The 55,425-nt window shown below is 54.9% G+C and carries 65 protein-coding genes and 1 pseudogene (2 of these 66 only partly in view); 30 read left to right on the top strand and 36 right to left on the bottom strand.

The genetic code is table 11. The features are described from left to right. A protein-coding gene (locus H9L05_RS19095) for a glycosyltransferase family protein (RefSeq protein ID WP_187732255.1) crosses the window boundary here: on the top strand, positions 1–619 show its 3' end. It extends 635 nt beyond the left edge of the window; the window shows 619 of its 1,254 coding nt (coding positions 636–1,254); its start codon lies off the left edge, out of view; it ends in the stop codon at positions 617–619. Between the two features lie 11 nt (positions 620–630). Then, complete coding sequence (locus H9L05_RS19100) at positions 631–1,011, top strand: hypothetical protein (RefSeq protein WP_187732256.1); 381 nt, start codon at positions 631–633, stop codon at positions 1,009–1,011. A gap of 54 nt (positions 1,012–1,065) precedes the next feature. Here H9L05_RS19100 and H9L05_RS19105 read toward each other — a convergent pair whose 3' ends face one another. The 8 genes from H9L05_RS19105 to H9L05_RS19140 form a co-directional block, all read right to left on the bottom strand. Continuing rightward, positions 1,066–1,758: a glycosyltransferase family protein gene (locus H9L05_RS19105; RefSeq protein WP_187732257.1), complete on the bottom strand. Its 693-nt coding sequence runs from the start codon at positions 1,756–1,758 to the stop codon at positions 1,066–1,068. Beyond that, positions 1,710–2,015: a glycosyltransferase family 2 protein gene (locus H9L05_RS25315; RefSeq protein ID WP_187732258.1), complete on the bottom strand. Its 306-nt coding sequence runs from the start codon at positions 2,013–2,015 to the stop codon at positions 1,710–1,712. The genes H9L05_RS19105 and H9L05_RS25315 overlap by 49 nt, the downstream gene beginning before the upstream one ends. Beyond that, positions 2,008–2,694: an MATE family efflux transporter gene (locus H9L05_RS19115; protein WP_187732259.1), complete on the bottom strand. Its 687-nt coding sequence runs from the start codon at positions 2,692–2,694 to the stop codon at positions 2,008–2,010. Before H9L05_RS19115 ends, H9L05_RS25315 begins: the two co-directional genes overlap by 8 nt. Before the next feature lie 71 nt (positions 2,695–2,765). Next, positions 2,766–2,942, bottom strand: coding sequence for a hypothetical protein (locus tag H9L05_RS19120; RefSeq protein WP_187732260.1), 177 nt, complete (start codon positions 2,940–2,942; stop codon positions 2,766–2,768). Next, entirely contained in the window at positions 2,924–3,247 is a 324-nt protein-coding gene (locus H9L05_RS19125; protein WP_187732261.1) for a hypothetical protein, read from the bottom strand. Before H9L05_RS19125 ends, H9L05_RS19120 begins: the two co-directional genes overlap by 19 nt. 209 nt (positions 3,248–3,456) lie before the next feature. Continuing rightward, positions 3,457–3,627: a hypothetical protein gene (locus tag H9L05_RS19130; RefSeq protein WP_187732262.1), complete on the bottom strand. Its 171-nt coding sequence runs from the start codon at positions 3,625–3,627 to the stop codon at positions 3,457–3,459. Between the two features lie 23 nt (positions 3,628–3,650). After that, entirely contained in the window at positions 3,651–4,121 is a 471-nt protein-coding gene (locus H9L05_RS19135) for a hypothetical protein (protein WP_187732263.1), read from the bottom strand. A 32-nt stretch (positions 4,122–4,153) separates the two neighbouring features. Then, positions 4,154–4,474, bottom strand: a complete 321-nt coding sequence (locus H9L05_RS19140) for a hypothetical protein (RefSeq protein WP_187732264.1) — start codon at positions 4,472–4,474, stop codon at positions 4,154–4,156. 159 nt (positions 4,475–4,633) lie between these two features. On the opposite strand from H9L05_RS19140, the gene corA reads away from it, so the two are divergent. Beyond that, the gene (gene corA / locus H9L05_RS19145; protein ID WP_187732265.1) at positions 4,634–5,827 is read left to right on the top strand and encodes a magnesium/cobalt transporter CorA; all 1,194 of its coding nucleotides are present in this window, start codon (positions 4,634–4,636) and stop codon (positions 5,825–5,827) included. Between the two features lie 77 nt (positions 5,828–5,904). On the opposite strand, the gene H9L05_RS19150 is transcribed toward corA, so the two are convergent. From H9L05_RS19150 to H9L05_RS19165, 4 genes are all read right to left on the bottom strand, one after another. Continuing rightward, positions 5,905–7,215, bottom strand: coding sequence for a tol-pal system protein YbgF (locus tag H9L05_RS19150; protein ID WP_187732266.1), 1,311 nt, complete (start codon positions 7,213–7,215; stop codon positions 5,905–5,907). A 185-nt stretch (positions 7,216–7,400) separates the two neighbouring features. Further along, on the bottom strand, positions 7,401–8,354 hold the full coding sequence (locus H9L05_RS19155; RefSeq protein WP_187732267.1) for a hypothetical protein: 954 nt from the start codon (positions 8,352–8,354) through the stop codon (positions 7,401–7,403). A 511-nt stretch (positions 8,355–8,865) separates the two neighbouring features. Then, a complete protein-coding gene (locus H9L05_RS19160) occupies positions 8,866–10,140 on the bottom strand; it encodes a hypothetical protein (protein ID WP_187732268.1) in 1,275 nt (424 codons plus the stop codon). A 99-nt stretch (positions 10,141–10,239) separates the two neighbouring features. Further along, complete coding sequence (locus H9L05_RS19165; protein ID WP_187732269.1) at positions 10,240–11,112, bottom strand: hypothetical protein; 873 nt, start codon at positions 11,110–11,112, stop codon at positions 10,240–10,242. Between the two features lie 191 nt (positions 11,113–11,303). Between H9L05_RS19165 and H9L05_RS19170 the strand changes: the two genes are divergently transcribed. Both H9L05_RS19170 and H9L05_RS19175 read left to right on the top strand, forming a co-directional pair. After that, on the top strand, positions 11,304–12,176 hold the full coding sequence (locus H9L05_RS19170) for a hypothetical protein (RefSeq protein WP_187732270.1): 873 nt from the start codon (positions 11,304–11,306) through the stop codon (positions 12,174–12,176). Positions 12,177–12,289: 113 nt separating this feature from the next. Further along, complete coding sequence (locus H9L05_RS19175) at positions 12,290–13,762, top strand: APC family permease (RefSeq protein WP_187732271.1); 1,473 nt, start codon at positions 12,290–12,292, stop codon at positions 13,760–13,762. A 69-nt stretch (positions 13,763–13,831) separates the two neighbouring features. On the opposite strand, the gene H9L05_RS19180 is transcribed toward H9L05_RS19175, so the two are convergent. From H9L05_RS19180 to H9L05_RS19190, 3 genes are all read right to left on the bottom strand, one after another. Beyond that, on the bottom strand, positions 13,832–14,287 hold the full coding sequence (locus H9L05_RS19180) for a carboxypeptidase-like regulatory domain-containing protein (protein WP_187732272.1): 456 nt from the start codon (positions 14,285–14,287) through the stop codon (positions 13,832–13,834). A 438-nt stretch (positions 14,288–14,725) separates the two neighbouring features. Continuing rightward, on the bottom strand, positions 14,726–15,142 hold the full coding sequence (locus H9L05_RS19185; protein ID WP_223284571.1) for a hypothetical protein: 417 nt from the start codon (positions 15,140–15,142) through the stop codon (positions 14,726–14,728). 105 nt (positions 15,143–15,247) lie between these two features. Further along, complete coding sequence (locus H9L05_RS19190; RefSeq protein WP_187732273.1) at positions 15,248–16,006, bottom strand: DUF547 domain-containing protein; 759 nt, start codon at positions 16,004–16,006, stop codon at positions 15,248–15,250. Positions 16,007–16,252: 246 nt separating this feature from the next. On the opposite strand from H9L05_RS19190, the gene H9L05_RS19195 reads away from it, so the two are divergent. The 4 genes from H9L05_RS19195 to H9L05_RS19205 all read left to right on the top strand — a co-directional run bounded on the left by H9L05_RS19195 (position 16,253) and on the right by H9L05_RS19205 (position 19,366). Beyond that, complete coding sequence (locus H9L05_RS19195) at positions 16,253–17,359, top strand: NAD(P)/FAD-dependent oxidoreductase (protein WP_223284572.1); 1,107 nt, start codon at positions 16,253–16,255, stop codon at positions 17,357–17,359. Positions 17,360–17,373: 14 nt separating this feature from the next. After that, positions 17,374–17,544: a hypothetical protein gene (locus H9L05_RS24205; RefSeq protein ID WP_223284573.1), complete on the top strand. Its 171-nt coding sequence runs from the start codon at positions 17,374–17,376 to the stop codon at positions 17,542–17,544. Between the two features lie 86 nt (positions 17,545–17,630). Next, on the top strand, positions 17,631–17,816 hold the full coding sequence (locus H9L05_RS19200) for a hypothetical protein (RefSeq protein ID WP_223284574.1): 186 nt from the start codon (positions 17,631–17,633) through the stop codon (positions 17,814–17,816). 203 nt (positions 17,817–18,019) lie between these two features. After that, the gene (locus H9L05_RS19205; RefSeq protein ID WP_223284575.1) at positions 18,020–19,366 is read left to right on the top strand and encodes a 4Fe-4S binding protein; all 1,347 of its coding nucleotides are present in this window, start codon (positions 18,020–18,022) and stop codon (positions 19,364–19,366) included. 199 nt (positions 19,367–19,565) lie between these two features. Here the strand turns inward: H9L05_RS19205 and H9L05_RS19210 are convergent, their stop codons facing one another. Then, positions 19,566–20,549, bottom strand: a complete 984-nt coding sequence (locus tag H9L05_RS19210) for an alpha/beta fold hydrolase (RefSeq protein ID WP_187732274.1) — start codon at positions 20,547–20,549, stop codon at positions 19,566–19,568. Positions 20,550–20,571: 22 nt separating this feature from the next. Continuing rightward, the gene (locus tag H9L05_RS19215; RefSeq protein WP_187732275.1) at positions 20,572–21,030 is read right to left on the bottom strand and encodes a peroxiredoxin; all 459 of its coding nucleotides are present in this window, start codon (positions 21,028–21,030) and stop codon (positions 20,572–20,574) included. A 71-nt stretch (positions 21,031–21,101) separates the two neighbouring features. Here H9L05_RS19215 and H9L05_RS19220 point away from each other — a divergent pair, with 71 nt between their 5' ends. From H9L05_RS19220 to H9L05_RS19245, 6 genes are all read left to right on the top strand, one after another. After that, complete coding sequence (locus H9L05_RS19220; protein WP_187732276.1) at positions 21,102–21,815, top strand: glycosyltransferase family 2 protein; 714 nt, start codon at positions 21,102–21,104, stop codon at positions 21,813–21,815. Between the two features lie 104 nt (positions 21,816–21,919). Beyond that, the gene (locus H9L05_RS19225) at positions 21,920–23,383 is read left to right on the top strand and encodes a cellulose synthase family protein (RefSeq protein ID WP_187732277.1); all 1,464 of its coding nucleotides are present in this window, start codon (positions 21,920–21,922) and stop codon (positions 23,381–23,383) included. Positions 23,384–23,407: 24 nt separating this feature from the next. Beyond that, on the top strand, positions 23,408–23,782 hold the full coding sequence (locus tag H9L05_RS19230) for a hypothetical protein (protein ID WP_187732278.1): 375 nt from the start codon (positions 23,408–23,410) through the stop codon (positions 23,780–23,782). Beyond that, positions 23,745–24,362 carry a glycosyltransferase 87 family protein gene (locus H9L05_RS27025; protein WP_187732279.1) on the top strand — a complete coding sequence of 206 codons (618 nt, stop codon included), beginning with the start codon at positions 23,745–23,747 and terminating at the stop codon, positions 24,360–24,362. The genes H9L05_RS19230 and H9L05_RS27025 overlap by 38 nt, the downstream gene beginning before the upstream one ends. Next, positions 24,248–24,760, top strand: a complete 513-nt coding sequence (locus tag H9L05_RS19240) for a hypothetical protein (protein WP_187734364.1) — start codon at positions 24,248–24,250, stop codon at positions 24,758–24,760. The genes H9L05_RS27025 and H9L05_RS19240 overlap by 115 nt, the downstream gene beginning before the upstream one ends. Before the next feature lie 226 nt (positions 24,761–24,986). Continuing rightward, positions 24,987–25,331 carry a hypothetical protein gene (locus H9L05_RS19245; RefSeq protein WP_187732280.1) on the top strand — a complete coding sequence of 115 codons (345 nt, stop codon included), beginning with the start codon at positions 24,987–24,989 and terminating at the stop codon, positions 25,329–25,331. A 104-nt stretch (positions 25,332–25,435) separates the two neighbouring features. Here H9L05_RS19245 and H9L05_RS19250 read toward each other — a convergent pair whose 3' ends face one another. The 8 genes and pseudogenes from H9L05_RS19250 to H9L05_RS19280 all read right to left on the bottom strand — a co-directional run bounded on the left by H9L05_RS19250 (position 25,436) and on the right by H9L05_RS19280 (position 30,855). Beyond that, on the bottom strand, positions 25,436–26,344 hold the full coding sequence (locus H9L05_RS19250; protein WP_187732281.1) for a hypothetical protein: 909 nt from the start codon (positions 26,342–26,344) through the stop codon (positions 25,436–25,438). A 57-nt stretch (positions 26,345–26,401) separates the two neighbouring features. Next, on the bottom strand, positions 26,402–26,755 hold the full coding sequence (locus H9L05_RS24210) for a TIGR04282 family arsenosugar biosynthesis glycosyltransferase (protein WP_262892577.1): 354 nt from the start codon (positions 26,753–26,755) through the stop codon (positions 26,402–26,404). Next, complete coding sequence (locus H9L05_RS24215) at positions 26,704–27,036, bottom strand: glycosyltransferase family protein (RefSeq protein ID WP_223284577.1); 333 nt, start codon at positions 27,034–27,036, stop codon at positions 26,704–26,706. Before H9L05_RS24215 ends, H9L05_RS24210 begins: the two co-directional genes overlap by 52 nt. Positions 27,037–27,051: 15 nt before the next feature. After that, positions 27,052–27,594, bottom strand: coding sequence for a rhodanese-like domain-containing protein (locus H9L05_RS19260; RefSeq protein WP_187732282.1), 543 nt, complete (start codon positions 27,592–27,594; stop codon positions 27,052–27,054). A 41-nt stretch (positions 27,595–27,635) separates the two neighbouring features. Beyond that, a pseudogene (arsS, locus tag H9L05_RS19265) lies at positions 27,636–28,684 on the bottom strand (arsenosugar biosynthesis radical SAM (seleno)protein ArsS). Between the two features lie 108 nt (positions 28,685–28,792). Further along, positions 28,793–29,131: an arsenosugar biosynthesis-associated peroxidase-like protein gene (locus H9L05_RS19270; RefSeq protein WP_187732283.1), complete on the bottom strand. Its 339-nt coding sequence runs from the start codon at positions 29,129–29,131 to the stop codon at positions 28,793–28,795. A 220-nt stretch (positions 29,132–29,351) separates the two neighbouring features. Continuing rightward, the gene (locus H9L05_RS19275) at positions 29,352–30,041 is read right to left on the bottom strand and encodes an anti-sigma factor (RefSeq protein WP_187732284.1); all 690 of its coding nucleotides are present in this window, start codon (positions 30,039–30,041) and stop codon (positions 29,352–29,354) included. Between the two features lie 190 nt (positions 30,042–30,231). Then, on the bottom strand, positions 30,232–30,855 hold the full coding sequence (locus H9L05_RS19280) for an RNA polymerase sigma factor (protein ID WP_187732285.1): 624 nt from the start codon (positions 30,853–30,855) through the stop codon (positions 30,232–30,234). Positions 30,856–31,030: 175 nt separating this feature from the next. Here H9L05_RS19280 and H9L05_RS19285 point away from each other — a divergent pair, with 175 nt between their 5' ends. Next, entirely contained in the window at positions 31,031–32,431 is a 1,401-nt protein-coding gene (locus H9L05_RS19285) for an NAD-dependent succinate-semialdehyde dehydrogenase (RefSeq protein ID WP_187732286.1), read from the top strand. Positions 32,432–32,534: 103 nt separating this feature from the next. Here the strand turns inward: H9L05_RS19285 and H9L05_RS19290 are convergent, their stop codons facing one another. The 3 genes from H9L05_RS19290 to H9L05_RS19300 form a co-directional block, all read right to left on the bottom strand. Then, complete coding sequence (locus H9L05_RS19290; protein WP_187732287.1) at positions 32,535–32,891, bottom strand: thioredoxin family protein; 357 nt, start codon at positions 32,889–32,891, stop codon at positions 32,535–32,537. Positions 32,892–33,069: 178 nt separating this feature from the next. Then, a complete protein-coding gene (locus H9L05_RS19295; RefSeq protein ID WP_223284578.1) occupies positions 33,070–34,800 on the bottom strand; it encodes a DUF885 domain-containing protein in 1,731 nt (576 codons plus the stop codon). 135 nt (positions 34,801–34,935) lie between these two features. Then, positions 34,936–35,385 (bottom strand): hypothetical protein, encoded by a 450-nt coding sequence (locus H9L05_RS19300; RefSeq protein WP_187732288.1) that lies wholly within the window; start codon positions 35,383–35,385, stop codon positions 34,936–34,938. A 131-nt stretch (positions 35,386–35,516) separates the two neighbouring features. Between H9L05_RS19300 and H9L05_RS19305 the strand changes: the two genes are divergently transcribed. The 3 genes from H9L05_RS19305 (at position 35,517) to H9L05_RS19315 (ending at position 38,591) form a co-directional block, all read left to right on the top strand. Then, positions 35,517–36,227 (top strand): hypothetical protein, encoded by a 711-nt coding sequence (locus H9L05_RS19305; RefSeq protein ID WP_187732289.1) that lies wholly within the window; start codon positions 35,517–35,519, stop codon positions 36,225–36,227. Then, positions 36,116–36,934 (top strand): DNA/RNA non-specific endonuclease, encoded by an 819-nt coding sequence (locus tag H9L05_RS19310; protein ID WP_223284579.1) that lies wholly within the window; start codon positions 36,116–36,118, stop codon positions 36,932–36,934. Before H9L05_RS19305 ends, H9L05_RS19310 begins: the two co-directional genes overlap by 112 nt. Positions 36,935–37,433: 499 nt before the next feature. Beyond that, positions 37,434–38,591, top strand: a complete 1,158-nt coding sequence (locus H9L05_RS19315) for an MFS transporter (protein ID WP_187732290.1) — start codon at positions 37,434–37,436, stop codon at positions 38,589–38,591. 50 nt (positions 38,592–38,641) lie between these two features. Here the strand turns inward: H9L05_RS19315 and H9L05_RS25320 are convergent, their stop codons facing one another. The 7 genes from H9L05_RS25320 to rsmA all read right to left on the bottom strand — a co-directional run bounded on the left by H9L05_RS25320 (position 38,642) and on the right by rsmA (position 43,930). Then, positions 38,642–39,010 carry a M28 family peptidase gene (locus H9L05_RS25320; RefSeq protein WP_262892713.1) on the bottom strand — a complete coding sequence of 123 codons (369 nt, stop codon included), beginning with the start codon at positions 39,008–39,010 and terminating at the stop codon, positions 38,642–38,644. Next, complete coding sequence (locus tag H9L05_RS19320) at positions 39,001–40,296, bottom strand: M28 family peptidase (protein WP_262892578.1); 1,296 nt, start codon at positions 40,294–40,296, stop codon at positions 39,001–39,003. The genes H9L05_RS25320 and H9L05_RS19320 overlap by 10 nt, the downstream gene beginning before the upstream one ends. Before the next feature lie 36 nt (positions 40,297–40,332). Continuing rightward, a complete protein-coding gene (locus tag H9L05_RS24220) occupies positions 40,333–41,031 on the bottom strand; it encodes a nuclease A inhibitor family protein (protein WP_394368450.1) in 699 nt (232 codons plus the stop codon). Then, on the bottom strand, positions 40,941–41,228 hold the full coding sequence (locus H9L05_RS19325; protein ID WP_394368451.1) for an HIT family protein: 288 nt from the start codon (positions 41,226–41,228) through the stop codon (positions 40,941–40,943). Before H9L05_RS19325 ends, H9L05_RS24220 begins: the two co-directional genes overlap by 91 nt. 254 nt (positions 41,229–41,482) lie before the next feature. Continuing rightward, a complete protein-coding gene (greA, locus tag H9L05_RS19330) occupies positions 41,483–41,956 on the bottom strand; it encodes a transcription elongation factor GreA (protein ID WP_133273200.1) in 474 nt (157 codons plus the stop codon). A 102-nt stretch (positions 41,957–42,058) separates the two neighbouring features. After that, positions 42,059–43,015 carry an NAD(P)-dependent oxidoreductase gene (locus H9L05_RS19335; RefSeq protein ID WP_187732291.1) on the bottom strand — a complete coding sequence of 319 codons (957 nt, stop codon included), beginning with the start codon at positions 43,013–43,015 and terminating at the stop codon, positions 42,059–42,061. Positions 43,016–43,117: 102 nt separating this feature from the next. Next, positions 43,118–43,930, bottom strand: coding sequence for a 16S rRNA (adenine(1518)-N(6)/adenine(1519)-N(6))-dimethyltransferase RsmA (gene rsmA / locus H9L05_RS19340; protein WP_187732292.1), 813 nt, complete (start codon positions 43,928–43,930; stop codon positions 43,118–43,120). 336 nt (positions 43,931–44,266) lie between these two features. On the opposite strand from rsmA, the gene H9L05_RS19345 reads away from it, so the two are divergent. The 10 genes from H9L05_RS19345 to accC all read left to right on the top strand — a co-directional run bounded on the left by H9L05_RS19345 (position 44,267) and on the right by accC (position 52,951). Next, entirely contained in the window at positions 44,267–45,592 is a 1,326-nt protein-coding gene (locus tag H9L05_RS19345) for a leucyl aminopeptidase family protein (protein WP_223284580.1), read from the top strand. A gap of 68 nt (positions 45,593–45,660) precedes the next feature. Further along, positions 45,661–46,683 (top strand): 4-hydroxythreonine-4-phosphate dehydrogenase PdxA, encoded by a 1,023-nt coding sequence (gene pdxA / locus H9L05_RS19350; RefSeq protein ID WP_187732293.1) that lies wholly within the window; start codon positions 45,661–45,663, stop codon positions 46,681–46,683. Positions 46,684–46,901: 218 nt separating this feature from the next. Continuing rightward, entirely contained in the window at positions 46,902–47,270 is a 369-nt protein-coding gene (locus H9L05_RS19355) for a helix-turn-helix domain-containing protein (protein WP_187732294.1), read from the top strand. Positions 47,271–47,345: 75 nt separating this feature from the next. After that, complete coding sequence (locus H9L05_RS19360; protein WP_187732295.1) at positions 47,346–47,873, top strand: YceD family protein; 528 nt, start codon at positions 47,346–47,348, stop codon at positions 47,871–47,873. 60 nt (positions 47,874–47,933) lie between these two features. Continuing rightward, positions 47,934–48,158: a 50S ribosomal protein L32 gene (gene rpmF, locus H9L05_RS19365; RefSeq protein WP_187732296.1), complete on the top strand. Its 225-nt coding sequence runs from the start codon at positions 47,934–47,936 to the stop codon at positions 48,156–48,158. A gap of 72 nt (positions 48,159–48,230) precedes the next feature. After that, entirely contained in the window at positions 48,231–49,172 is a 942-nt protein-coding gene (gene plsX, locus H9L05_RS19370; protein ID WP_187732297.1) for a phosphate acyltransferase PlsX, read from the top strand. A gap of 55 nt (positions 49,173–49,227) precedes the next feature. Continuing rightward, positions 49,228–50,232, top strand: coding sequence for a beta-ketoacyl-ACP synthase III (locus H9L05_RS19375; protein WP_187732298.1), 1,005 nt, complete (start codon positions 49,228–49,230; stop codon positions 50,230–50,232). Between the two features lie 161 nt (positions 50,233–50,393). Further along, on the top strand, positions 50,394–50,957 hold the full coding sequence (gene efp, locus H9L05_RS19380) for an elongation factor P (protein WP_133273208.1): 564 nt from the start codon (positions 50,394–50,396) through the stop codon (positions 50,955–50,957). Positions 50,958–50,979: 22 nt separating this feature from the next. Continuing rightward, a complete protein-coding gene (gene accB / locus H9L05_RS19385) occupies positions 50,980–51,477 on the top strand; it encodes an acetyl-CoA carboxylase biotin carboxyl carrier protein (RefSeq protein WP_187734347.1) in 498 nt (165 codons plus the stop codon). Positions 51,478–51,607: 130 nt separating this feature from the next. After that, positions 51,608–52,951: an acetyl-CoA carboxylase biotin carboxylase subunit gene (gene accC, locus H9L05_RS19390; protein ID WP_187732299.1), complete on the top strand. Its 1,344-nt coding sequence runs from the start codon at positions 51,608–51,610 to the stop codon at positions 52,949–52,951. Between the two features lie 68 nt (positions 52,952–53,019). Here accC and H9L05_RS19395 read toward each other — a convergent pair whose 3' ends face one another. After that, positions 53,020–53,589, bottom strand: a complete 570-nt coding sequence (locus tag H9L05_RS19395; RefSeq protein WP_187732300.1) for a DUF3109 family protein — start codon at positions 53,587–53,589, stop codon at positions 53,020–53,022. 191 nt (positions 53,590–53,780) lie between these two features. Between H9L05_RS19395 and H9L05_RS19400 the strand changes: the two genes are divergently transcribed. Then, on the top strand, positions 53,781–55,425 hold the 5' portion of the coding sequence (locus tag H9L05_RS19400; protein ID WP_187732301.1) for an ATP-dependent helicase. The gene runs 605 nt beyond the window's last position; only the first 1,645 of its 2,250 coding nucleotides appear in the window; its start codon is at positions 53,781–53,783; its stop codon lies beyond the right edge, outside the window.

Here is a 55,425-nt window from a genome sequence, read left to right on the forward strand (position 1 = left end):
CGCACTAAGCACCGGAGCATTCTTGCTCGTCACCTATTTATTTGTTTATCAGGCAGCTGCCCACGATTTGCTGTATCGCTTTCACGTTATTGAATCGGTTAATGAGGTGCGGAGAGTAAGCAACACTTCTACTGGCGATATTGTGGCTCGCCTTACCTATATGCCGCTTCAACTACTTATAGGTACAGGGCTGGGAGTAGTGTTGCTGCTGGTATTGGTAGCGGCAATCAAGAGCAACCGATTAAGCAACGACGCTCGCTTTTGGCTGGCGTTGGCGGGCAGCTCATTGGCCTTTTACTGGCTGGGCAGCACCTCGCTCAGCTACTACAATCCTAATTCTCTGCTGCCACGCATGCTCACTCCTCTCCTGCCGCCGCTGTGTTTGGCAGCGGGCTTTGGGGTAGAGTATTTTGCGCGCACCGGCCGTGGCGGCTGGCTACTAGCCTTGGGCTTATTAGGCTGTGCGGCATGGCTGCGAAGTAGTATCAGTATCGTGTACGGGCTGCTGGGGGCTTTTTTGCCTTTGCTGCCGGACTATTATCCGTGGGCATCGTACGCAGAAAGATGGCGCGATTTGGTCCGGACACCGCATTTTTTGCAGGCGCTACGCTGTCTGTAGTAGGCTTGATTATGGCCATTCGGCCTGCTTACTTTATGGCTAAGCCCAGCAACTCCGGCTACTTTGCCCAGCAGCAACTGATGCAGCAGGAGCTGCGCTGGGCCGCTGGGGGCGTTGTATTAATGGATAACTTCTCGCTGCATAAGTGCGAGATTATGTATGGATTTCGGGTGCCGGATAACTTACGTTTCCAGCATTATGCGGCCTACGACACGCTTCGCAAGGTACCGAGCCGGCCAATCTGGCTGCTGATTAACAGGCCTGTCCTCAGCAACGATGAGCTGATTCCGCAGGTAATAACAGCTTCAGCTGAGCAAGTGCTGGCTCGTTTTCCGCGCCGTAAGCTTCATTCCCAAAACAATGGCGTAGAGCTGTATCTGTTGCCGAATTAAACAGAAGACGGTATTCCCAAATGAATTTTAATAGCTGATATCAATGAGCGCTAGTTAGCATCGCAGGCGGCTCCAGTTGGCCAGTAGCCAATCGAGGAAGTGCGACTTATTCGTTTGGCGCAACAACGCATAAAAGGCCAGTGCGTGCGTATAATTGCCCCAGCGCACCGTTTGACGCATTTCCCAGCGCAGGCGCACCGCTAGGGCAGCCATTTCCTTCGGGTTTTTGCACAAAGTCAGCGCCTTACGGCAAGTCTGGATAGTGGAATCCAGATGGGGGTCTGAGGGTAAGTAGGCGGTGCGCGACATGGCCTGAGGATGCTTGCGCTTGCGGGTGGTTACTTCGTCCAGAAAGTAGAAATGCCAGTTGCGAGCCGCCCGAACCCAGAAATCAAAGTCTTCATAATAGAGCGTCTCATCGTAGCCCCCCAGCTCGTCGAGAGTGGCGCGGCGCATCATCATGGTGGGCGTGCTGATAAAGTAGCGCGCCAACACATCGGCAAATACGTCGCCCGAGGCCGGGTGCGGCTTTAGCCCTTTCGAGGTACGCCGAAAATGGTGGCGCATAAAGCGCGACTGCTCATCGATCAGCTCCGCATCAGAATACACCACGCCATAGTGAGCGGGCAGACGCTGAAAAGCCGCAACCTGCTGCGCCACGCGCTGGGGCAGCAGCACATCATCGGTGGCAAAATCAATCAAAAAAGCCCCCTCGACTGCCGGAATGCCTGATTGAAGCCGGCGCACAAACCCAGATTTTGGGCATGCAGCGTGAGCTTCCAGGCGGGATGGGCGGCCGCGTACTCGCGCAGAATCTGGGGGCTGGCGTCGGTGCTGCCATTATCGACCAGAAAAACTTCGAGCGCGGGATATGTCTGGGCCAGAATGGAATCCAGCGCTTCCCGCAGGAAAGGCGCGTGGTTATGACACAGCGCAACAATTGTTACCAGCGGACAGGAGTTGCTTAAGGCCTCCTGGGGGGCTTTTTTGTTTTTCTCATCCATCGTTGCTGCGCCGTAGATAAGCCCGAAAGTACACCGCACTGAGTAGCAGCAGCACCCCAAAACGAGCCGCGTGCGCCAGTGGCACACCCAGCAAACCATAGGCAGGCAACAACCCCTGCAACAACGTCACATACAGCATCGCCGAACCCGCCTGCACCGCCACGTAGCGTCCCACCTGCGCTTTGGCCGTCAGCAGAAACAGCAAAAGCCAGGTAAGGAATTTAAGCCAGTCGCCCAGAAGCTGGGGGGCAAAAAGGTAGCTGGCCGCCGCAAAACGCTCGTCGAAAAGCAAAGGCAGCAGCCAGTCGCGCAGCAGATAAATCAAACCCAGCCCTACAGCCAACACCGGCGCTAACAACAATACCACCGTTCGCACATATGCCCGCTGGGCGGTTGGCTGGGTGCTAAGCGCAGCCAGCCGAGGATAGTACACGCTGCTCATCAAGCCCGTAAATACCATCGTATAGTTGTCTGAAACCTTTGTTACGGCTTGCCAGAGGTCGGTTTGGGCGAGGCCGAAGCGTGCAATCAATACTTCGCGCAGGGCAAAATTCACGGCCGTTCCAAACAAAAGCAAACTACCCGCCATCAGCAGAAAGCGGCTCAGTCCCCGCAGGGCAGCGTGGCTTACTCTGCCCCGGATTCGCGGCAAAAGGCCCGCCCGCCAACACACGGCCATCGTCGGCAGCAGCGTAAGGCCCTGCGCCAGCAGATACGTGAGCAGTACTTGCTCAATGCGCCAGCCAAGTGCTAAGGCTCCCCAACTCCGCCTACGCTCAGAAAACTCAGCATCACCGTCAGCCAGACATAGGCCCGCAGACGTCCGGCGGCCAGCAATACGGAGCCGAGCAGGGCATGCGCCGAGAGCATACTGATGCCTTTAACAAACCACAGAAACCAGCCAGTAGTCAGCCGGAATACGCCCACCAAGGGCCCGGTGCCAGCACCAGCGCCAGACCGCCCAGCAGCAGGCCCACCATATTCAGAATAATGCCGGCCCCAAACCAAGCCCGGTAGCGGCCGGAGCCGGCGCGCAAGGGCGCCAGATATTTGACCACGCCCACGTGCACTCCATCATTGGGCAGTGTAGTAAACAGCGCTAGCAGATTCTGAAAATGCGCCAGCAGCGTAAGGCCGCCGGGGCCGCCATACAGCGCCAGCATTTTATTCAGAAGCAAGGCTCCACCCGTTCGGGCTCCAATGCCCAGCGTTGAGCCCAATGAGCGGCGCAAAAACCGCCCAAGCACCGTGGCTTCAGACTGGGGGCATTTTGGACAGCGCCGGGGGCATTTTGGAACGCACGAATCAAGGTTTTACAGTTTCAACTCAAAGCGTGAGCTTCACTGAAGGAGAATGACAGAAGCGCTGGTAGTTAGCTGGGTGCAATATTACCCGCTGAACCCCTATTAATTTTCTGAAATCAGCAAACCTGCCAAAGCAGCTATGCGGCCTTCCACTCCAGGGTCAGCTTCAAACTCAAAACGCCCCCCAGATGCCGCTTGAATTGCAATAGCGACTGATTTAAGCCAGTAGGAAGCGTGGAAGTACCCAGATCGAGCAGAGACAAGTTGCTGGCCCGGCCAAAAGCGTGCAATCCTTCATTGAGCAACACTACCGGGCTAAACGCATTGTAAGTCAGGGGCTGGCGGGGTAAAAGTTGTACAGCACCCGCTCGTTTACCTGAATGGCAACCGTAATTGCGGCCCACTCACCTATCGGGTCGCGCACTGAGAACAGGAAGTAGTTGTTGGGGAACACCCGAAACAGCTCCGTTAGCCTTTCCTCGCTAAGCGACAGGTGCTGGCCCTTTTCTTCGCGGCAGCGCCGCAGAAACTCGTAGGCTTTGGGCAGAAAAAACAGCGGTTCCTGCTCAAAGTGAAAGCCGTGGCGCCGACACTTGGCCAGGCGCCGCCGCTCCGATGGGTGCAGCCGCGTCTCAAAGTCCTGCTCTAGTGGCAAGTGATTATTCAGTTCAGCCAGTGTCACCTTATAGCCTAGCTGACTCAATACCTGCGTCATCAGTGCGCTGCCGGCCGGGTCGTAGGCAAAGGGGTAGGCGCGTATGCGCAGCTTCTGCACTCCTGCTTCCGCAAGCGTTGCGTGCACTGCCAGCATAAAAGACTTCAGGGCCGCCGCTGTTACACTGGGGCCATTTGTATTCCCCCAAACGGCGCCTGGTACGGGCTGTAAGCCAGCGCACTCGTATCGGCACCGATAAAAATATGCAACTGGGCTACGGTCTGGGCGCGGGCATGGTCCTCCAGGTAAAACGCCAGATACCGGCCCGCTGACCTTTGCAGGCCAAGATGAGCCGGCTGCATATACAGAAAAGACGCAAACGCCAGCGGCAGCGCGGGTTCTATTCCTTGTCCACACCGCACCACGTACTGGGCTTCAGCTGTAGAGAAAGCAAGCAGTTGGGCAGCGCCTGTGGTAAAGTTCACTAAGGGAAACGTCAAATTCAGACCGCGAAATTACGAGTAAAACCGCGCGGTTCTCCTTACTTACCAAACAATGCTGCCACGAAACCAAACTGATCCATCGGCAGGCTAAGGTCCATCTGACCCTAACCCTTCTTACCTTAGATACCGCAAACGCCCCATTTTTCCTTTTGCTGCATGGAACCCACTTCATCGCAACCTACCGCTAGCCCTGCGCCCGACAGCCTCGAGACGGAGCATCCTAATGGCGTAGCTGACCGCGACGCGACGCGGCAGGCCAAGGAGCAATCTGTGGGCCAGCGGCCGGGCACGCTCACCATTCGCGCCGACGCTTTGGCCCCGCGCCTGTTCATGATTTCGTATACCAACGATTTCTTTCTGGAAAAAGAGTACGGCAGCTATGATGAGCTGATGCAGTACTTTCAGGCCAATCAGCACCTCAGGCACTGGATTGATGTACGCGGCTACAATGACCTGGACCTGTTGCAGCGTCTGATGGCCGATTTCGATATTCACCCGCTTCTGATGGAGGATGTGCTCAGCGATTATCAGCGGGCCAAAGTGGATATCCTCGATGATGGGCGGTTGTTTCTGGTGTCGCGCATGACGGAGTTTACGCCGCTCCTGGAAATTGACGACGACCAGCTTTCCATCTTCACAGGCCCGAACTATATCCTCAGCTTTCAGGAAGACTACGAAGACTGTTTGGAAGCAGTCCGTAACCGGCTGCGTTCAGGCTTTAGCCAGATAAAAAGTCGCTCTTCTCTCTACCTCGCCTACGCCCTCACCGATGTGGTGCTCGATCATTACTATCCGACTATGGCCGCCATCGGCGACTATATCGAAACCCTCGAACACCGGATTCTGACCGGGCGGCGGGGCGACCGACGCCTGCTCAACCGTATTCTGCACGTCAAGAAAGATATTATCCGATTCCGGCGCTTAGTGTACCCTGAGCGCGAGAAAATCGCGGAAATTCTCCGTCAGCCCGACGACGTGATACCTGATGATATCAAGCTGTTTTTCCGCGACTGCTACGACCACGCCATTCAAAGCCTTGACCTGGCCGAGAGCTACCGTGAATCTGTGAGCAGCCTCGTTGAGCTGTTTATGTCAGACCAGAATAACCGGATGAACGAGGTGATGAAAGTACTGACCATCATCAGCAGCATCTTCATTCCCCTCAGCTTTGTGGTAGGCCTGTATGGTATGAACTTTCAGCGCGAAGCACCTGATGGCCGCATTAATCACCTGAATATGCCGGAACTCTACGAACCCTGGGGCTACCCCGTATTGCTGGGGGTTCTGGCCATTATTGTGATGGGCCAGCTTATCTACTTCTACCGGAAAGGCTGGCTCACCAGCCGCTGAGCAGCTAGCTAATTCGCCCACAAAAAAGCCCTCCAGACCCTGAATAAGGACGTCTGGGGGCTTTTTTGTAGGTGATATTAGCGCCGGGTTTGCAGGGAAGTAGATGGGGCACGCGGCGCGGGTGAGCTACCAGAGTTGAGCTGGTTGTTTTTGTGCTTTTTGTAATAAGCAGTAGCCTCCCGATACGATTCTGATTTGCGGTCGGCCTTGTCGCGCACCACACTGTAGTACCGAAGCGCCGTTTTCACATCGCGCTGGGCAGCGGCCATTTGCGCCAGATTTTGGTTGGCATATACATAGAATCCAACCGTGGTTTCGCCAGCCGCTTCAGCAAACACGATGCAGCGCTCATAATAGTCCTTGGCCTTCGCCTGGTCTTTGTAGCGCAGCTGCATTAGAGAACCCAGCATATAGGTGGCATATTTACCGCTTACGCCCTCATAGCCAGGCATTCCCCGGTTGATCTTTATCAGAATATCGCGGCTTACCCGCTCGCATTCCTGGTTTTGCTGCTCCCGAAAGCAAGTAAGGGCGTATATGCGCTGAAAGTAGCCGTTATCGGGGTAGGTAGTGGCCAGATAGCGCGCTACAGGAAGGCATTGGGCAGGATTATCCTCCTCATTCAGCAGGATTTTCATCAGGAAGAATTTCGCTTCCATGCCGGTATAAAAGCCATTATCGGCCACGGTACGCAGCTGTTGCAGGCCCAGCTTTTGGTTGCCCTTGGGGAAAAACAGCAACACGGGACGCAGCAACGGATAGTTTTCCGAAATCCAGACGGCGTAATAATTCATAAGCGCCTCCCCCAGCAGGAAGTCTGGGCTCAAGCCATTGGCTTCCTTACTTTTAGCTAAATAGTCGAGGGCGCGCTTGCTGCTCACGGTGGCTTTGCGCCAGTTAGACCGCTCGGCGTTCAGGCGAGCATCGAAGCCGTAGGCAGCAGAAAGAAAAAAGCAGGCTTCGTAGTTCTTATTATCGGCCTCGTACAGCTTCTCGGCATGGGTAATGGCCGTATCCATATAAGCATACAGCAGCTTATCATACTTTTTCTCCTGCATATTGGTCGGCAAAATCTTCCACCAGGTACTCAGGCCAAGCAGGAAATACGGCATCGGATGCTCGGGGTAGCGCCGCCGCAGCGACCGAAACTGCTTTTCTGCTTTATCGAATTTGAAATTGTACAGATTGTCTACTGCACCCTCCAGCTCTGTCTGAATATCCTGATCGAGCAGCAGCCAGCCTTTCGTATCTACCGCGCCGGGAAGCACCTCTACATCAGCTACCTCCACACCGGGCATGACGGGCACTGCCGGCACGCTGTCAGAGGTTTGCGCCAGCGTTAATAAAGGAAATAAGCCAAAAAATAAGAGTAAAAGTTTTCTATACATAGTACAACTTTGGAGCCTTCTTTCCTTTTATTACCTGAAGTTAGAAACTTGCAAGCTAAAACGGCATTTTTGGCTGTTTATCTTCGATTATTATAATAAAAAATAAACCCCGTTATCTTCGTCGGATAACGGGGTAATGCAAGCAATTAATGTACCTAAGCCGAAGTACGGTTCTGATAAAGGCGCTAATTCATTTTCAAATCGGTGCGTCGAAGCTCGGCCTCTACTGTACGAAATAAGTAGTAGGTACCAGTCACGGCCTCGTAGTGCAGCCCAACTTCAGGGGCGGTACTCACAAATGGCTGCCCTCCTACCAGGCGTCCCTGAGCGTCGTAAACGTAGGCCCGCTGAGGAGCCGGCTCCGTGATGACAACCACGCGCCGGCCAGCGCCAAAGTCAAAGTATTGTATAGGCTTGCGGCCCGAGGTCAGAAAATTCTGCGTTAAAAGCTGCCGGCCCGATGGATCGAAGATACTTACTCTGCCTCCCTCCTCCCGTGCTACCACGTAGCCGCGGCGGGCTTGGTCAGGCACGAGGCGAAACACTGAGCTACGGCTCCAGGTAGCTACCCGGCTGCGGCTGACCACGTCGCCACTTAGGTTAAAGGTAATTCTCTCCCCGTGCTGGTTTACAACCGTCAGGCGGGTGCGGCCCAAAGTAGTGCCGGCCTCCACGAAAGCGCCCGTGTTGAGTCGGGAGCCCACACTAAGGGGAAAGCCGGGATACAGATTACCTTGCTGATTATAGGCATACACATAGCCATTCTCCAGCAGTGCCACAATTACCGTACGTCCGCCAACAACCAGATAATGAGGTGGCGCGGCCAGGTTGAAATCCAGTCGCTTGGGTTGCCAGCCTGGGAATACTCGACCGTTGGTATTAAATAAAAACAGATTGCCGCCGCCGCCCCCAACCAGTAAGCCGGGGGGCGTTTTTCCGATGGCTGGGCCAGCGGTAAGCGAGCTGGCGCGCACCGTATCGGGCAGGTTCAGGGGGAAGTTTGGCGCCAAACGCCCCTGCATGTCGAGCAGGTGCAACTGAGTGGGCGTGGCCAGCAGATAGCCCGAATTGCCCCCCACCGGCAATCGGCTGACAGGCCCAACCACCGGCCCCGGCAGCGTATCAGACCAGGCCACCACATTATCGGGGTTATGTAGTGCAGCACTTGCGCCCTATCCTGCACGAGCACGCCGGGTATCCTAGCTCCTTTTATGATTACCAAGGTAGGTGAGCTAGATAAGGGCGTTTTGAAGGTGAGTAAGCCACCCGTAGCATTGGCACCTTGCAGGCCGGCCACGGCCGGACCTACCGCCGGATGCCGCAGCAGCAGCTGGGTGTAGTATTGGGCATCTTCATCGGCTTCATTGGTGGGAGGCACAAACTGCAATGCCAACTGGGGAAAGCGCTTAAACAAAGCCTCATTGCGCAGCAGGCCCGCCCGGCGTTCCTCTACCAAAGCCCGCAGCAGCACGTTCCAGCTATTCCGGGTATCCATTATCAGGCTTACGCGCGCCAGCGGTTGAGTTTCTTGCAGGAAGGCCACCTGCGCGGGCGAGCTGCTCCAGGTGGCCTTCCCAACCACATCATCCAGCCAGGTGCGCAGCGTGGCAACATCTTTTCCAAACGCCAGATAATCACCGACCTGCGCTATCACGGGAGCCTCATCGAAGCCCGTAAAAAAGCCCCCAGAAGGCGGCTAGGCAATTCGGGCACACCGCCCTGATATATCCGGTAAGGCCCCACCCGCTCAAAGGAAGGACTCGTGCCGGTGAGGCGGCGCAGCTGGCCCAGTAACGTAGCCGTGCGGAGCGGGTCGGGGCAATAAACCAGCGCGAGCTTAGCCGGAATCTGGCGGGGCGATGACGAGCCCAGATAGCACAAAGCGGCCTCCCGGCTGAAGGACGCCGTCAGGCTATCGAGCAGAGAGCCGGTGCGGTCCGCGAGCGTATCGACCGGGGCTGACCGCCGCGCCACCGGAAGCCTGGTCATGTCTTGCAAGCCGAGGTGCAGCAGCAAGGCGGTGCGCAGCGGCAGCACGTCGGCCATACGCAGGCGCTGGGCAGATTGGCCACGCAGGCGCTGGTGCAAAGCATCGCGGGTGGTTTCGGGATTGGTGAAGCCGTTGAATAAAATCTTGTTGCCCACAAGCTTCATTCCCAGCAGTCCATTGTGGCCCAGGCCCGTTATGCTTTCCAGGCTGGGCCGCAGCTCAGGGCGAAAGAACACCCCCAGAAAGCGCGGAAACTGCCGGTAGTTAAGCAGCAGCATCGCATCCACATCTTTATGCTGGAGGTAGTCGGTATTCTTAAAATCGGCAGCAATTGAAGGCAGCTCTGGTTGCTCCAGCCGTCTTACCACCGTTTCCACCAGGCCCGCATTAGTACTCATAATGAGTTGGTTGCGGTAATTAAGGAACGTAATTCCATGGCCTGTACCCCGTAGCCGCAAATCCGTAATCTGCTGGCCCCGATACTCTCGCGTGGTTACGCGGTAGCGCGCATCCTGGCCCAAGCCGTTTATCAGGCCCCGTAGCTGCCGGTATTCCCGCACGGTGCCAATAGGCACTTGAAACAGGAGGTCGAAAGTGGTAGGCCCTGTGACATGCAAGGAGGTAAGAACCAGCTTAGTACCCAAAAAGCCCATCACCACGCTCGGGCTACCAGCCACACTGTCAATCAGGGCCGAGTTTTCCTCGATCTGCTGAAAGTAGCGGACCCCAGTCAGGTTGTCCCAAATTTGGGTTTCCTTCAGATGGCGCACCAGCGTAGGATGGTCGCGGGTAGCAATAACCAACGCGGCATCGTCGGGCACCAGCGCCCAGGGATCTACGGGGGTGCTGGCCACCGAACGGCGGTAATACAGGTAAGAGCCGAGAGCCGAAACCAGCAGCAGTCCTACCAAAAACACCAGAAGCTTCTGCGACATTAGGTGGCCGGGGTGCGTGACAAGGGGGCAAAGGTAGCTATTCGGCTAAGCGCCCCGGAAGGTTGTACGCAGATGAACTGCACATGACGAATAACCTCGCTACTCAATATAATTCACCTGCTGGGGCGGAAACAGCCGCTGCACCAGGTTTTCTAACCGCCGCTGCGTGTTCCGCACCTTCTGTTTAATAGGCAGATTCTGATAATCGAAGGTGCTCATAGCAGCCAATTCGGCCTCTACCGTACGTTTTTTGAGGTGAGACTCAAGGAAAAAAGCGCTGATACTCGCATTCCAGTCGTCTTTGGTGCTCCAGTAGTGCCCCAGGTGCGCGCGCGCCGCCCGAAGGGTATAGGTTTCGGCCAAAGCCACTGACAAGGCAAACTGCTCTATCAGGCGGGGCGTAACCTGCTGCTCGCATAGCTCGTCGCAAATGCGAAGCGCCAACCCGACGGCCTCCAGATTCTTGGAAGCAGGAATACCAACCACGCCAGCATTCCACATGAGGAGCTGCTCATGCATAGCGACGCCGCCAAAGCTCCGATCTTTTACCTGCTGCCACATTCGGCGCTCCGTTTTACTGGTCAGGCTGGCTAGAGGGCCTTCTGCTTCATGCATAAAAGCTACTCCATCGGATAACTCCTGCCTTAGTTTAGCTAACGAGCCGTGTAGAAACGTGTCGGTATCGAGGTAGAGCAGCGGTGCTTCGGGGTGCTGACGAACGGCGTACTCCAGGGCCTTAATCTTGGCCCGCCAGAAAAACCTGTACTCTCCCTGCCACTCCTGTAAAGTATGGGCGTCGAGCGTGTGCACGGTTATGTGCTGTGCCAGATGCAGATAGAAATCGGGGGCGTCGGTAACGACGGTAATCCCAGCCAACCCACTGTTCTTCTGCCGCAAAAAGGATAGGATGGAAAAGTGAGCCTGAAAGTGATTTTGCAGGTTGTTACCAAATACCAGAAAAAGGAGTTGCATGGCGTAATGTATGATTTCTGGCCCAATTCAGCTCCGAATCGGCTTTCCTTTGACTTAAGATCTTTTTGCGCTACTTTTTAACTATCGCAATGAAGTAGGGCTGATGACCAGACGCCAATGCGGCGCTGATGCCATGACGCTGACAGGTGTAGCTCGGCAATAAGGTATTAACCCCAAATGGCTTACAGCGGATGAACTCTTTACTTTATTTAGCCTACGGCTACAACGACATTTGCAGTGAAGCCCTTTATAGCATTCTGTCTTACAACAAAGTAGCCCAAGAGTCGCCAGCCAATATTTGCGTTTATACGGATCGGCCGGAGGAGTTTCAGAAGGTGCTGGGAGAGCGGACAGATGTTAAATATCCGGCTATTTCGCCCGAGCAATGGCAAGCATGGTACGGCAGCCGGGTGTACTTGCTCAAAATTGCGGTGCTGGAACACGCTGCGGCGCATTATGCTGGCAATCTATTGTTTGTGGACACCGACACTATTTGGATACGCGATCCGGCACCTGTCTTTCAAGCCATCGGAAGGGGTCAGCGGTTTATGCACATTTGTGAAGGCACAATGGCTGATGGCAATGAACTCAGCCGCAAAATCTACCGTCGCCTAAACAGGCATCAATGGCATATTGGCAGCTATTCGCTTCATATACATGCTACTACGCAACTGTATAACTCGGGGGTAATTGGTCTTCCCAGCCCCGCAGTAAAGGCGCTACCAGATGTGCGCGAGTTGGCGGAGGCCCTGTACTCCAGCTATAACAGGCACATTATGGAGCAACTGGCTTTCAGTATGCGGTTTCAGGTTGACGGGGCCATTGCCGAGGCGGCGCCGTACGTGCTACACTACTGGAATCTGAAATCGATCAGGCCAACCATGGCCCAGCTTTTTCAGAAGTACCAGCATTGCGGCCCCGATGAGCTGTACGAGCGCGCCACCCGCCTCGATATTCCGCGCCTGCATCAGGAGGAGCTGGCTTACCGCAACCTGCCCCGCTGGCGGCGCACCATGCTCAAGCTCATGGGGCGCCACTGGCGCCTGCCGAAGCTGGAGGTGTAAGACTCCCGTTTATATCTTTTCGGCTATAATTTGCCCCCCAGCTCTATTGTATTGAACTGGACAGGGCTTTTCTTTTCTATCTTCCGCCCCTGAATCTACTTCTACCCTCTCTCATGCCTGAAAAACAAGGTCAGTTTCAACGCGCCATTACGCTCTTCGATGCCATCATGATTGTGACGGGCAGCATGATCGGTTCTGGTATTTTCATTGTCTCCGCTGATATCTCGCGGAAAGTAGGTTCGCCCGGCTGGCTGCTGGTCGTGTGGCTGGTTACGGGATTTATTACCCTGGCCGGGGCGGTAAGCTATGGCGAGCTGGCCTCCATGTTTCCGAAGGTGGGCGGGCAATACGTTTATCTGCGCGAAGCCTACAATAAGCTGGTGGCCTTTCTGTATGGCTGGTCGCTATTTCTGGTTATCCAAACCGGTGTAATAGCGGCGGTGGCGGTGGCTTTTGCGCGGTTTGTGGGCGTGCTGGTGCCGTGGTTTAGCGAGGACCATATTCTGTTCTCCATTCTTGGCTTCAAGCTTAACACCGTTATGTTACTGGCGGTGCTTATGCTTGTGGGCCTGACGTGGGTAAATGCGCAAGGCGTGCGCGGCGGCAAGCTTATTTCGAACATATTTGGTACTACCAAGCTGGTAGCGCTAGCCCTCCTGATTATGTTTGGCTTGGCGCTGGGTATCAACCAGGAAGCCCTCGCCGTCAACTTTAGTGATATGTGGCAGGCAGCAAGCTTCTCCCCTACGGGCGAGGCGGTGCCCCTGAGTGTCTGGGGGTTGGTTGGCGCCATTGGGTTGGCGATGACTGGCTCGTTGTTTAGCTCCGACGCCTGGAATAACATCGGCTTCTCCGGCGACGAAATCGTGCGGCCCGAGCGCACCATAGTGCTCAGCATGGCTATTGGGACGGCCATCGTTACGGGCTTGTACCTGCTTATCAACCTGGTATATCTGCTGGTGCTTCCCTTGAAAGGCAGCCCCGACGCTACCGATATTCTGGGGCGCGGCATCATGTACACGAAGGGCGATTTGGTAGCTACGGCCGTGGCGGAGAGCATTTTGGGTCGGGCCGGCGCCTACGTCATGGCTGTGCTTATCATGATCAGCACGTTTGGCGCCAACAACAGCATCATCCTGAGTGGGGCGCGCGCTTACTACGCTATGGCCAAAGACGGCTTGTTTTTTCCCCGAATGGCGCGGCTCAACAAAGCCGGTGTGCCTGGTGTGGCGCTGTGGGCCCAATGCCTGTGGGCCTGCGGGTTGTGCCTGACGGGCTCTTATGGGCAACTGCTTAACTATGTGATGTTTTCGGTGATTCTGTTTTATGTAATCACCATCATAGGCATCTTCATTCTGCGCCGCACGCGCCCCGATGCGCCCCGCCCTTACAAGGCGCTAGGCTATCCGGTTATTCCGCTGCTCTACGTTATTCTGGCCTCTGCCTTCTGCGTTATTCTGCTCGTCTCGCCCGAGACGGCGCGCGACTCTGGCTTGGGACTGCTGCTGGTAGCTGTGGGGGTGCCGGTGTACTTCTTCTTTGGCAAGCGGTTCGCGTCTCGTCCTGAGTCAAAAGTGAAGGCTTAAGAGTTATAGCTTGTAAAAAAGCCCCCAGCTACGAAGCTGGGGGGCTTTTTTGTGGGCGGTGCTGGTATATTATTGGTCTTTGCGCTGCTTGGCAGTTTCGTTGCTGGGGTGCAGGCTCATGGTGAATGGTGCGCTGCTGCTCACTACCACGTCGCGGTCTTGGTAGCCACCGTAGCCATAGCGAAGTGTTTTCTTACCGGCGGCAGGCACTTCCAAGGAGAAGATACCTTGCTCATCGGTGGTAACGGCTACTGCACTGCCTTGCAAATAAACGGTGGCACCAGCCAAGGGCTGACCTTCTTCGTTGCGAATGCGGCCAGTGAGCACCACTGTAGCAGCGGTAGAACTAACAGAAACCGGAGCCGCTTCAGTAACTACCGGAGCTGCCGGGGTAGCAACCTTCCCCTTCTTATCCTTCGCGGTAGGATCGTTTGCGTGAGCAAAATTGGAAAGCAAACAGCTGCCTGCTATCATCAGAGCCAGCATTGGCCTATTAAGAGCCTTAAGGGTAACGAGTGAGGTCATTGTAGCGGCAATAGGTAGTGAGAGGGGCGGATGAAAGATTAGGGGGATTACTCCTGTTCCTAAGTTTCATGTTGTAAATATATATGAATCGTCACATATCAAACAATGTTTTTATAAATATTTAGTCATAATAAGTAACACAATCATGATTAAGGCTGTTTTAACACAGCTAAAGCACTTTTTCAAGAAATATTTTTTTTCGAGGCTCAACCATAAATATTTATCAATTGCTATACTAACCATCAATAGCTACACTTATAGAGATGCACATCAGCCTAAGACATGCGCTTTATAAAGCCCGGCTGACACTTCCAGTGGCTCACGCAAGCAGCAAGTAATTATAGGACCGGTACTAACGCTAAGATGAACCTCAGCGGAATGCACACAAAAAACCCCACGCCGGGAGCGTGGGGTTTTGGAGCTAAAGCTGTGTACTATTTATTGTGAGATAGTACCATCCTTAGGTGGCTCGCCGGAAGTGCTGGCTTTCTTCTCGCCAAACTCCTGTTCTCCCGAACGCACTTTGTGATCTAGCTCATAGGTACCTTCGGCTTCAAAACCAGGGCCTTGAGCTTGCTCGCCGGCATTTTTATGGTCGTTGCCACCTTGAGGAGTGGTTTCGTCGCCACCAATGTGCAGATTTTCGAGCTGGTCTTTCTGGTCGCTGCGCTGGGTGTAGCCATTGGCGCCCGTGTTGCGCTGCGCCGATGGGTCATTGGCCTCTTTACCGTTGCTTTCCGTTTGCTGAACCTTTTTATGGGCCTCGAACTCCTCGTTTTTGGAAACGCCTTTGCCTTCGGTAATGTCGCCGTTCTCGTTATTATCGTCGTCGCCGAAAAGTTTATCTAAAATCATCGTCGTATGTTTTCTGGGTGGAATGCCTGAGTTTCTTTTGCTTACGGCTGATGGCAACGCACAGTTATATGGCTATGCTTTCGGTTGTGGCACCTACTCCGGTCTTTATAAAGTATTCAGCGACCAATCGTAAGGATAATAGTCAATGGCATAGGTAGCCGGGATGGGCTGCGCGGCCCGGTACTGATTGAGGTAAGGAATAAGGGGCTGCCCCGAGGCGTTAAAATCGGCGGCGTACCATTTAAAGATTTCCGAAACCTGGACTTTTTTAGCCGTTGCATTCAGCCGAATAAACGTAGGATCGGTGAGCACGCGCTTGGTTTGAGCTGACAGCTGGGCATCGAGTGTGGGAGCGGCAAAGGCTTCGCGGCTGAGTCGGGGGCAGCCTTTAGCCGCGCAGACCAAGGCAAAATGAATGCGCGGGTCGTTGTAAGGCTTTCGCAGCTTATTGGTTTCCAACTCGTTCAGCGTCATTTTTTCGCCGGCAATGGTAAAAGGCAGCTTATCGAAAAAGCCCTGAACCTTCATCACCGACGCAATGGGAAAGCGCTCCACTACTGCTCCAATCACAACGAGGTTGTAAGCGTTGAGATAAAATGCTTTGCGCTCGGCCGCCGACATGGTTTTCGTGTCGAAACTTTGCACGGTTTGAAGCAGACTATTCAGCACGGCAGGCTGCTTTTTGATAGCGGCGTAGTTTACGTTGCCATCGGCATTCACGTATTTCTGCAGGAAAGCCGACGTGGCAGCGGTGAAAGATGGCGCAATGGGGGCTGCCAAAATGCCCCCCAGTGGTAGCCAGAGAGCTGTGAGCAAAGTCAACAGGCGCAAGGGCCGAAAGGTCAGAAATCCAGAAGGACGCATAAATGAGTAGGTTTAGGGGGAATACGGCCAACTGATCCGCCGTGGATTTGCAAACCTGACACCACTAACCAATGTTGTGCTCTGCAAGTTGCGAGCTACGCTCAGCCGGGGGCTTTTTTGATATGTTATGCTTTCAAAGGTCGGTCATTATAGGCGGTCATGCAGAGCAAAGCGAAGCATGACGGTCTATCTATATAACAATCAGTCAAGAGAAGACGCTTCATACCCAACATCTAAATCCCATCCATGCACCTGGTTATCATCGGTAACGGCATTACGGGCGTGACGGCGGCCCAAACCGTGCGGCGCCTCCAGCCTGCAGCGCGCATCACGCTCGTGTCGGATGAGAGTGAGCACCACTACTCGCGCACGGCTCTGATGTACGTGTACATGGGCCACCTGCGCTATCAGGATATAAAGCCTTATGAGGACTGGTTTTGGAAAGAAAATCGGCTCGAGTTGGTACATGGGACGGCTACGGCCCTTGATGCCGATCAGCATCAAGTTCAGCTAAGCACCGGCCAAACCATTTCCTATGACAATTTGCTGCTAGCCACCGGCTCAGTGTCGCGGCGCGCTGGTTGGCCCGGCCAGGATCTGCTAGGTGTGCAAGGCCTTTATGGCCTCCCCGATTTGGCCCAGATGGAGCGAGATACGCAGGGTATCAGCCGGGGCGTGGTAGTTGGCGGCGGCCTAATTGGCGTGGAGCTGGCCGAAATGCTGCACACCCGCCGCATAGCCGCCACCGTGCTCGTACGCGACCAGCATTATTGGGGCTCCGTTTTGCCCCCCGAAGAAGCTGAACTAGTTGACAAGCAGTTTCGTCAGCACGACGTGGACGTGCGCTACCGCACGGAGCTACGCGAAATATTGGGCGATACCGACGGCCGCGTGCGCGCCATTGTGACCAGCCAGGGCGAGGAATTACCGTGTCAGTGGGTTGGCTTAGGCATCGGCGTCACGCCGAATTTAAGTCTGGCCCAAAGCTCAACAGTAGAAACCGATCGGGGAATTCTGGTAAATGAACTGCTGCAAACGAACCTCCCAGATGTGTACGCCGCCGGCGACTGTGCTCAGCACCGCCAGCCCGGCGCGGGCGAGGTGCCCATTGAGCAGCTTTGGTACACTGGGCGTATGCAAGGCGAAACCGTAGCCCACACCATCTGCGGCCGGCCAACTCCCTATCGGCGCGGCGTGTGGTTTAACTCGGCAAAGTTCTTCAACCTTGAATACCAAACGTATGGGCAGGTGCCAGCGCGCACGCCAACTGACATAGAGAGCTTTTACTGGCAGCATCCCACAGGCAACTGTGCGCTACGCATCAATTTTGCCCCCACGCCCATGATGCTGTAGTTGGATTTAACGCGATGGGCCTGCGCTTACGCCAGGCCGTATGCGAGAACTGGATTAAGACCCAAACGCCCATCCATACGGTTATCGGGCGGCTAAAAACCGCCAACTTTGACCCCGAGTTTTACCGCCGCCATGAGCCAGCTATTCAACGGCAGTTTGCTGAAATTTTGGCCGTAAAACGGTGATAACTGAATTAAATGTGCGTCGGCTTGATTTATCGTTCTTAGCACCTTCACCTGATTGTCAGGTATTTCTCATTCAACTATTCTCCGTGGATCTTTCCAAACTCTATCGCCCCAGCGCCCTCAACAGCTACCAGTTCATTGCCATCACCGGCCTGATCATGAGCATTGGCGCCCACCTGATACTTCACTTTTTTGCCCCCAACAAATGCCAGAAGGCTTTAACTGGCTGTATCTGTGCTGGACGGGCGTTTACATTATCGGCTCCCTCATAAACCTTTTCGGCAAGCCCGACGAAGGCCACCATCATCACCATCATTAATCCAGCAAATTCCGTCAGTAGGCGGTCATGCAGAACGCAGTGAAGCATCTCGCTCACGCATTTAGGTTAGTAATCCTGCTACCGCGAGCGAGATGCTTCACTGCGTTCTGCATGACGATTGTAATATCATAACGGTTTTAGCATCCCTCTGCTTCTATGGAAGTCACTTCCGATCACTCCTTTGCCCTTGCCCAGGCACCTTTACCAGTGACCGATGCGAAGGAGAAAGCTACGCTGGCGGCCGTGGCGCTGGGGTTACTGGCTTTGCTGGGCGCAGCCTTCGACGACGATGGGGAGCGGGCTCGCCTGAGCATGTATGTTGCGCTTGGGCTCATTAGTGGCGGTACGCTTGCCTGGGCCTGGTATAAATTCGGGCAAGGTGAGGCGGGCGTAAAGCAGAACAATCTGTGGCTGCGCGCCAGCACCAGCCGTGGGGCTATTGCCTGGGTTACGGGGCTGGTGCTCACGGGCTTCTATGTTCTGCTGTATTGGTTTCCGCAGTACCTCGAAAACCTGATCCGCACCCTCGACCCATTCAGCCAGGCCTTGCGCAACCGCGCCGCTGACCAGTGGTTTTTGTACGGCACCTTCTACACGCTGGCCGTGCTGCTTATGGGCGGCCGGGCCCTGTGGAAATATCGCCACTCCCGCTACCAGCTCATTCGCACGCTATCGGTGATGTTTTTCCAGCTGGGCTTCGCGTTTTTGTTGCCGGGCCTGCTGTTATTTTTTCAACAGCCCGAGTTCTACTTCTCTTACTTCTGGCCACTAAAGTATGACTACCTGTTTCCGGGCGGAGTGGCTGATCTGGTAAAGAATGGCGGTCTGGGCGTGTTTATGGTGTTCTGGGGGGCAATTATGTCGTTGGTTGCCACGCCCATCCTAACCTACTTTTACGGTAAGCGCTGGTATTGCTCGTGGGTATGCGGCTGCGGCGGCCTGGCCGAAACTGCCGGCGACCCTTACCGCCACCTCTCAGACAAAAGCCGCGCTGCCTGGCGCTGGGAAGTGCGCCTTGTATACCCCATCCTCGCCCTGATCGTGCTGATTACGGTGCTGTTATGGGTAAACCAACTGTATGGCAGCTTCCTAGGAGAAATTGGCAATAGCCTCAACAAGTTCTACGGTTTTGCCATTGGAGCCGTGTTTTCGGGCGTGGTGGGCGTGGGCTTCTACCCTATCATGGGAAACAGGGTGTGGTGTCGGTTTGGCTGCCCCATGGCAGCTTACCTAGGATTGCTGCAAAAGCACTTTTCCCGCTTCCGCATCACCACCAACGGCGGCCAATGCATTAGCTGCGGCAACTGCTCCAACGTCTGCGAAATGGGCATCGATGTCAAGCAGTACGCTCAGCGCGGTGAGCCCATCATCCGCGCCTCCTGCGTGGGCTGTGGCATGTGCTCAACGGCCTGCCCGCGCGGTGTACTCAACCTAGAAAATGCCCCCGAGAGGGTCGGTATCAAGCATCGCAACTCATTCACGCCGATTCGCTGCGGATACTGAGTTAAGGCTTGCTACCTTGTAGCACAGCAAAAGGCCTCAAGATATTTCAGTCTTGAGGCCTTTTGCTTTATCGACTTCTCCCGTCCGTCATGCAGAGCGGAGCGAAGCATCTCGCGTGCTGACGTTGGATTAGCATTACAACGACTGCGAGCGAGATGCTTCGCTCCGCTCTGCATGACGTTCAATTTACTCCAGGCTTTTACTTCAGAAAAGCCAACAGCGCCGCCTGAAACTCCTTGGGCACCTCCAGATGCGGAATGTGGCCTACCCTCTCCAAGGCCACCAATTTTGCCCCCCGGATCTGCTCAGCGGTGCGCTTGCCTAGTGCCGGATACTGGCCCATGGTAGCCAGCACTTTCGGATCTTTCACTAAGCCTTTGCCTACTACCGTACGGTCTTGCTGACCAATGATGAGCAGCGTGGGCACGGCTACGCGTTTGAACTCGTAAGCCACTGGCTGCTGATAAATCATCTGATAGGTAAGCGCGCTGGCCAGGGCAACCTTCGGGAAATCGGGGTGAGTTGTTTGGGCGGCCAGCGGCCGCACCCATTCATCGTGGGCTGCGGGGTAGCCATTGGGGTAATAGGTTGCGTGATACTTGCGGATGCTCGCTTCCGTGGTTTTCAGCTCCGTTGCCAGCGACTGATCCACCGATTGAAAAGGCACGCCGACGCGGTAATCCTCCAGCCCAATGGGGTTTTCCAATACCAGCCTTTCCGTGTTTTCGGGGTAAAGCAGGGCAAAGCGGGTGGCCAGCATTCCGCCCATGCTATGGCCCACAATTACGGCTTTACGCACGCCCAGCGTGTCGAGCAGATGCTTGGTATTGCGGGCCAGCTGATGAAACGAATAGTAGAGCGCCGGCTTATCTGACTTGCCAAAGCCCACCTGATCAGGCGCGACCACCCGAAAGCCAGCTTGGGCCAGCGCCTTGATAGTTTCGCGCCAGTAGGCGGCAAAGAAGTTCTTACCGTGCAGCAACACCACGGTGCGGCCGTTGGCGCGGGCCGTGGGTGCCACGTCCATGTAGGCCATGCGCGCGGCCTGGCCTTCCAGCTTCAACACCAACGTTTTAACGGGGTATGGATACTCGTAGCCGTCGAGGGTAGCGTTGAGGCTGGGGGGTATTTGGGCCAAAAGCTGAAGCGGCAGCAGGAGCAGCAGCAGGAGAGGCTTTTTCATGAGGAAGTTGTTGAATTCGATTTTACCTGGCTAGTCCCGCCAGCACTTCCTTGGCCTTCGATACGTGGTCGGTGGCGCGCTGCATGGAGTTGAAGATGTATTGAATTACGCCCTGCTTGTCAATTACGAACGTAACGCGGCCCGGCAGAATGCCGAGTAGCGAGCGAGGCACTTCATAGAGCTTCCGCACTTTCCCACCTTCATCAGCCAGCAACGGGAATGGCAGCCGGTGCTTCTGGGTGAATTTCTGGTGGGAAGCCTCACTGTCGGAGCTGACGCCGATTACTTCAGCTCCCAGGTCCTGAAAATCTTCGTACTGGTCGCGGAAAGAGCAGGCTTCGGCCGTGCAGCCGGGCGTATCGTCTTTAGGGTAGAAATAAAGTACAATGGCGCGCTGGCCGCGCTGTTCGGCGAGGCGAAAGGTGGCGCCGGTGGTAGTGCGCAGGGTAAAGTCGGGAGCTTGGTCGCCAATCTGAAGCATGTGAGCCGCGTATAAGTGAGCAGGAAAGATAGCGCGAAAAAGAATCGGCATCTTTGTGCAACTCGCCTCCTGTGTATGTCCGATTTGCCCCCACCCCCATTATCGATGTTATTATTCCCGCCTACAACGAGGTGCATTCTATTTCGCACGTTATCCTAGAGATTCCGAAGAATCTGGTGCGGGAGATAATAGTGGTCGATAACAACTCCACGGATGATACGGGGCTCATAGCCCGGGCATCCGGCTCTACGGTGCTGTTGGAGCGTCGGGCGGGCTACGGCTACGCTTGCCTGCGGGGGATGGCCCACTGCTTTGCACGCCCCGCGGAGGAGCAGCCCGAAATCATCGTGTTTCTCGACGGCGACTACTCCGACTTTCCCAAGGATATGCCCCAGGTGCTGGCGCCTATTCTGCGCGGCGAGGCCGACATGGTAATTGGCTCCCGGGCCTTGGGCAAACGGGAAAAAGGCTCCATGCTACCCCAGCAGATATTTGGCAATTGGCTGGCTACCACGTTGCTGCACTCCTTCTACGGCGCTCGCTACACTGATCTGGGCCCTTTTCGGGCTATCCGGACCTCGGCGTTGAAGCGACTGAACATGCAGGACAAAACCTACGGCTGGACAGTTGAGATGCAGCTTAAAGCCGCTAAGCTCAAACTGCGCACCACCGAAGTGCCTGTGCGTTACCGCCGCCGTATCGGCAAATCGAAGGTATCGGGCACGGTGGCGGGCACAGTGGGCGCGGGCTACAAGATCCTGTGGACGATTTTTAAGTATTTGTAGGCAAACCGCACCCAACAAGGCTTCATGGAACGGGTTGAAGGAGAAGGCACACTTTCCACGGCCGTTTTTGCAATGCTCCCTCTCATGCCCCTTTTACTGCATTCATGAAAGAGCTGGAAATTATTCTTCTGGCTCTTTATGGGTTGTGTCTCACGTTTATTCTGGGCTTTAGCCTCAGTCAGCTGCAGCTCACGCGGCTGGCCCGGCGCGCCTACCGCATCCCGGCACCGCCGGCCCCTACTCCGCCTGCTGAGTGGCCTTTGGTAACGGTGCAACTGCCCGTATACAATGAGCTGTATGTGGTAGAGCGGATCATTGATGCGGCAGCTGCCCTCGCCTATCCACGCGATAAACTGCACATACAAGTACTCGACGATTCCACCGACGAAACCGTTGCGCTGGCCGCCACCCGGATAGCCTGGCACCGGGCGCAAGGCATTAATATTGATCATATTATACGGTCTGATCGTGAAGGGTTTAAAGCAGGCGCATTAAAGCACGCCTTAAATTGTACAGATGCGGAGCTTGTCGCTATTTTTGATGCTGATTTCGTGCCCGAACCCGACTTCCTGCTGCGTACCGTTCCTTACTTTTCCAATGCAGCAGTGGGTGTGGTGCAAACGCGTTGGGCCCATCTCAACGAGGAATATTCGTTGCTTACGGAACTGCAAGCCTTTGCCCTGAATGCACACTTTTATGTAGAGCAAGTAGGGCGGCTGGCCGGGGGGCATTTTATCAACTTCAACGGTACGGGCGGCGTGTGGCGGCGGGGCTGCATCGAAGATTCGGGAGGCTGGCACAGCGATACGCTCACCGAAGACCTCGACCTGAGTTATCGCGCCCAGTTGCGCAATTGGGAATTTGTGTATCTGCCTCAAGTTGTGGCGCCCGCCGAGCTGCCGGCCGCAATGGATGCGCTGAAGTCGCAGCAGTTTCGCTGGACCAAGGGCGGCGCCGAAACTGCCCGCAAGCATTTAGGCAGCGTGCTAAAGTCAAGTCTTCCCTTCTCCACCAAGCTGCACGCCACCTTTCACCTGCTCAACAGCACCGTTTTCCTGTCCATCCTTATCCTGTCGGTGCTAAGCGTACCGCTGGTATTTGTGCGCCAGCAATTACCGGAGCTCGAACCCGTATTCCAGCTGGCCAGCGTGTTTTTGCTTACCCTGCTGCCGTTGGTATACTATTATTACACGGCATGGCGCTACGATAATCCGGCGGCGGGCTGGGGGGCTTTTTTGCGTAAATTCCTGCTATTCCTGGCTGTATCGATGGGCTTGGCTCTGCACAACTCAAGGGCAGTGCTGCTGGGGCTGATGGGTCGTCGCTCGGCTTTTATCCGCACTCCCAAAATGGGCTTGGTCAGGCGGCAAGGCACCTGGCAGGGCCGCCGCTACCGCACCGGCCGCTTCGACGGCCTTACGGTGCTGGAAGGGCTGCTGATGCTGTACTTCCTATTCGGCATCGGAGCCGGCTTGTACATCGGCGACTATGGCCTGTTGCCGTTCCACCTGCTTTTGGTGGTCGGCTATGGCTTGGTTTTTTATTACTCAGTCCGTCACTCCAAATAAGCTAATCTGCTCAAGGCTAACGCAATGCCTCGCCCATTTACTCGTCAGCTCATTGCTCTCATGCTCAGTTCGGCGGCATATGCGGGGGTAGCCTATGCCACGCCACGGGCAAATTTCGGGCAGCTGCTCGGCCTGATAGCCGTGGCATTTGCCGCCTATTTCTGGCTTGTGCGCAGCCAGTTGCCGTTGCGGGCAGCCTTGGTTGCAGGGCTGCTGTTTCGGCTGCTGTGGCTGCCTGCTACCCCCGCCCTCTCCGACGACTATCACCGCTTCCGCTGGGACGGCCTGCTGGTGGCTGGGGGCAAAATCCTTATCTGCACCGCCCCACCGACCTGCTGGCGCCCCTGCTCCCACCGGCAACGTGCAGTTGCAGCAACAACTCACCGATCTGTATCCTAAGCTCAACTCCCCTCATTATTTCTCAGTTTACCCACCGGTTTGCCAAGCCGTGTTTGGGGTGGCCGCCTGGCTTTTTCCGCACAGCGAACGAGGCTTTATTGTCTTACTGCGGGCCGTACTACTAGGCGCGGAATGCATTACTGCTCTGCTGTTAATGAGCCTATTACGCGCTTTCGGCCAACCCAAGCACCGAGCTTTATGGTACGTGCTCAATCCGCTGGTTATTGTAGAGCTGACGGGCAACCTCCATTTTGAAGCATTGCTCATCTGCGGGCTGCTGGCAGCTTGGTGGGCCTTGACGCGGGGCCGGTGGGTGTGGTCGGCAGGGGCGCTGGGGCTGGCAGTGGCCACCAAACTGCTGCCGCTGCTGGTGCTTCCATTTCTGATCCGGCGCCTGGGTTGGGGGGCTTTTTTAGGCTATGCTGCCGTGCTGAGCTTGGTTGTGGGGGCTTTTTTACGCCGTTCATGTCCCTTGATTTGTTCAGCAACTTCGGCCGCAGCCTCGACCTGTATTTTCATACCTTCGAGTTCAACGCCAGCTTCTACTACTTGCTCCGAGCGGCAGGCTACTGGCTGGTAGGCTACAACCTGATAGCCACCATCGGTACCGGCCTGGCCCTGACCGCCGGCCTGCTCCTGTTGCTGTTGGCTTGGCGTGAGCATCAGCCCACAGTAGCCTCGCTGGGCCAAACGCTTTTGCTGGCGCTCACGCTCTACTATCTGCTGGCTACAACGGTGCATCCCTGGTATCTGACGCCGCTGATTGCCTTCGCTTGCTTCACGCCTTACCGCTACAGCATCGTCTGGTCGGGGATGGTTTGGCTTTCTTACGCCGCCTATCAAACCCCTGTTTACTCCGAAAACCTATTACTGGTAAGCTTGGAGTACGGGCTGGTGATAGGAGTACTTGTATGGGAAGTAGTCTTACTTAAACCGATGGGTTGGGTTACAGATGCCCATCATATCCGAACCAATTAACTCCTATGCAATACTTTGTATATCATATACTTGTATAATTAATATATAATTATTTAAATACTAATATAAGATAATATTATGTGTGAATTTTAGATTATTTTAATCCGATTGGTTTTTATTACTACGTTAAACACTTAGGTTTATCCCATCAAAAGCTGCTGTTTACTAGTATTAATACGCACTCCACGTACCTCACCAGGGAAAGAGCTCCCGGAATAATCTGTTAATGCCAGGCTTAGAAATACTGCTGGATACGCCCTCAATCTGCATTGCCCACGACCATTGTAACCAGTGGCTCTACGTGGATTGGAAAGGCGAGCAAAACGAGTCATCTATTTGGGTGGGTCGCCAACAACTGGTAGAGTGGCTGCGGCGCACCAAATGCCAGAAGATGCTGAATGACAACTCCAATTTGGAGGGCCCTTGGCAGGAGGCTTCCCAGTGGCTGGACGAAGCATTTTTCCAGACGCTCGCTGACGCGGGCCTGCATTATCTGGCTTGGGTGTACTCCCCAATTATCTCAGCCGGAGTGTCATTGATGATGCCCTTTCCTGCATCAGCAAGCCGATGATTGTCAGCTTTGAGGACGTTGCCTCAGCCTATACCTGGCTCCGTGAAAGCGTACGGCATCATCAAGTTAACAACCTGATTAAATAGCACTTACCGCAGCACTTCTTAAGCTTTCCAGTAAGCATAGCGCCGCACCGATTTGAGGCGCAGATTGCGGCCATCCCAGGTAGTTTGACGCAGCAGAACGTTGGGGTATTTCTTGGCAAACCAATACACATTCTGCTTGTTATCGGCCAGCGCTACCGTTACCCGCCACGCGGGCTCGGGAGTGTCAGCAGCCAAACCATCTTCTACCTTCACCTGCGCAGTGTAGTAGCTAGGCCGGGAGGCTTTGCTGGTTTGCTGCAACTCCGCGACGGTCACTCGAAAGCTAGGTTTGCGGGTAAAGCGGAGGCTGCGCAGGGTGTAAGGCAGTGCATCCTCAAAAAGCACATCGCGCCGAAGCTGCCGCTCCCCACTACCCTGCCCATCCCAGTACGAATTATAGGTTTGAAGATAGTGTAGCCCTTCGTCCGTGATGGCCTTGAATGTGTTGCCGCACCACTCCTGTGACGAGGTCGTCATCTTGTGCAGGGCCATAGGCTCATCGCGCCGGAAAAACAGAGACGTGAGGTAGTGATAAGGATACTGGTCGGTTTCAATGCGGCAAAACTGATTCACCTTCATCACCGGAAACAGGTCGGGCCGCTGAAGAGTGTCGGTTTTCACGTTGAACTGCGGCGTAAACTCCTCTTTTACAGTGATAAGCGTGTATTCGAAACGACGCACTTTGTCGTAAACTACCCGCTCAGCCTCGTAGGTAGCCACTTCGGCCAGTCCATCTTCCCACCATTTGGCCATTGCCCACTGCTGATTGAAGTGAGGCGCTAGTTTGAGCAAAGCAGCATTATCATCCAGCACTGGCCTGCTCTTCCTCCCCGATACTACTTCCTCCTCAGAAGTGGAGCAGGCGTTAAGACCATTGCCTAAGGCCACGAATCCCAAACCAATTAAAAAACGACAGACAGCGTGCATACGAACCAGCTTAATCAAGTAGAATGGTGCTAGTACGGCGAAACACTACTGTAGTGTCTACTTCGCTTGATTTTCTGCCGCGCGCCACACGGCCAGATCGTCGGCGGTATCGACATCGTGCATGGTAGGGAGGCGGGCAACTTGCAGGCCCAGGCGAGCCGCATCAGCCAGAGTATCGTGCAGGACGGAGGCAGTGCTCCAGGCTTTCTGCTGGAATAAGGCCGGATGTAAAGTATTCATTCCCAACAGATAATAACCACCATCAGCCGCGGGGCCTACCACCACATCGTGCGTAGCCAGCCGTTCGAAAGCCTGGCTCAACAGCGCCGTGGTAAGGCCAGGGCAATCCGTCCCGATGATTACGACCGAGGTGGCGCCAACTGCAAACGCCTGCGTAAATGCGTGCTGCATTTTGCCCCCAAGTCGCCGGGCGGCTGCGGTTGCCAGTTGTATGCGGGCCATTCAGCAGCTACCGCCTCTGGCGTTAAGGGCAAACTGGGGGACTGAGTTAACCACACCGTTTTTTGCCCCCCAAAGCCATCGGCGGCGGCGCGGGTGCAGGCTAGCAGCTCACGGTATACAGCCAAAGCCGCCTCGTCGCCGATGCTTTGCGCCAGCCGGGTTTTTACCTGGCCCAACGCCGGCAACCGGGCAAAAATGAGCAGATGCTTTTGGGAGTTATTGGTGGCCACGCCGGGTAGTTTACGTTATTGATACACCTGCTCGCCTTGCCGCAGCCACACGCTCCATAGCGCCGAATACGGATGAATCTGGCGTGTAGGACCAGCAGCATTGTACACGGGCCGCCCTTCATTCACCCACTGAAAAATGCCCCCATACAGGTTGCGTACATCACGGAAGCCCAGATTTTTAAGTCGCTCGCCTACCCGCTCGCTACGGTAGCCCACGGAGCAGTACACAACCACCGTTTGATCTCGGGGGAAGCTCTTAAAATCGTTCTTTTTAAAAGAAGAAAAATCAACGAACCGGGCACCCGTCAAGTGGCTTACCTTGTATTCAGCGGGCGCGCGGGTGTCGAGCAGCAAGACCTTTTTGGGCTTGTCTTGCAGCAGATCGGCCAGGGCAGCAGCCTGAATGGTAGGCACCGTTTCGCGGTACAGCGTCCTGAGCATCTGCCGGTACGCCGGACTCACCGTTTCCGGCGCGGACGTATTTTGCCCGCAGGCTGGGAGCGTCAGCAGCCCGAAGGCTGCTATCAGCACTACCGCCCGTTGCCACTTGAGCCACATAAAGCGCCTGTTACTTACTGTTTCGCTACTCATCATCTCACCTACGCCGTGGCGCCGCCACAGCTGGAGCCAGCGCCCGCGGTGCAGCCGTAGCAGTGCTGATTAATTACAATAGCCCGGTCTTGCAAGGCGGCGGCGTTGAAAGAACGGATGTGCTGGGGGCATTTTGGGCCACGTTCAGATCAAGCTGCTGGTTGAAGTCGCAGTCGTAAAGCTGCCCGTCCCAACCGATGGAAAGCGTGCTGCGGCACATCACATTGGCCGCCGCCACGGGGTTGTAAGCGGCCACCAGCTTTTCCATATAGCTTTCGTAGTTGCCGCTTTCCAGCAGGTATTCCATAAAACGGCTTATCGGTAGATTGGTGATAGCCAACAAGTTATTAAACACCACTTCATGCTCCCGCAGCAAGCGCTGCTTGAACTCCCGCTCCAGCCCCGCCTGATTGCCCGGCAAAAAGGCCCCCGACGGATTATACACTAAGTCGAGCAGCAGGCCGGACCCTTCTACGCCGTAGCCCACCGCGTTCAGCATTCGCAGGGCCCGGATAGAGCGCCCAAAAACTCCCTCGCCCCGTTGGGCATCGGTGCGGGCCGCCGAAAAGTGCGGCAACGACGACACTACCCGCACGCGGTGGCGGGCGAAGAATTCAGGCAAATCGTGGTATTTCGGGTTGGCTACAATAATCGTCAGGTTGCAGCGCACGATAGCCTGCCGCCCCAGGGCCGAAATCTGCTCCACGAACCAGCGAAAATCGGGGTTCATTTCCGGCGCGCCACCTGTCAGGTCAACTACCGGAATAGTAGTTTGAGCCAACGCATCGAGGCAAAGCTGCATGGTAGCGCGCGTCATTATCTCAGTGCGGTCGGGGCCGGCGTCTACGTGGCAATGGCGGCAGGTCTGGTTGCACATCTTGCCCACGTTCACCTGCATCACGGCCAGCTCAGTGGGGCGCAGCGGCAGCAGACCCGATTCGCGCAGCTTGTGAGCAAAGGCCGGCAGCCGGGCACCCGCCGCTTCTGCCTCACTCAGCACCGTAAGCTGGTAGCTGGTATCGGCAAGGGCGTGGTGTTGGGCGTGCAGTGATTTCATGGGCTGAATAGATAAATACTTAAATAGCTGAAGGTTAAAATGGATGATTGTTCAACTGACAAACGAAAACGACCAGCCATGTAGCCATCCAGCCATTTAACCATTCAATTACATAGACAGTTCTTTGGCTTTGTTCATCATCTGTACGCTGTGCACCAAGGCAGCGCCGCCTTTGATGGCCACCGCTACATGTACAGCCTCCATCATTTGCGCTTCGTCGGCGCCTTTCTGGAGCGAATCCACAGTATACGCATCAATGCAATAAGGGCATTGCACGGCGTGAGCCACGGCCAAAGCTATGAGAGCCTTTTCACGCTCCGATAAAGCGCCTTCTTTGAAAACTTCGCCATAATAGTCGAAGAATTTAGCGCCCATTTCGGGCTGCCAATCCGCAACGTTTCCAAATTTGGCTAAGTCGGCGGGGTTATAATACGTTGATTTTTCCATGGTTGTGAGGGAAACGGAAGGTGTAAGCGTACGAATAACAATTTAAATGCATGATGGGGGCAGCATTTTCGGAGTTTGTAAACTAGTCAGTCAAGCTAACTAAAAAGCCCCCCAATCGACTATATCAAGAAGGACCTACTTATCGAGGCAGGAATTTCTGCTTTCGGTAAATAGGTCCTTCTAACTACTTTTTGGCTGCCATGCCAAGCCGGCTTATTTCTTAAATATTGCCAATTACGGTCAGAGTAGAGAGCGTAGGATTGACGCTGCCGCCCACTGGCTCTACCGTCATGGCAAACGCTTGCGCGCTGGCAATATCTTTCATTTGCTGAAGGCTGTCGCCGGCCGTGGTAGCGGCGGCTAGTACGCCTGCATCAACCGGCTTGCCGTTGTCCAAAGCCCACAGCTGATACTGTTTGCCCGAAGGAGGCACAGGCAATTTGCGAACATCGAGGTATACAGCCTTGGTTTTGGGGTTGTACAGCACCCGGGCACTGGCCGAAGGAGCCGCAGCCGTACCCGCCAATGCCACCGTCCGGAATTCGTCGCTGCGTAGTACTTCCAACTCCTGCTGACGCACCGCCAACATCCGCTCCGAAGCCTGCATGACGGATGCTGTACGGCTCTGCTCGGTGCGGGCAATAGCCAGATCAGCGGCCGCGTCGCGCCAGCGGGTGTACAGCACAAAGTTAGCGAAGCCGCTGGCCAGCAACAGCGCTACCGAAGCTGCCAGCATCCAGCGAAAAGCAGATCCTGAGGCAGTAGTGACCGTTTCGGGCTCCAAAGGAGTCATCTGCCGAACCACTGGTTCGGCAGGTGCAGCGGGCGCGGCTGTAGAATTGTTCTGGGGGGCTTTTTGAGCTTCCGTCCGGATAGCTGCCTGCCAACCCGATAACACCCGCTCACGCATCGCGGCGGGGGCGTTTCGGCGTGAGCCTGGGCATAAAAGCCGAGGGCCTGCTGTACCTGATCGAGCTCTTGTGCAATTTCGGGGTGCGCTGCGGCCTGTGCTTCCACTGCCGCACGCTCTGCCTCGCTCAGCTCGCCAAGGGCGTACTGTTCGAGGATGCCTGATTCGATATATTCCTGAATATCCACGATTACCGAACCAATTTTGCGAGTACTTTAATAGCCGCCCGGGCACGGGTTTTTACCGTGCCAAGGGGCAGGTTTAATTCGTCTGCCACTTCACTTTGAGTAAATCCGCCAAAGTACAGCAGGTCAATAACTTGTTTCTGCTCAGGGTTGAGTTTCTTCGTTATCTCCTGCAGGCCGATATGGTCGGGCTGAAACCCTGTAGGGGCCGCCTGACGCACCGCGGCGCTGTCCTCCAGCGGCTGTGTACGACTACCTACGCGGTACTGTCGAGACCGGATTTTGTCAATAGCTAAATTCCGGCATACGTTCACCACCCACGTAAACAAACGCCCCTTAGAAGCATCGTAGGAGGCAAAAGAGTGCCATATCTTCACTAAACTTTCCTGCAAGACATCTTCGGCTATTTCCTCTTTTTTGACAATTCGGAGAATCACCCCGTATAGGGCGGCCGAGTATTTATCGTAAAAGACCGTCATAGCCGCCTCGTCGCGGTCGCGCAGTCGTTGCACCAGCAATTCCTCGGGCGCAGGTATTAACGATTCTGGGTGGTTGACTGACACTGGAACGGACTGAAGAATATGGGGCTTGCTACAAATAGAGGCGGCCGCCGTACGAAAGTAAAGCATAATGCTTGTATTCCGCTAAATCGACGTGGCTGATACAGTTGAAATAGCTGTTGTGCTTACGTACACTGCCGGGTTTCCGTGGATATACCACAAAACCACATTTTTGTTCTTGCCTTTACCAACTCCCTACAGGTTGCGTACCCTATCAATCACTACTCGTCCTATTACTTTCCGCATGGCTATCGAATCCTTCAACCCTTATACCGGTCGCGTTGTGCGACGTTTCCGGGCATTCTCTTGGGCTAAAACAGAACGCATTCTGGCACAGGCCGCCCGCGAAGCGCTTACCTGGCGCACTACCAGCTTTGCGCACCGCGCAGAGCGTATGCACCGTGCCGCTGCCCTGCTCCGCGCGCGTCAGGATGAGCTAGCCCGCCTGATGGCTATAGAAATGGGCAAGCCCGTGGCCGATGGTCGGGCAGAAGTGGAGAAATGCGCCCTCACCTGCGACTACTACGCCGACCACGCGGAAGAATTTCTGCAGGATGAGCTGATAAAGACGCCCGCCCAGCGCAGCTTTATTTCCCACGAGCCCCTGGGTGTTGTACTGGCCGTAATGCCCTGGAACTTCCCTTTCTGGCAGGTGGTCCGCTTCGCGGCGCCGGCCCTGATGGCTGGTAATGTGGGTTTGCTCAAGCACGCCTCCAACGTACCTCAGTGCGCGCTGGCCCTGGAGGCCATTTTCCACGATGCTGGCTTCCCTGCTGCCACCTTCCGGACCCTGCTGATTGGCAGCGACCTCGTAGAAAAGCTCATCGCTGATGATCGGCTGAAGGCGGTTACGCTGACGGGCAGCGAGCTGGCCGGCTCGAAAGTGGCCGCTACTGCGGGCGCTCACATCAAAAAGACCGTGCTGGAGCTGGGGGGCTCCGACGCCTTTATCGTGCTGGCCGACGCCGACCTGGAGCTGGCCGCCAAAACAGCTGCCCAGGCCCGCATGATCAACGCGGGCCAGAGCTGCATTGCGGCCAAGCGGTTTATTGTGGAAAAACCTGTCATCAAGGAGTTTATCAACCAATTAAAGACTCATCTGCTGGCTTTTCGCACCGGCGACCCACTGGATGAAGCCACGCAATACGGCCCGCTAGCCCGCCCCGATCTGGCCGACGAGCTCACGGAGCAAGTAGAAGACTCCGTGCGTCAGGGGGCAAAAGTAGAGCTGTATGGGGGGCAATCTGAGGCGGGGAATGCCCTGTTTCGGCCCATGATTCTTTCCCGCGTGAAGCCCGGTCAGCGAGCCTACCACGAGGAATTGTTTGGGCCCGTGGCGCTTGTTCTGGAAGCCCACGACGCCGACGATGCTGTCCGGCTGGCCAACGATTCGCCGTTTGGCCTCGGTGGCGCCATCTGGACCCACGATGCGAAGCGGGGCGAAGCGCTGGCCCGCCGGGTGGAGGCGGGGGCCGTTTTTGTGAACTCGATGGTAAAATCTTCGCCCGAGATGCCCTTTGGCGGCGTCAAGAAGTCGGGCTACGGGCGAGAGCTGTCGTACCTGGGAATCCGGGAGTTTGTCAACCAGAAAAGTATCTGGATTGGCGGCGATGTTCCGCTGAGGGACGGGAAGAAAACAGAGTAGCAAGCCCAGCTTTTATGCTCCTCTCACCTGTCATCTAACCTGTGCCTAATAATTAATCAATGGTGTAGGTCGGGGTAGCAGCACTTGCATAAGCTTAGGCGTTCTAGGCTTTTTGAGGGATGAAATGCCGTAGTCGGGTGAGCATATTTCGTACTTCTTCTTCAACATACAGCGTGTCGCACTCCAGCAAAAGGCCCTGGCAATACGAAACAAAGAAGGGGGCCACCTTTTCCTTCATCATCTTTTGAGCCACCGGATTTTCGTCGGAGTTCAGACGCAGGAAGCGGATGGACGCAAACACCTCCTGATCAGCAAATTGGACAAGATGCGGCGCAAGCTGCTCACAGATCTTACAGTTGGGCGAAGTAAACTTAACGAACACTTTAAGATGCTCATGAATGAGGCGGCGCAAGCCTTCATCATCGGTATCCAAAACGCCCAAAGGGGTAGAATCTTTCATAGTAGCAGCCAACACAAACAAAGACAACCCCAAACTCAACCGCACGGCCCGCAGACAAGAAAGCCGCCCAAAAGATTCCCATTTGGCGCGGCCTCCTTATTACATAGCTATACTTTAGGTACTTAAACTGCCTTCAGCATCATGGCCCGAATGTACTTGACGGGCGCGCTGCCATAGCTCAGAAACTGCTCGTTAAAGGATTTGAGGTCAAATTTGCCCCCAGCTCTTTTTTCAGCTCTTCGCGCAGATCATAGATGGCGGTGTAGCCGCTGAAGTAGCTGCTGAGCTGCACCTGCGAGAGCGTGGCCCGACGCCACTTGTTAGTCGTTTCGCTTTCTTCCTGAAATCCGTCGCGCTGAAGCATTTTCAGAGCCGCTTCGCGGGAGATATTTCCTACGTGCACCTCGTGGTCGAGGATGGTATTGAGGGTCACGCGCATGTTCCATTTGTCCCACATCAGCCAGATTTCGTCGCTGTTCTGGCCGTAGCCGCTCTCCAGCATCATGCGCTCAGCATACACGGCCCAGCCTTCCACCATCGCGCCGTTGCCAAAAATGGCTTTTACCAGCGAGGGCGAGCGGTTGGCATATACGAGTTGGGTATAATGGCCCGGAATAGCCTCGTGGATGTTCAAAATCTGGAGGGTATAGTCGTTGTACTCACGCAGATAGCTCTCGGCCTGAGCTGGCGTAAGGTTGTCCAGCGGTTCTACGTTGTAGTAGGTATTGGCGGCCTTATCGTAAGGGCCGGGGGCCGAAATGCTGGCGCCCGCGCCGCTACCGCGCATGTAGAGCGGCGTTTCGCGCACGACCAGCGGCTTGCTCGGGTCCTGGGTGAGCAGCTTCTTATCGTTGACAAATTTTATCAACACTGGAATCTGAGCTTTCACAGCCTCCACGAAACCCTCCTTCGTTGCGTGCTTTTCCGATAAGCGGCTGATTACGCGCTGAATCATGGCTACCGAATCGGTGGGCATGGGCTGACCGGCAAAGTACTTGGGCCACAGACGGGCCGCGCGGCGGCCCATATCACGCAGCAGGTAAGCCCGGTTATCCTGCGCTTTCTGGTACACTTGATCGGCGGAGTAAGCCGACTGAATATCCAGAGCAAACTTGCGGTCGAACAGCTCTTTACCCAGGCGGAAGCTCCGAAATTTGCCTCCCGCCAGCACTTCGCCGCGCAAAAACTTCAGGTAGTTCTCTATTACCAGGCGCGTGGTGGCAATGCGGTCTTGCAGCTCTTTCTTCTCGCGCGCATCCAAGCCGGAGCGTTTGATGGAGTCCTGCAACGCTGGCCCAAACACCTGCAACCCGCCCTCATTCTGCAAGATGGCCAGCTCGGTGTGCTCACGGGTCGGACGCTCGATGTTGGTCTGGGCCGCCTCGTAGTAATCAGGGGCGTGGTCGATCTTAATGGAAATTGCCCGCAGCCGCCGATCCAGCGGATAGTAGCGGCCGTTCAGGATTTCGGCAACCGACGCGCCCAGGTTATAGCTGGAAGGGTCCCAGGACCAGCTGCGCAGGGTATCGCTATAAAAGCGCGACTTATCCAGATAGTTAAGCAGCAGATGATAATCGGTCTGGTTATTCGCCGACAAATCATTGACCTTGAAACCCGTCAGGCTCTTGCGCATCCGGGTCTGGGCAGCAGCCTCTACTTCCCGCCGCGCCGCCGTCGGGATAACTAACAGTGAATCATACCGATGATTGCCCTTTGCCGAGGCTAGCCGTGGATTGTAGTACCAGAGCGAATCGATAAACTGATTCTTATAGCGCTCAAAGCTTTCATTGACTTCAGCGGCGGGGTCGGCGGTGGCAGTAGTATCGGAGCTACCGCAGCTACCGAGAAGTGAGGCAGCCGCTAACGTACTGACGGCCAGCAATGATTTTAGGGTAGTAGTTGAGACCATAGAAAGGGCAGTTTAGGTAGCAAGGTAATGGTCAGGGGCGGGTAATGCTAGGGTTTTGGCAGAGCCTCGCCCACTAGCCCACCTTCTCTTGCATAACCAGCCCCGGGGGCTTTTTGGCACGAAGGGGCTGCCTTTCTAGTCAGGTACGGAAGTCGTGTAGCTTACGGGCCCGCCATATGCCTGCCCAATGGCTACTAGCTCTACCCACCGCTCGCTTTGCTTGCGGCGGGTAAGCAAGGGCTGCCCGCCGCCGGTGTCCGAAGCACTGCCCCAGTATAGGCGCACCTGCAACGTCTCGCCTACCACGGTGCCCGCCACACTCAACACTCCAATACTGCGCTTAAACAGCCCATTTGTGGTAACCGTAAACAGGGAATTATCGCTGTGGGCGATGCTGTAGCCGCGCTGCACCAGCACCTGAGCCAGCCGCCGCCAGCTTTCTGCCGACGTGCCGCTCAGAGCCAGCACCATCGTATCGTCGTCTTTGCTGGCCGCCGCGCTGGCTGCCACCGCAGTGGGCGCAGTCTGGGCCTGTGCTATCTGCATGCATAAGCAAAACAGGCCGAGGAAAAGTAGTTTCTTCATGGCTCAAAGTATAGAATTATTTGAATAGGTAAACATATCTGCCGCGTGCGGTAGAGACGCGTTGCGACCGCACGCGGGCAGCAACCTACACTGCTTATTTGTATTGTTGTAACTCTAAAAAGCCCCCAGCCATGCGTCTGCCCGCCTCTCTCCTATTTACTGGTTTCTTGCTGGCCCTGGCGCCGCTGGCCTGTTCTCAGCAAACACCCGAAACGCCTTCGTCTACGCGGCCAGGCGGGCCGTCCGCCATACCAGTGCAGTCGGCAACGCCGGCCTTGCTCGAAACCTTCGAGACGGGCAGCAAAGGCGCTTATGCGGAGGCCGATGAAATTTTGCCTTCCGGTTCCTGGCACTTCACCGATGCCATGATCGGCTCCGCGCCTACCGACCACAAAAACGGCACCCGCGCCGTGCGTCTCCGGGGTCGGGGCCGCCTGCGCATGAACTTCGACGCGCCCGCTGGCATCAAGTCGGTGCGCATCAGCAGCGCTACCTACGGCGACGACGCGCCCAGCACTTGGGAGCTATGGATAAGTCAGGACGGTGGCCGCCAGTACCAGCGGGCCGGCGCGGCGGTACGTACCAGCGGGCCGCGCCTCACCCTGAGCACCTTCGGGGTAAGTCCGGGGGCAAATTGCGGCTGGAGATCCGCAAAACAGATGGCGGCAACACCCGCCTCAACCTCGATGATATTGCTTTGCTTACGGCGGCCGGCGCTGCTACGCCGGCAGTGGCACCTGCTTCTGTGCCCGCGCCCAGCTCGCCGGCCCGCACTGCCGTCGTGGTCAGCCGCGACGACAATATGGCCCTCGGCAACCCCAGCGGCGCTACCAGCAGCCTGAGCACACCCAACAATTACCTGCTCAGCAAGCACCAGTACGCCATGAGCTACAACGCCGGCCGGGGCATTCCGAACTGGGTAAGCTGGCATCTGAATCGGGCCTGGATGGGCAGCGCCCCCCGCCAGGACGACTTCCGCCCCGACCCTGCCCTGCCCCGCGGCTTCTACCAGGTTTCCACCGGCAGCTACCTCGGCTCGGGCTTCGACCGGGGCCATAACTGCCCCTCCGCCGACCGCACTACCGACCTGGACGACAACTCTGCTACCTTCCTCATGACCAATATGATACCTCAGGCCGCTAATAACAACCAACGCACCTGGTCGGGGCTGGAAGAGTATGGGCGGCGGCTGGTTGATGCCGGTAATGAGGTCTACATTATCATGGGTAACTACGGCAAGGGCGGCACGGGACTCAACGGCCGCGCCACTACCATCGATCAGGGCCGCATCACGGTGCCCGCCCGCATCTGGAAGGTGCTGGTTGTCCTGCCCGAAGGCACCAACGACCTCCAGCGCATTGCGGCTGGTCAGGCCCGTGTGCTGGCCATAGACACACCCAACGATCAGAGCGTCAGCCCCGACTGGAGCCGCTACCGCGTATCGGTCGATGCTATTGAAGAAGCTACCGGCCTTGATTTGCTGAGCAACATTCCCCTGGAAGCGCAAGACCGCCTGGAAGCGCGAGTGGATACGGGGCCAACGCGGTAGTAAGGCAATAAATACTTACAAAGCCCGTCATGTAGAGCGCCGCGAAGCATCTCGCGTGTTTCGTTGGAATGCTACTCTACTAACCAAGAACGTCATGCTGAGCGGAGTCGAAGCATCTCTACTGGTGACTAATTCCAATCGGTGCTCAACGAAGCGGGAGAGATGCTTCGGCAAGCTCAGCATGACAGTTAGTGTGGCAACCTCAGCTCGCAAGATGCTTCGCGCTGCTCTGCATGACGGAGTAGGTGATTATTTAGTGGCACGCTCCTAATTCATATTTGCGTACGCTACCTCGTGACAGCCAGATTGCCCCCAGCGACTGTTCTGCTTGGCAACTTGTAAAGATCTTCGCCGTATTTTTGCCCCGAGCTACCTCTTGAGTTAGTTCGTTCCGCTCCCTTTTCTCTCACCCACTATCCTGCCCATCATGCGTCCATCGGCGCGTCATGGGCTTTTTTTGTCTCAATGCTCGTTCGCCAGAGCTATCCTCATACTGCTTATGCTTACTCAAACTTCTGTTCCAGCTACTTCGCCGCACGTGCATCGGGTGGCTGTCAGTGCAATTTTCTTTTTGCAGGGCTTATGCTTTGCGAGCTGGGCATCGCGCATACCTACTATTCAACAACAGATGGGCTTCTCTGACACCCAACTCGGGCTAGTGCTGCTGGCGCTACCCGTGGGCCTGATGCTGTCCTTGCCGCTGTCGGGGTGGTTGGTGGCCCGGCACGGCAGCCGCTGGGTGGCGCTGGCAGGGGCGTTTTTGTACGCTTTTACCTTGCTTACGCTGGGGCTTGCTGCCAATCCATTGCAGCTGGTAAGCTGCCTTGTGTTCTTCGGGCTGGCAGCCAACATGCTCAATATCGCCATTAACACGCAGGCAGTAGGTGTAGAAGCGCTTTACAGCCGTTCTATTATGGCGTCGTTTCATGGCCTTTGGAGCTTGGCGGGCTTTGTGGGCGCGGCCGTAGGCACTATTATGATCGGGTATGGCATCAGTCCACTGCCGCACTTCGGCTTAATCACCGGTCTTATCATAGCGGGCGTGCTGGTGGCCGGTCGCTACATATTGCCTGCCGACGCCAATAGCGCGTCCACCGACCAGCCAATATTTGTTTTACCCGATAAATCCTTACTTATCCTGGGTCTTATTGCCTTTTGCTGTATGATCTGCGAAGGCGCCATGTTCGATTGGAGCGGGGTGTATTTTCGGAAGGTTGTACAGGCCGAGAAAGCGTGGGTAGGTGCTGGCTACACTGCGTTTATGAGCACTATGGCCGCAGGTCGCTTCGTAGCCGACCGTTTCACGAGTCACTTTGGCCGCGCCCGAACCTTACAGCTCAGCGGCCTGCTGACAGCTTCCGGGCTGTTGCTGGCGGTGCTGGTGCCGCAGCTCTGGCCGGCAATCGTAGGCTTTCTGCTTGTCGGGTTTGGGGTTTCGTCGGTGGTGCCGCTGGTGTACGGAGCAGCCGGACGCTCCACTGTCATGTCGCCGGGCGTGGCGCTGGCGGCGGTATCCACGGTGGGTTTTCTGGGTTTTTTAATCGGCCCGCCACTTATCGGGCTGGTTGCGGGCGCTACCAGTCTGCGGATCTCTTTTTCAATTATTGCGGTAATGGGACTGTGCATCGCCCTTCTGGCAGCCAAAGCGAAGCTGTAGCCCCAGGTTGCGGCGGGGCATTCAGTGCTGCTATTGCATGATGCCCTGAGCTATGGCTGGGGGGCTTTTTTTGCCTGGCCAAAGAAGTTGCCGGGGTTCCAGGTGGGGCGTTGGACCTGGTTGGCAATCTGGTAGCCGATAAGGAAATTTAGCTGCGCGTACTTCTTGCCCGCTTCAAAGTCGAACACCCCATTTATATCGTCTTGGGGCTTGTGGTAATACTTGGCCCGCCATACCTGCACCTGCTCGCTTAAGTTATTTTTACCGTCGGCAGTCTTATTCCCGTACTTGATATGAAGGGCCGGAATTCCCTGAGCCACAAAGCTATATTGATCGGAGCGAATAAAGCGATTTTGAGTGGGTTCGGGGTCGTCTTCTACCGTCAGGCCCATCATCTGGCTGGCCGTGGCTACAGGCACGGCCAAGGAGGAATTCTCCGCCCCAGCGCCACCACCGATAATAAAGGAGCGATGATGGTGGGCATATCGGTGTTGATGTTGGCCACCAGCTGCGCTTTGGGCACGGTCGGGTTTTGGGCAAAATACGCCGAGCCCAGCAGCCCCATTTCCTCCCCGGTCACGGCAACGATGAGAATCGAGCGCCGGGGTTTTTGCTTTAGCTTCTTGTAGGCACTGGCAATTTCCAATAGACTAGCCACGCCCGTTGCATTGTCGTGGGCGCCGTTGTAGAGCGAGTCGCCCAGCACCGGAGCGGCAATTCCCATGTGGTCGAGGTGGGCGCTGTGCACCACGTATTCAGCCCGAAGCTGAGGATCGGAGCCCAGTATTTTGCCTACTACGTTGAAGCTGGCTATATCCTGGTAGCGCGATGATTGGGTGGCACTTACGCGCGGCAGTAAGGGTGCAGAAGCCGCCCGACCAGCACGCAGCGTTGCGAAGGCAGTGGCCGTATCAGTAGCAGCACCGGCAAACAGCTGGTTTAAAGTGGCCGCGTTTACGGCGCCTAACACCTGAATTTGCCCCCCAGCGTAGCTGCGCGATACACTTACCTTACCATCAGGCCCCAGCACGCTCACAACGCCCCGACTGAAGTTTGGCAGCTTGGAGGAAGGCTTCGGGAAAGCCAAAAGCACGCCCACGGCCCCATGCCGGGCGGCCGTTTGCAGAATGGTTAAGACATCTATATTGTAAAGGCGTACGGCGGCCGGAAACTGCTTTGGCTCCTCCCGGGTCACTACCACTACTTTGCCCTTCACATCGAGGCCGGCGTAGTCGTCGTAGCCCAGACCTGGGGCGCTGATGCCATATCCAGCAAATACCAGTGGAGCTGCCGTCACGCTCGTGCGGGGCACTTCAGGGTTAGGATACAAGATGAATTCTTCGCCCGCTTTCAGTGCAGTGGCCTGACCTGCTGTGTTTTGCAGCTGCAAGGCAGCATCGGGCTCAGTGAAAGCGCGCCGCAGCTGCACCTGCTGGGTGAAGCTGCCATTGTCGCCGGCGGGCTCTACCCCTGCCTTTTTAAGCTGATCTACAACGTACTCAACGGCCATCTGATAGCCCGGCGTACCCGGCAGCCGGCCTTGCAGCTTGTCATCGGCCAGGTACTGCACGTGGGCCTTGTAATTGTCGGCGCTTACCTTGCTCAGCGCTTTCTGAACAGATTTTGGAGGCGCGGTAGCCGATTGGGCCCAGCTACTTTCGCTGAACAGCAGGAAAGCGCTAAGCAGAGAAACACAGTATTTCATCAGGCAGGAAGGTGTTCAATTGCAAGGAGTTACGCTCTAGGTTTCTGTCAGCACGGTTTTGAAGCCGGCCAGCTTGCCTTCTTCGGTTTTTCCTAGTGCAAACGTCTGAATCTGTGGCCCTTTGCCAATGCGATAAACTTTGGTTTCCTGCAGCTCCTGCTTCATAAACATCTGCAGGGCTTTAAAGCGGTTGGCTAGCTCTACATTGTTAAGCACGCCGTTATCAGCAGTATGGTTGCGCAAAAACACCGTTAGCTCCTTCGTTTCTACTGGGGTGCCGTCGGGCTGCCCAAGCAGTCTCAGCAGGGCGGCGTCGGTGAGCTCACCCTCGGGAGCGGCGTAGCTCACTGCTTCCAGCGGCGCATCCGACTCGCTCATATAGAACAGCCCTTTGGTCATCGTTTGCAGCTGGTCCATAACGGCGTCGGAGGCCGGGGCATCGTCGCTGGAGGGCATTTTTGCCTTGCTGGATTCCCGAGCTGCTTTAGAATCAGGCGCTGGCTCGGTGGCCTGGCCTTGTGCGCTTGCTTCTGCCTCGGGGGGCAATTTGGCGCTGATGGCGGCGGCCAGCTCCTTCATGCGCGCTTCGGCCACTTTGATTTTCGGATTCGCAAAATTCATATCCGACACCCGATTCATCGGAATCAGGTGGATATGTGCGTGCGGCACTTCCAAGCCAATAACCGCCACCCCAATGCGCTTGCACGGCACGGCCTCGCGCACGGCCTGCGCCACGCGCTGGGCAAACTGATGCAGGGCCGCCAGCTCGGCGGGGGCAAATCGAAGATATAATCGACCTCGCGCTTCGGAATAACCAAGGTATGGCCTTCTACCAAAGGCGTAATATCCAGAAAGGCCAGATGATCAGCGTCTTCAGCAACTTTGTAGGCTGGCAGCTCGCCCGAAACGATGCGGGAAAAGATAGAAGGCATAGCGAATGGTTTTGTAGGAGTTTGAAGCGCAATTGGCTGTAGAGACGCGAATTCGCGTCTGATCGTTGCTGAGATTGTTTAGCTGGCGCAGTTCCGGTCGTTCAACCACGAGACGCCAGTGCGCGTCTCTGCAAAAGCTCAACTTAGTGCTGCACCGCTCGGTAAGGTAGAAATAAGTTGGAACGCAAAGAGGCGAGACTGTTCAAGTCTCGCCTCTTTGTTTTTATTCTCAAGTGCGCAGTGCGCCGACGCGCTTAACGCGAAATCTCCAGAATCTGAAACTGCAGCTTACCAGCGGGCACCGTAATTTCGGCTACGTCGCCCACGGACAAGCCCAGCAAGCCTTTGCCAATCGGCGACTTCACGGAGATCTTACCGGCGGCGAGGTTGGCTTCTTCCTCGGCTACCAGAATGTAGTCGAGCACCATGTTGTTCTTCATGTTTTTAAGCTTGACTTTGCTCATTATCAAAGCTTTGCTCGCATCGATGTTCGATTCATCAATCACGCGGGCATTGCCAATAACTTCTTCAAGCTTGGAGATTTTCAGTTCCAGGTGACCTTGCGCGTCCTTGGCGGCGTCGTACTCCGCATTCTCGCTCAGGTCGCCTTTGTCGCGGGCGTCGCGCAGTTGCTCGGCAGCCTCGGCCCGGCCGCGGATTTTCAGGTCCTGGAGCTCGTCCTTGAGCTTTTGCAGGCCTTCGGGGGTGTAATAATTAACAGTGGCCATGACGGTGGGATGGTAAGCTAAAAAACAAGAAGAACGGTCGGCAAAGCCAACCGTTCTCCCCAACAGGTTTAGGACAAATATACGAATCCTGCCCAACTTACGCTAGCTGAGCGGCGCCGCGCCCCGCAGAAAGGCTTCAATTTTTTGGACCAGCACTTCATTGATGCGTTGGTATGATTGGTGCGTCCAGCCGCCAATATGGGGCGAAAGGATAACCTGGGGGGCTTTTTTCAGAAAATCGAACGTTGCCTGCTGGGCTGGTGTGAGCGTAGTAAGCTTCTCATTTTCGAGTACATCCAGGGCTGCTCCCCGCACCTGCCCGCTTTGCAGGCCGCGCACCAAAGCCGCCTGATCAAGCACTTCGCCCCGGGCCGTATTCAGCAGCCAAATGGGGTTGCGAAAACCCAGCAGCATCGTCTCATTCACAAAATGGTGGTTAGAGGCCGAATACGGAATATGCAGACTCAATACTTCGGCTCGCTGCTGCAATTCATTCAGCGTCACCAGCGTCGCGTGATGATCAGGTATGCAGGCCGGGGTGTGGTCGTAGGCGAGCACCGTGCAGCCAAAACTGGCGAGTCGCTGGGCAAAGGCTCGCCCCATATGTCCGTAGCCAATTATTCCGACCACTTTGCCCCCCAGCTCCTCGCCTCGGTTGGCTTCGCGCTGCCAGATACTTTGGCGCACTTCCTGATCGGCCCGCGGAATATTGCGCAGGAGCGCTAGCAACAGGCCCAAAGCGAACTCACCCACCGCGTCGCGGTTGCCTTCAGGCGCGTTCAGGAGCGTAACGCCAGCGGCCTGCATTGCCGCTTCATCTATATTATCTACGCCGGCGCCGGCCCGGGCTACATAGCGGAGCGTTGGTCCGTGGGTTAAGAGTTCGGCCGTCACGCGCACCTTGCTACGCACCACTAAGCCCTCATACGCATGCGCCGCCAACGCCGTGGGCACTTCAGCAGCCGTCAGGTCAGGGCGATAATGAGTGGTGATGTTGGCTGCCTGAAACAGGCTTTGCCACGAAGGATGCAGGTCGTCGACGACGAGACAAAGAGACATGATTGAGTGGTTTTTACCGTTTTCAGGATATACTCCCTACTACCGAGCGAATACCTACCCACCTTATAGGTGATAAGCATTGAATAAAAATATTAAAGCCAGCTATGCTTCCTCCGCAGCTTGGGCCTCATTCTGCTGATGCTGTTCTACCAGCTTTGTCAGGCCCACAAACTCAGCTACACCTAACTGCTCAGCACGCTTATCAAAAATAGGATCAGCAGTGGCCTCTGGGGGCAAACCGAATGGCTTTAACGCATTGCGTAACGTCTTGCGGCGGGTCTGAAAGGCCTGCTTTACTACCCGGAAAAACAGCTTCTCATCGCAATCCAGATGCTCGGTGGTGTTGCGGGTAAGCCGAATGACGGCCGACTGCACTTTGGGCGGCGGCACAAACACGTGGGGCGGCACCGCGAACAGCATTTCCACGGTATAAAACGCCTGCACCAGCACACTCAGAATTCCATATGCTTTAGAGCCCGGCGGCTCAGCAATGCGCTCAGCCACTTCCTTTTGCAACATGCCCACCACCTCCCGCACCTGCTGCCGGTGAGCCAGCACCTGAAAGTAAATCTGGGTAGATATGTTATAAGGAAAATTGCCAATGATGCTCAGCGGCTTACCCGGAAATAGCTGGCTCAGATCCTGCCGCAGAAAGTCGGCGGAGATAATTCGCCCCCCAAGCGAGGGGAAATTGCGTTCCAGATAAGCCACCGACTCCCGGTCAATTTCCACTACACTCGTTTCGTAGGCAGGGTTCTGCAACAGATTCCCGGTGAGTACGCCCATGCCGGGGCCAATTTCGAGCACGTGAGCCACTCCATCGGGCAAACGCAAAGCGTCCACGATATTGCGGGCAATATTGGGGTCGGCCAGGAAGTGTTGACCGAGGTGTTTTTTGGGGCTAACGTGGTCCACAGAAGGAAGGAGCTAGGAGTCAGAAGCTAGAAGCAAGGAGCCGGAAGAAAGAGTTAAGCATAAAAAGTAAAGAAATGAGAAGAAGGAATTTGGGTAATCCTAACTTCTGACTTCTGACTCCTAGCTCCTTCCTTCTGCTTACCTTGCGGCGCCCAAAGATACGCCTGTCGGTGGGCTTCTGACCTTCACTTCCGCCCTTCTGCTGTTTATGGCCCTTCAACTCACGTACGCCTCCACGGTGCCCGCTGGTGCCGATACTGTTTTCGTGCTACCCGCCGGTACTCGCGATTTGCCCCCAGCGCCCTCACCGACCTGCCTGAGGCGGCCCGGAACTATGTGCACGAGCAACTCGCCGCCGACAATAAGCTTATCACTGTCAATCACTTCTCCCATCGGCACTACTTTATAGTAGCCGCCTCCAAAGCCACTCCTGAGCTGGAAGCGGAAGACTTGCGCAAGGCTGGCCACAAGCTGCATGCTTCGCTTAAAGCGGATAAAGTTGGGGAGCTTTTCATTCAGGATCTGACCACCGATGGCACGGGTGCGCTACCACTGGCTGAAGGTATCTACCTGACTGCTTATCAGTTTGGGGGCTATAAAACAGACGAGAAATCACGGCAAAATGCCCCCCTGACCAAAGTAAATCTGGTGGGCACCAACCTTCAGGCCGAAACGGTTCAGGAACTAGTAGGCGTACTGCAAGGCGTGTCTTTGGCCCGTGACCTTGTTAATGAGCCGCTCAACCGCCTCAATGCCGTTCAATTTGCGGAGCGCATGGCGGCGGCGGGTGAAGAAGCCGGTTTTCATACCGACATTCTGGACCTTGCCCGTATCGAAGCACTGCGCATGGGCGGACTGATTGCCGTAAATCTGGGCAGCCCCGAGCCGCCGACCTTCACTATAATGGAGTACAAGCCGGAGGGGGCCAAAAACGCGAAGCCTTACGTGCTGGTAGGCAAGGGCGTAGTGTTCGACACGGGTGGACTCAGCCTGAAGCCTACGCCCAGCTCCATGGACATGATGAAGTGCGATATGGCGGGCGGCGCGGCCGTAACGGGCGTGCTGTATGCGCTGGCCAAAAATAAAATACCCCTGCACGTAATCGGCCTGGTGCCCGCCACCGACAACCGGCCTGGTGGCTTGGCCTTCGTGCCCGGCGACGTACTCGAAATGCACAGCGGCCTCACGGTTGAAGTTCTCAATACCGACGCGGAAGGCCGTCTGATTTTGGCCGATGCCCTCAGCTTCGCCCGCAAATATGAGCCGGAGCTGGTTTTCGACATTGCCACCCTTACCGGCTCCGCGGCTCGCGCTGTTGGTAAAGAAGGCCTAGTAGCGATGGGCACCGCTGGCGATGAGCGCATGCTTCAGCTTAAGCAAGCGGGCAACCGCACGCACGAGCGCATCGTGGAGCTGCCGCTGTGGGAAGAGTACGCCGAGCATATCAAGTCCGATATTGCCGACATCAACAACTTAGGCAAAGCTGAAGCAGGAGCCATCTCAGCGGGCAAATTCCTGGAGCGCTTCATCGAAGGCACGCCCTGGATTCACTTGGACATTGCCGGCCCAGCCTTCCTCACTGCCCCCGACAGCTACCGTGGCAAAGGCGGCACAGGCACCAGCGTGCGGCTGCTATATGACTTTTTGAAAAGCACGTATTAATGCCCCACGCTCTTTGTTTTCTTCTTAAAGTGAGGAGTTCACTCCTCTACATTCGCTAGCTCCTCTCCATGTCCCAATTGCCACGCCTCGGCATTTCTGTCGGCGACCTTGCCGGTATCGGACCCGAAATCATTTACAAAACCCTGCGCGATGTGCGCTTGCTTAAATACTGCACGCCGGTAGTTTACGGCACGGCCACGGTGCTATTCGACGATTTCCCCACGGAAGAGCACACCGAGCCGTTAACCTTCCGCCAGGTACGTGCCGCCGCCGACATTGCCACCGGCAAGCCCAACGCCGTTACCTGTTGGGACGAAGACTTTGTGCTCACGCCTGGTCAGCCCAGCGCAGCGAGCGGTGCCGCCGCCCGGCAATCGTTGTTGGCCGCTTGCCGCGACTTGAAAGAAGGGTTGCTGGATGGCATCGTAACGGCACCCATTAGTAAGGAGAACACCCAGGCCGACGACTTCCGCTACCCCGGTCATACTGAGTTCCTAACCAGCTTTTTCGGGGCTCCCGAGAGCCTGATGTTCTTGGTAAGTGAAGATTTACGCGTGGCCACCGTCACGGGTCACATTCCATTGAAAGACGTTTCAGGCAGAGTAACAAAGGAGCTTTTAACCAAGAAGCTGCGGATTTTGCTGACTTCTCTGCGTCAGGATTTTGGAATTCAGAAGCCTCGTGTAGCTGTATTGGGCCTGAACCCGCATGCTGGGGAGAAAGGCTTGCTAGGCACTGAAGAAGCTGATATCGTGACGCCCGTCATTCAGCAATTACTGGAAGAAGGCCATTTGGTTTATGGCCCCTTCCCTGCCGACGGCTACTTCGGTACTCGCCAATACCACCAATTCGATGCGACGCTAGCGTTGTACCACGATCAGGGTTTGATTCCATTCAAAACGCTAGCTTTCGAGCGGGGAGTCAACTTTACGGCCGGCTTACCCATAGTGCGCACTTCTCCCGACCATGGCACAGCCTACGGATTGGCGGGCACATTCAAAGCGGATGAAACCTCGTTCCGGGAAGCACTTTATCTAGCCTGCGACTTAGTTCGCCAACGGCAAGGCCTAGTAGTAGAGAAACGTCGTTAGCAGATAACACTAAAAGCCCCCCAGCATTGCTCTGGGGGGCTTTTTTTATATAGAATATCTTACTGAGGCTGTTCAGCCTTACTGCTAAAAGCTTGGCACGAAAGCGAAACTTTCTTTCTATAAACGAAATATAATTTGTTCTTTTAAAATTCAGCCGTAATTTTGTAGCAGGAATGAGCGGAGCCGGTTCGGTTCCGTTTTGCTTTTATCTCGTTTTCATGGTTCTTCAAACCCCTACCGACTACCGCATTGCCCTGCGTCGCCTTGACGCGCTGGCAACCGCTGGAGTAGAGGGCAACGCCGCACTAGAAGCCGAGTTTCGGGAGTTGATCATGAGTATCGACACCTATGAAAGCAAGTTAGGACTGCTTCCCATTCCTAATCTGCCAACCTCACTGGCTGAGATGATTGAGCTCAAACGCCAGCAGATGCGCCTCAAGCAGAAAGATTTGGCGCAACTACTGGAAGTGCCCGCCGGACGTCTCTCCCAGATTCTGAGTGGCAAGCGCCGCGTTTCACTCGATCTGGCCAAACGCCTGTACGAGCGACTCGGCATCCCTTCCGATTTCATTCTGAAAAACGCTTAGCTGCTCCATACTGCTTCCCTGCTTTAAAAAACGGCAAAATCTTCCTACTTTTGCCCCCTGCTATAAATCTCAACCGTGAAGAAGGACTCGCAATACGACATAGCTATTGCTAAACTGGCCCATAAAACGCATCATTTTGCGTTCGAGCTGGGCAAAGCGTTTTTCGAGCAGTTTGATCAACAGCTGATTCAGGATGGTCAACTTCATGCTGATGTGGAGCTGACCAAAACAGATTTGCTGCTGACGCTCGACTTTCACATCAAGGGCACTGTCCGCCTTATTTGCGACCGGAGCCTGGAAGATTTTGATCAACCTATTGATGTGCGCCACCAATTGCGCGTACGCTTCGGGGATCAATACCTGGAGTTGGACGACGACGTGCTGCAAATCACGCCCGATACTCAAACTCTCCCAATTGCGCAGCACTTGTTCGACTACATCGGGTTAGCTATTCCGATGAAGAAGCTGCATCCACGTTTTCAGAACGAGCCCGACGATAATCCGGACGCTGACGCCAAGCTAATTTTCACGACCCGACAGGCCGACGATGAGGACGAAGACGATTCCGACCCACGTTGGGATGCGCTCCGCAATCTGAATTAAGATTACTCGTCAATTCGATTTTCTCCCTTTTAAGTTCACATTCAACTTTCATAATTTACCATGGCACATCCTAAGCGCCGAACCTCCAAAGCCCGCCGCGACAAGCGTCGCACCCACGATAAGCTGACTCCCAAGGCTATTTCTATCTGCCAGACTACTGGCGAGACTCACTTGCGTCACAAAGCGTATGTAGTAGATGGCGACTTATATCTGCACGGTAAAGTAGCAGTAAAGGACTTCGCTCCTATCGCCGCTGCCGCTGCCCCAACCGAGGACGAAGAATAAGCCTCGCTTTGCTGGTAGCGTCTGCCTGCCAGCCCGCCATTTCGACTCCGTACTCCCCTTGATTTCCTGTACATGAAGATAGCCCTGGACGCAATGGGGGGCGATTTTGCCCCCCAGGCTGCCGTCGATGGCGCCGTAATGGCTGCCCAACAGCTAAACGGTGCGGCTCAGATTGTGCTCATCGGCCAGGAAGAGGCCGTGCGCCCTTTGCTCCAACAGCACGGCGCCGCCGCTGCCGACCTCATCTTTATCCCGGCCACGCAAGTAATTGCAATGGGTGAGCATCCTGCCAAAGCCTACCAGCAGAAGCAGGATTCCAGTATTGCCGTGGGTTATCGAATGTTGCATGCCGGCGAGTTAGATGCATTCTGCTCAGCCGGTAGCACAGGTGCCATGCTCGTAGGCGCTATGTTCAGCGTAAAAGCTGTACCCGGCGTATTGCGGCCAGCCATTGCGAACTTTGTTCCGAAGCTAGCAGGTGGGCAAGGCATTTTGTTAGATGTGGGAGCCAATGCGGAGTGTAAACCAGAAATGCTCGAGCAATTTGGCGAACTGGGCTCTCTCTATGCGCACTATGTGTTAGGTATTGAAGCCCCTAAAGTGGGTTTGATGAACCTAGGCGAGGAAGAGGGCAAAGGCACAGCCTTGACGCAGGCTGCTTATCAATTATTGAAGGTAAATCCGCACGTGCAGTTTATCGGCAATATTGAAGGGCGCGACCTTTTCAACTCCAAAGCCGACGTAATCATCTGCGACGGCTACACAGGCAACGTAGTCTTGAAGATGGCAGAATCCATTTATGAGATTCTGAATGAGAAGAAGATGCACGACCCCTTCTTCGACAACTTCAATTATGAGGCTTTTGGTGGCAGTCCTATTTTGGGCATAAATGACAACGCCATCATTGGGCACGGAGTGAGTACGCCGCTGGCTATTTGTAATATGCTCTTACAGGGTTACAAAATGGCCGAGTCTGGTATTTCAGACCAAATAAAGAGCACCTTTAAGTCCTAGTGACTAAGTCCGGCTCTGGCCGGACTTTTTTTGCCGCCTACGTCCGTCTTTCTCGATGAAAATAACTGCCGCTATCACCGGAGTGGGTGCCTATGTACCCGACTACGTACTCACCAACAAGGAGCTTGAAACCCTGGTGGATACTACCGACGAGTGGATTCTAAGTCGCACAGGCATACAGGAGCGGCACATCCTGAAAGGCGAAGGACAAGGCACCTCCGTTATGGGGATAAAAGCCGTTGAGCAATTGCTAGCAAAGACAGGCACCAAAGCCGAGGATATTGACCTAATTATCTGCGCTACTACTACCCCCGATTTAGTATTTCCTGCTACCGCTAATATCATCTCAGCGGCTGTAGGGACCAAAAACGCGTTCAGCTACGATATGCAGGCTGCCTGCTCGGGCTTTATGTTTGCTCTAGCTACGGGTGCCCAGTTTATTCAGACTGGCACTTATAAAAAGGTGATCATCGTAGGTGCCGACAAGATGTCGAGCATCATTGACTATACCGACCGTTCTACCTGCATTATTTTCGGCGATGGTGCGGGTGCAGTTCTTTTAGAGCCTAATACTGATGGTTTGGGGTTACTCGATCAGAAGCTTTGCTCTGACGGCAACGGTGAGCCATTCTTGCATCAAAAGGCAGGCGGCAGCCGTCGTCCTCCGTCGGCAGAAACTGTTGCAGGCCGGGAACACTTCGTATACCAAGAGGGAGGAACGGTGTTCAAATTTGCCGTGAAAAACATGGCTGAAGTAGCTGCTCAAGTAATGGAGCGCAATCAGCTCACGGCCAATGATGTAGCCTGGCTGGTGCCGCACCAAGCCAACAAGCGTATAATTGACGCAACAGCTCATCGGATGGGTGTCGGCCCCGAAAAGGTGATGCTTAACATTCATCGCTATGGCAACACCACTAACGGTACCATTCCTCTTTGCCTAGCCGATTACGAGAGCCAATTACATAAAGGCGATAACCTTATTATTGCCGCATTCGGTGGAGGATTCACCTGGGGGTCATTATACCTCAAATGGGCATACGATACTAAGACTATCCAGTAAATAGTCTGATTAGTCAACTGCACGCAGAAAAACTCTATACTTGCACTTTCGGAAATGCTGAGCTTAGTACGTTAACGATTGAGTAGATTCTGCCTACGGCTTTATCTAAGCAATCCAGCGACACATTCAGCTTTTAACCATCAATAACCAGTATCTAAAAAATGGCCACCACCGCAGACTTCCGTAACGGCCTCGTCCTGAATTACAACAACGAGTTGCACGTTATTACCGAGTTTCAACACGTGAAGCCTGGAAAGGGCCCAGCCTTTGTACGCACTAAATTGCGCAACATTAAAACCGGGCGTGTAATTGATAACACCTTTAATGCAGGTGTGAAGGTAGAAACCGCTCGGGTGGAGCAACGTCCTCACCAATTCCTGTACAAGGATGAGTACGGCTTCAACTTCATGAATAAGGAAGATTTTGAGCAGGTAACATTGCCTGAAGCAATGGTGCCCTTCGCCGATTTGCTAAAGGATGGGCAGGAAGTCACGATTTTGTTTCACGCTGAAACAGAGCAGCCGCTTACCGCTGAATTGCCAACGACAGTAGAACTGGTGGTAACGTATACCGAGCCTGGTTTGCGAGGTGATACAGCCACAAATACGCTTAAGCCCGCAACGGTGGAAACAGGTGCCCGTATCCAGGTACCATTGTTCATCAATCAGGACGAAAAAATTCGCGTGGATACCCGCGACTACTCCTATGTCGAAAGAGTTAAATAAGTCGCCGCAGAAGCAGCCTGCTATGAAAGCCAAAGAACTACAGGAATTGCTCGATTTCATCGCCAAATCGGGTTTGAACAAAGTCAACATCGAAACTGAGGAATTCAAGATCTCAGTACAGCGCGACCCCAGCTATAAGCCGGTAATCAGCACATCGATGGCTGTGCCCGCCCCGGCGGCTGCGCCTCAGGCGCCGGCCCCAGTAGCTGCTCCTGTTTCTTCACCCGCACCCATCACCACTACGCCTGCTACTACTGCTAGTGAGCCTTCTGAGGCTAATTATCAGGCGCTGAAAGCCCCTATGATCGGCACTTTCTATCGTTCCAACAGCCCCGATTCACCTGCTTTTGTGAACGTGGGTGACATGGTCGAAAAAGGTCAGGTCATTTGTATTATTGAAGCCATGAAGCTGTTCAATGAGATTGAGGCAGAAGCTTCAGGCCGTATTGTAAAGGCATTGGTAGAGAACTCCTCTCCGGTAGAATACGATCAGCCCCTATTCCTGATCGAGCCAATGTAATTTTTGGGCCTTGAGGTCTTGGTAGCTTAGGTTTTGGCGAGTCGGATGACTTGCACAAATATCTTAAGCTACCAAGACCTTTCCTTTTCAATCAAGCTCCCAATCTAGTTGCTCCCAGACCTTAACCATCATGTTTAAAAAAATACTGATTGCTAACCGGGGTGAAATTGCCTTGCGCATTATCCGCACGTGCAAGGAAATGGGTATCAAAACGGTAGCCGTATACTCCACTGCTGATAAGGAAAGCCTTCACGTACGCTTTGCTGATGAGGCAGTGTGCATTGGTCCTCCTGCCAGCGCCCAGTCGTATCTGAATATCCCAACTTTGATTGCTGCGGCAGAAATCACCAACGCTGATGCCATTCACCCTGGCTATGGCTTTCTGTCGGAAAACGCGGAATTTTCCCGTATCTGCCAGGAAAACGGTATCAAATTCATTGGTGCATCGCCTGAAATGATCAATAGCATGGGCGACAAGGCTTCGGCTAAAGCGACCATGAAAAAAGCCGGAGTGCCAACCATTCCTGGTTCGGAAGGCCTACTTGATTCCTTACAGGATGCGCTGAAAATTGCGCACAAAATCAAGTATCCGGTTATTCTGAAAGCTACGGCCGGAGGCGGCGGACGCGGCATGCGCGTGGCCCGCACCGACGAAGAGTTGGAGAAAGGTTGGCACGATGCCCGCACGGAGGCCAAAGCAGCTTTCGGTAACGATGGTATCTACCTTGAGAAGTTTGTAGAAGAGCCGCGCCATATCGAAATCCAGATCGTTGGGGACCAATTTGGCCGTGCCGCTCACCTTTCTGAGCGTGATTGCAGCATTCAGCGACGCCACCAGAAGCTCGTGGAAGAAGCTCCCTCTCCTTTCATGACCAAGGACCTACGCAAGAAAATGGGCAATGCTGCCGTAGCCGGCGCCAAATCTATTCGCTACGAGGGAGTAGGGACGATCGAGTTTTTAGTTGATAAAAACCGCGATTTCTATTTCATGGAGATGAATACCCGCATTCAGGTAGAGCACCCTGTAACGGAGGAAATCATCAACTATGACCTGATTAAAGAGCAGATTAAGGTTGCAGCGGGCGTGCCTATCTCGGGCAATAACTACGAGCCTAAGATGCATGCCATGGAATGCCGCATCAATGCGGAAGACCCGCGTAATAACTTCCGCCCTGCTCCTGGCAAGATTACAACGCTGCATATTCCGGGCGGCCACGGCGTTAGGGTTGATACGCATGTGTACGCTGGCTACACCATTCCGCCGAACTACGATTCGATGATAGCCAAGCTTATCACCACTGCTCAGACGCGGGAAGAATGCATTGTAAAAATGAAGCGCGCCTTAAGTGAGTTTGTAGTGGAAGGCGTGAAAACCACCATTCCGTTTCACCTGGCTTTGATGGACAACCAAAGCTTTAAGGACGGCAACTTCACAACTGCGTTTCTGGATACGTTTGACTTTTCGACTGTTTAGCCAGAATTTCTAGTTCATAACCAAGAAAAAGCCCCCAGAACTATTCTGGGGGCTTTTTCTTGGTTATGTTATGCGCTAGGCTGCTCTATTTCGTGCACCAATTCATCGTACCATTCTTCGCCATACTTGCGAATTAGGGGCTCCTTCAGAAACTGATATACCCGTACCCCCAGCTCGGCACCGAAGGAGCAGGCAGGATTGCAGATGCCCCACCGATCGTAGTTCAGGGCTTCGAACCCGTCGTACTTGCTGATACGAATGGGGTACAAATGGCAGCTGACAGGTTTTTTGAAGCTGGTGGCGCCGGCCAGATAGGCCTGTTCAATGCCACACTTCAGTATGCCACGCTCATCATAGAGGGCATAGGCGCACTCTCGGTCATTGATGGTGGTGGTGCTGAAATCACCTTCCCAATCTTTGATGTAAAGGCCTTGTTGCTCGATTGCCTGCTGGCCGGCTTCAGTAAGAAAAGGCTTGATGCTGGCGTATTCGGCTTCCAGAATGGCTAGCTCAGCTTCTTCTAGAGGAGCGCCGAGGTCGCCTTCCACGCAGCACGCGCCTTTGCAAACTTCCAGATTGCAAACAAAGAAATTGTCGCGAACGTCATCGGAGATGACAGTGTTCTGTATAATAATCATGGGAATGCGAGGCAGAACCTTCTGGGGGCTTTTTTGACTCCACCTAACGGGTGGAGCGATGATGCCAGCCACAAATAAAGTCCCGAGAGAAATGAATGGACAAAGATAACCCCGAACAGGTGCTTTCTGGTTTCCTGGGGGGCAAAACCTTACCTTTGTTCCTTCGCCAACGAGCCGGTTTACTTGAAAGAATGGCATTAGATTATCATACCTTACTGAATCCTTCGCAGGCTGCTGCCGTGCTCCAAACGGAAGGCCCCTGCATGATTATAGCCGGTGCTGGTTCCGGCAAAACGCGCGTACTGACGTATCGTATCGCGCATTTGCTGGAGAAAGGCGTCGACCCGTTCAACATCCTGGCCCTGACTTTTACTAATAAGGCAGCCAAGGAAATGCGCGCCCGCATTGAAAAAGTAGTAGGTCCGGAGGCGAAGAATGTGTGGATGGGCACCTTCCACAGCATTTTTGCCCGCATTCTGCGCTCCGAAGCCGAAAAAATTGGCTTTCCGCGTCACTTTACCATCTACGACACCCAGGATTCCAAAACGCTGGTATCGCAGATTGTAAAGGAGCTGGACCTCGACGACAAGCTCTATAAGCCTAGTATGGTGCTGGGGCGCATCTCATCGGCCAAAAACAAGCTGATTTCGGTGCAGCAGTACCTTAACGACCCGGTCATCAGGCAGGACGATGAAGCTGCTTTGCGCCCTAAAATCGGCGTGATTTATCAGCAATATCAGTCGCGGTGCTTTAAAGCCGGCGCCATGGACTTCGACGACTTGCTGTTCAATACCAACGTGCTGTTTAAAGACCATCCGGAGGCGCTGAACAAGTACCAGAATATATTCCGGTACGTGATGGTGGACGAGTATCAGGACACGAACTACTCGCAGTACCTGATTACGCGCAAGCTGGCGGCCAAGGAGCGGAACATTTGCGTGGTCGGCGATGATGCGCAGAGCATTTATGCTTTCCGGGGGGCAGATATTACCAATATTCTCAACTTCGAGAAGGATTACCCCGAACTGGAAGTGTTCAAGCTAGAGCAGAACTACCGCTCTACCAAGAACATTGTAAAAGCGGCTAACTCGGTCATTAAGAACAACAAAGCGCAGCTGCGCAAAGACGTTTTCTCGGAGAACGAGGAAGGCACGCTGATCGAAGTGCTCAAGGCGGCCTCAGATAATGAGGAAGGCAAGCTGATTGCCAACTCCATCTTCGAGGACAAGATGAATCTACACTTGTCGTACGATCATTTCGCGATTCTCTACCGCACCAATGCCCAAAGCCGGGCAATGGAAGAAGCCCTGCGCAAGCTGAATATCAAGTACAAGATTGTGGGGGGCCTTTCTTTCTACCAACGGAAAGAAATCAAGGACCTGGTGGCCTACTTGCGCCTCACGGTGAACCCGAACGACGAGCAGGCGCTACGCCGCGTTATCAACTACCCCAAGCGCGGCATCGGCGACACGACGGTGAGCAAGCTCATCAACACGGCCGAGGAAACCAACCACACGCTGTGGGAAGTAGTAGCCAATGCGACCTCCTTTTTGGGGGCACGGCTTTCGGGTGCCATCACGCAGTTTGCGGAGCAGATTAAAAGCTACGCCGTAATTGCTGGCAAAGAAGATGCGTTTGAAGCGGCAAAGTTTATCGCAAAAAACTCCGGTATGATTGAGGAACTCTATGCCGACAAAAGCATTGAGGGCCTTTCGCGCTACGAGAACATTCAGGAACTGCTGAATGGTATAAAGGCTTACACGGAAGACCCAGAGCGGGATGATAAGTCGCTGGCTTCTTTTCTACAGGATATTGCCCTCGTTACTGACGCCGATA

The organism is Hymenobacter qilianensis, assembly GCF_014489555.1.
Lineage (GTDB): Bacteria > Bacteroidota > Bacteroidia > Cytophagales > Hymenobacteraceae > Hymenobacter > Hymenobacter qilianensis.

Coding starts and splice junctions, on each gene's coding strand:
- H9L05_RS19100 (WP_187732256.1), top strand. CDS start 631: ATGGCCATTCGGCCTGCTTACTTTATGGCTAAGCCCAGCAACTCCGGC.
- H9L05_RS25315 (WP_187732258.1), bottom strand. CDS start 2,015: ATGGATGAGAAAAACAAAAAAGCCCCCCAGGAGGCCTTAAGCAACTCC.
- H9L05_RS19115 (WP_187732259.1), bottom strand. CDS start 2,694: ATGGCCGTGTGTTGGCGGGCGGGCCTTTTGCCGCGAATCCGGGGCAGA.
- corA (WP_187732265.1), top strand. CDS start 4,634: ATGGAACCCACTTCATCGCAACCTACCGCTAGCCCTGCGCCCGACAGC.
- H9L05_RS19150 (WP_187732266.1), bottom strand. CDS start 7,215: ATGTATAGAAAACTTTTACTCTTATTTTTTGGCTTATTTCCTTTATTA.
- H9L05_RS19160 (WP_187732268.1), bottom strand. CDS start 10,140: ATGTCGCAGAAGCTTCTGGTGTTTTTGGTAGGACTGCTGCTGGTTTCG.
- H9L05_RS19165 (WP_187732269.1), bottom strand. CDS start 11,112: ATGCAACTCCTTTTTCTGGTATTTGGTAACAACCTGCAAAATCACTTT.
- H9L05_RS19170 (WP_187732270.1), top strand. CDS start 11,304: ATGAACTCTTTACTTTATTTAGCCTACGGCTACAACGACATTTGCAGT.
- H9L05_RS19175 (WP_187732271.1), top strand. CDS start 12,290: ATGCCTGAAAAACAAGGTCAGTTTCAACGCGCCATTACGCTCTTCGAT.
- H9L05_RS19180 (WP_187732272.1), bottom strand. CDS start 14,287: ATGACCTCACTCGTTACCCTTAAGGCTCTTAATAGGCCAATGCTGGCT.
- H9L05_RS19185 (WP_223284571.1), bottom strand. CDS start 15,142: ATGATTTTAGATAAACTTTTCGGCGACGACGATAATAACGAGAACGGC.
- H9L05_RS19190 (WP_187732273.1), bottom strand. CDS start 16,006: ATGCGTCCTTCTGGATTTCTGACCTTTCGGCCCTTGCGCCTGTTGACT.
- H9L05_RS19195 (WP_223284572.1), top strand. CDS start 16,253: ATGCACCTGGTTATCATCGGTAACGGCATTACGGGCGTGACGGCGGCC.
- H9L05_RS24205 (WP_223284573.1), top strand. CDS start 17,374: ATGGGCCTGCGCTTACGCCAGGCCGTATGCGAGAACTGGATTAAGACC.
- H9L05_RS19205 (WP_223284575.1), top strand. CDS start 18,020: ATGGAAGTCACTTCCGATCACTCCTTTGCCCTTGCCCAGGCACCTTTA.
- H9L05_RS19210 (WP_187732274.1), bottom strand. CDS start 20,549: ATGAAAAAGCCTCTCCTGCTGCTGCTCCTGCTGCCGCTTCAGCTTTTG.
- H9L05_RS19215 (WP_187732275.1), bottom strand. CDS start 21,030: ATGCTTCAGATTGGCGACCAAGCTCCCGACTTTACCCTGCGCACTACC.
- H9L05_RS19225 (WP_187732277.1), top strand. CDS start 21,920: ATGAAAGAGCTGGAAATTATTCTTCTGGCTCTTTATGGGTTGTGTCTC.
- H9L05_RS19230 (WP_187732278.1), top strand. CDS start 23,408: ATGCCTCGCCCATTTACTCGTCAGCTCATTGCTCTCATGCTCAGTTCG.
- H9L05_RS19240 (WP_187734364.1), top strand. CDS start 24,248: ATGTCCCTTGATTTGTTCAGCAACTTCGGCCGCAGCCTCGACCTGTAT.
- H9L05_RS19245 (WP_187732280.1), top strand. CDS start 24,987: ATGCCAGGCTTAGAAATACTGCTGGATACGCCCTCAATCTGCATTGCC.
- H9L05_RS19250 (WP_187732281.1), bottom strand. CDS start 26,344: ATGCACGCTGTCTGTCGTTTTTTAATTGGTTTGGGATTCGTGGCCTTA.
- H9L05_RS24210 (WP_262892577.1), bottom strand. CDS start 26,755: ATGCAGCACGCATTTACGCAGGCGTTTGCAGTTGGCGCCACCTCGGTC.
- H9L05_RS19260 (WP_187732282.1), bottom strand. CDS start 27,594: ATGTGGCTCAAGTGGCAACGGGCGGTAGTGCTGATAGCAGCCTTCGGG.
- H9L05_RS19270 (WP_187732283.1), bottom strand. CDS start 29,131: ATGGAAAAATCAACGTATTATAACCCCGCCGACTTAGCCAAATTTGGA.
- H9L05_RS19275 (WP_187732284.1), bottom strand. CDS start 30,041: ATGCGTGAGCGGGTGTTATCGGGTTGGCAGGCAGCTATCCGGACGGAA.
- H9L05_RS19280 (WP_187732285.1), bottom strand. CDS start 30,855: ATGCTTTACTTTCGTACGGCGGCCGCCTCTATTTGTAGCAAGCCCCAT.
- H9L05_RS19285 (WP_187732286.1), top strand. CDS start 31,031: ATGGCTATCGAATCCTTCAACCCTTATACCGGTCGCGTTGTGCGACGT.
- H9L05_RS19290 (WP_187732287.1), bottom strand. CDS start 32,891: ATGAAAGATTCTACCCCTTTGGGCGTTTTGGATACCGATGATGAAGGC.
- H9L05_RS19295 (WP_223284578.1), bottom strand. CDS start 34,800: ATGGTCTCAACTACTACCCTAAAATCATTGCTGGCCGTCAGTACGTTA.
- H9L05_RS19300 (WP_187732288.1), bottom strand. CDS start 35,385: ATGAAGAAACTACTTTTCCTCGGCCTGTTTTGCTTATGCATGCAGATA.
- H9L05_RS19305 (WP_187732289.1), top strand. CDS start 35,517: ATGCGTCTGCCCGCCTCTCTCCTATTTACTGGTTTCTTGCTGGCCCTG.
- H9L05_RS19315 (WP_187732290.1), top strand. CDS start 37,434: ATGCTTACTCAAACTTCTGTTCCAGCTACTTCGCCGCACGTGCATCGG.
- H9L05_RS19320 (WP_262892578.1), bottom strand. CDS start 40,296: ATGAAATACTGTGTTTCTCTGCTTAGCGCTTTCCTGCTGTTCAGCGAA.
- H9L05_RS19325 (WP_394368451.1), bottom strand. CDS start 41,228: ATGCCTTCTATCTTTTCCCGCATCGTTTCGGGCGAGCTGCCAGCCTAC.
- greA (WP_133273200.1), bottom strand. CDS start 41,956: ATGGCCACTGTTAATTATTACACCCCCGAAGGCCTGCAAAAGCTCAAG.
- H9L05_RS19335 (WP_187732291.1), bottom strand. CDS start 43,015: ATGTCTCTTTGTCTCGTCGTCGACGACCTGCATCCTTCGTGGCAAAGC.
- pdxA (WP_187732293.1), top strand. CDS start 45,661: ATGTCCCAATTGCCACGCCTCGGCATTTCTGTCGGCGACCTTGCCGGT.
- H9L05_RS19355 (WP_187732294.1), top strand. CDS start 46,902: ATGGTTCTTCAAACCCCTACCGACTACCGCATTGCCCTGCGTCGCCTT.
- rpmF (WP_187732296.1), top strand. CDS start 47,934: ATGGCACATCCTAAGCGCCGAACCTCCAAAGCCCGCCGCGACAAGCGT.
- plsX (WP_187732297.1), top strand. CDS start 48,231: ATGAAGATAGCCCTGGACGCAATGGGGGGCGATTTTGCCCCCCAGGCT.
- H9L05_RS19375 (WP_187732298.1), top strand. CDS start 49,228: ATGAAAATAACTGCCGCTATCACCGGAGTGGGTGCCTATGTACCCGAC.
- efp (WP_133273208.1), top strand. CDS start 50,394: ATGGCCACCACCGCAGACTTCCGTAACGGCCTCGTCCTGAATTACAAC.
- accB (WP_187734347.1), top strand. CDS start 50,980: ATGAAAGCCAAAGAACTACAGGAATTGCTCGATTTCATCGCCAAATCG.
- accC (WP_187732299.1), top strand. CDS start 51,608: ATGTTTAAAAAAATACTGATTGCTAACCGGGGTGAAATTGCCTTGCGC.
- H9L05_RS19395 (WP_187732300.1), bottom strand. CDS start 53,589: ATGATTATTATACAGAACACTGTCATCTCCGATGACGTTCGCGACAAT.